This is a genomic window from Blautia intestinalis (genome assembly GCF_014297355.1).
GTDB lineage: Bacteria > Bacillota > Clostridia > Lachnospirales > Lachnospiraceae > Blautia_A > Blautia_A intestinalis.
In genome coordinates, this window is sequence record NZ_JACOQE010000001.1 from 807,401 (window position 1) to 865,071 (window position 57,671).

General features: G+C 42.7%; 38 protein-coding genes (1 of these 38 cut by a window edge). 36 read left to right on the forward strand and 2 right to left on the reverse strand.

From position 1 onward, the window contains the following. The 10 genes from H8Z79_RS16815 to H8Z79_RS03860 form a co-directional block, all read left to right on the forward strand. Positions 1-1,650, forward strand: partial view of a DUF5717 family protein gene (locus H8Z79_RS16815; protein WP_225876904.1) — the 3' end only. The gene continues 1,896 nt to the left of window position 1, outside the view; the window shows 1,650 of its 3,546 coding nt (coding positions 1,897-3,546); its start codon lies beyond the left edge, outside the window; it ends in the stop codon at positions 1,648-1,650. Then, positions 1,647-2,909 carry a DUF5716 family protein gene (locus H8Z79_RS03820; RefSeq protein ID WP_015542359.1) on the forward strand — a complete coding sequence of 421 codons (1,263 nt, stop codon included), beginning with the start codon at positions 1,647-1,649 and terminating at the stop codon, positions 2,907-2,909. Before H8Z79_RS16815 ends, H8Z79_RS03820 begins: the two co-directional genes overlap by 4 nt. After that, the gene (locus H8Z79_RS03825; protein WP_243023226.1) at positions 2,906-3,688 is read left to right on the forward strand and encodes a tetratricopeptide repeat protein; all 783 of its coding nucleotides are present in this window, start codon (positions 2,906-2,908) and stop codon (positions 3,686-3,688) included. The genes H8Z79_RS03820 and H8Z79_RS03825 overlap by 4 nt, the downstream gene beginning before the upstream one ends. Before the next feature lie 124 nt (positions 3,689-3,812). Further along, on the forward strand, positions 3,813-4,676 hold the full coding sequence (gene fba / locus H8Z79_RS03830; RefSeq protein ID WP_015542360.1) for a class II fructose-1,6-bisphosphate aldolase: 864 nt from the start codon (positions 3,813-3,815) through the stop codon (positions 4,674-4,676). Between the two features lie 78 nt (positions 4,677-4,754). Next, positions 4,755-5,588, forward strand: a complete 834-nt coding sequence (locus H8Z79_RS03835) for an arginase family protein (RefSeq protein WP_225876905.1) — start codon at positions 4,755-4,757, stop codon at positions 5,586-5,588. Next, positions 5,585-6,343, forward strand: coding sequence for a prolipoprotein diacylglyceryl transferase (locus H8Z79_RS03840; protein WP_015542362.1), 759 nt, complete (start codon positions 5,585-5,587; stop codon positions 6,341-6,343). The genes H8Z79_RS03835 and H8Z79_RS03840 overlap by 4 nt, the downstream gene beginning before the upstream one ends. A gap of 72 nt (positions 6,344-6,415) precedes the next feature. Then, entirely contained in the window at positions 6,416-8,104 is a 1,689-nt protein-coding gene (locus H8Z79_RS03845) for a S8 family peptidase (protein WP_015542363.1), read from the forward strand. A gap of 169 nt (positions 8,105-8,273) precedes the next feature. Next, positions 8,274-9,362: a class II aldolase/adducin family protein gene (locus H8Z79_RS03850; protein WP_015542364.1), complete on the forward strand. Its 1,089-nt coding sequence runs from the start codon at positions 8,274-8,276 to the stop codon at positions 9,360-9,362. A 226-nt stretch (positions 9,363-9,588) separates the two neighbouring features. After that, positions 9,589-9,894, forward strand: a complete 306-nt coding sequence (locus H8Z79_RS03855; RefSeq protein ID WP_015542365.1) for an ABC transporter permease — start codon at positions 9,589-9,591, stop codon at positions 9,892-9,894. 227 nt (positions 9,895-10,121) lie between these two features. After that, positions 10,122-11,519 (forward strand): uracil-xanthine permease family protein, encoded by a 1,398-nt coding sequence (locus tag H8Z79_RS03860; protein WP_015542366.1) that lies wholly within the window; start codon positions 10,122-10,124, stop codon positions 11,517-11,519. A 102-nt stretch (positions 11,520-11,621) separates the two neighbouring features. On the opposite strand, the gene H8Z79_RS03865 is transcribed toward H8Z79_RS03860, so the two are convergent. Then, a complete protein-coding gene (locus H8Z79_RS03865) occupies positions 11,622-12,854 on the reverse strand; it encodes a 6-phosphofructokinase (protein ID WP_015542367.1) in 1,233 nt (410 codons plus the stop codon). 187 nt (positions 12,855-13,041) lie between these two features. Between H8Z79_RS03865 and H8Z79_RS03870 the strand changes: the two genes are divergently transcribed. From H8Z79_RS03870 to H8Z79_RS03985, 24 genes are all read left to right on the forward strand, one after another. Next, a complete protein-coding gene (locus tag H8Z79_RS03870) occupies positions 13,042-13,998 on the forward strand; it encodes a DMT family transporter (protein WP_015542368.1) in 957 nt (318 codons plus the stop codon). Then, positions 13,961-14,860, forward strand: coding sequence for a class B sortase (gene srtB, locus H8Z79_RS03875; protein ID WP_015542369.1), 900 nt, complete (start codon positions 13,961-13,963; stop codon positions 14,858-14,860). The genes H8Z79_RS03870 and srtB overlap by 38 nt, the downstream gene beginning before the upstream one ends. Before the next feature lie 14 nt (positions 14,861-14,874). Next, the gene (locus H8Z79_RS03880; RefSeq protein WP_187002724.1) at positions 14,875-15,606 is read left to right on the forward strand and encodes an NAD-dependent protein deacylase; all 732 of its coding nucleotides are present in this window, start codon (positions 14,875-14,877) and stop codon (positions 15,604-15,606) included. Between the two features lie 15 nt (positions 15,607-15,621). Further along, a complete protein-coding gene (locus tag H8Z79_RS03885) occupies positions 15,622-15,816 on the forward strand; it encodes a DUF951 domain-containing protein (RefSeq protein WP_015542371.1) in 195 nt (64 codons plus the stop codon). A gap of 28 nt (positions 15,817-15,844) precedes the next feature. After that, positions 15,845-16,585, forward strand: coding sequence for a sugar phosphate isomerase/epimerase family protein (locus H8Z79_RS03890; RefSeq protein WP_118039784.1), 741 nt, complete (start codon positions 15,845-15,847; stop codon positions 16,583-16,585). Between the two features lie 218 nt (positions 16,586-16,803). Further along, on the forward strand, positions 16,804-17,685 hold the full coding sequence (locus tag H8Z79_RS03895) for a leucine-rich repeat domain-containing protein (protein WP_187002725.1): 882 nt from the start codon (positions 16,804-16,806) through the stop codon (positions 17,683-17,685). A 26-nt stretch (positions 17,686-17,711) separates the two neighbouring features. Further along, entirely contained in the window at positions 17,712-20,450 is a 2,739-nt protein-coding gene (locus tag H8Z79_RS03900; RefSeq protein ID WP_118039783.1) for an Ig-like domain-containing protein, read from the forward strand. Continuing rightward, positions 20,434-21,672, forward strand: coding sequence for a DUF4430 domain-containing protein (locus H8Z79_RS03905; protein WP_118039782.1), 1,239 nt, complete (start codon positions 20,434-20,436; stop codon positions 21,670-21,672). The genes H8Z79_RS03900 and H8Z79_RS03905 overlap by 17 nt, the downstream gene beginning before the upstream one ends. After that, on the forward strand, positions 21,662-22,669 hold the full coding sequence (locus H8Z79_RS03910) for an energy-coupling factor transporter transmembrane component T (RefSeq protein ID WP_015542375.1): 1,008 nt from the start codon (positions 21,662-21,664) through the stop codon (positions 22,667-22,669). The genes H8Z79_RS03905 and H8Z79_RS03910 overlap by 11 nt, the downstream gene beginning before the upstream one ends. 3 nt (positions 22,670-22,672) lie before the next feature. Further along, complete coding sequence (locus tag H8Z79_RS03915; protein ID WP_187002726.1) at positions 22,673-24,421, forward strand: ABC transporter ATP-binding protein; 1,749 nt, start codon at positions 22,673-22,675, stop codon at positions 24,419-24,421. Further along, positions 24,400-25,272, forward strand: a complete 873-nt coding sequence (locus H8Z79_RS03920) for an ECF transporter S component (protein ID WP_118039781.1) — start codon at positions 24,400-24,402, stop codon at positions 25,270-25,272. Before H8Z79_RS03915 ends, H8Z79_RS03920 begins: the two co-directional genes overlap by 22 nt. A gap of 19 nt (positions 25,273-25,291) precedes the next feature. After that, the gene (locus tag H8Z79_RS03925; RefSeq protein WP_147348996.1) at positions 25,292-30,211 is read left to right on the forward strand and encodes an Ig-like domain-containing protein; all 4,920 of its coding nucleotides are present in this window, start codon (positions 25,292-25,294) and stop codon (positions 30,209-30,211) included. A gap of 11 nt (positions 30,212-30,222) precedes the next feature. After that, positions 30,223-31,872, forward strand: a complete 1,650-nt coding sequence (locus H8Z79_RS03930; protein WP_182279234.1) for a DUF4430 domain-containing protein — start codon at positions 30,223-30,225, stop codon at positions 31,870-31,872. A 23-nt stretch (positions 31,873-31,895) separates the two neighbouring features. After that, positions 31,896-36,722, forward strand: coding sequence for a cadherin-like beta sandwich domain-containing protein (locus tag H8Z79_RS03935; RefSeq protein ID WP_118039778.1), 4,827 nt, complete (start codon positions 31,896-31,898; stop codon positions 36,720-36,722). A gap of 354 nt (positions 36,723-37,076) precedes the next feature. Further along, a complete protein-coding gene (locus H8Z79_RS17235; RefSeq protein ID WP_118039777.1) occupies positions 37,077-41,624 on the forward strand; it encodes an Ig-like domain-containing protein in 4,548 nt (1,515 codons plus the stop codon). A 145-nt stretch (positions 41,625-41,769) separates the two neighbouring features. Further along, the gene (locus H8Z79_RS03945) at positions 41,770-42,573 is read left to right on the forward strand and encodes a DUF4866 family protein (RefSeq protein WP_015542385.1); all 804 of its coding nucleotides are present in this window, start codon (positions 41,770-41,772) and stop codon (positions 42,571-42,573) included. A gap of 37 nt (positions 42,574-42,610) precedes the next feature. After that, entirely contained in the window at positions 42,611-43,939 is a 1,329-nt protein-coding gene (locus H8Z79_RS03950) for a threonine/serine exporter family protein (RefSeq protein ID WP_015542386.1), read from the forward strand. 123 nt (positions 43,940-44,062) lie between these two features. Next, the gene (locus tag H8Z79_RS03955) at positions 44,063-45,076 is read left to right on the forward strand and encodes an HdeD family acid-resistance protein (protein WP_015542387.1); all 1,014 of its coding nucleotides are present in this window, start codon (positions 44,063-44,065) and stop codon (positions 45,074-45,076) included. Between the two features lie 451 nt (positions 45,077-45,527). Continuing rightward, positions 45,528-46,802, forward strand: coding sequence for an ABC transporter substrate-binding protein (locus H8Z79_RS03960; protein WP_015542388.1), 1,275 nt, complete (start codon positions 45,528-45,530; stop codon positions 46,800-46,802). Positions 46,803-46,917: 115 nt separating this feature from the next. Then, positions 46,918-47,772, forward strand: a complete 855-nt coding sequence (locus H8Z79_RS03965; RefSeq protein ID WP_015542389.1) for a carbohydrate ABC transporter permease — start codon at positions 46,918-46,920, stop codon at positions 47,770-47,772. Beyond that, positions 47,772-48,608 (forward strand): carbohydrate ABC transporter permease, encoded by an 837-nt coding sequence (locus tag H8Z79_RS03970; protein WP_015542390.1) that lies wholly within the window; start codon positions 47,772-47,774, stop codon positions 48,606-48,608. The genes H8Z79_RS03965 and H8Z79_RS03970 overlap by 1 nt, the downstream gene beginning before the upstream one ends. Before the next feature lie 104 nt (positions 48,609-48,712). Continuing rightward, positions 48,713-50,242, forward strand: a complete 1,530-nt coding sequence (locus tag H8Z79_RS03975; RefSeq protein WP_118039776.1) for a response regulator transcription factor — start codon at positions 48,713-48,715, stop codon at positions 50,240-50,242. Further along, positions 50,175-51,947, forward strand: a complete 1,773-nt coding sequence (locus H8Z79_RS03980) for a sensor histidine kinase (RefSeq protein ID WP_243008100.1) — start codon at positions 50,175-50,177, stop codon at positions 51,945-51,947. Before H8Z79_RS03975 ends, H8Z79_RS03980 begins: the two co-directional genes overlap by 68 nt. Then, positions 51,937-53,613: a type 2 periplasmic-binding domain-containing protein gene (locus H8Z79_RS03985; protein WP_118039774.1), complete on the forward strand. Its 1,677-nt coding sequence runs from the start codon at positions 51,937-51,939 to the stop codon at positions 53,611-53,613. Before H8Z79_RS03980 ends, H8Z79_RS03985 begins: the two co-directional genes overlap by 11 nt. A 22-nt stretch (positions 53,614-53,635) precedes the next feature. Here H8Z79_RS03985 and H8Z79_RS03990 read toward each other — a convergent pair whose 3' ends face one another. Next, positions 53,636-55,903 carry a glycogen/starch/alpha-glucan phosphorylase gene (locus tag H8Z79_RS03990; RefSeq protein ID WP_225876906.1) on the reverse strand — a complete coding sequence of 756 codons (2,268 nt, stop codon included), beginning with the start codon at positions 55,901-55,903 and terminating at the stop codon, positions 53,636-53,638. A 164-nt stretch (positions 55,904-56,067) separates the two neighbouring features. On the opposite strand from H8Z79_RS03990, the gene H8Z79_RS03995 reads away from it, so the two are divergent. Together H8Z79_RS03995 and H8Z79_RS04000 are read left to right on the forward strand one after the other, a co-directional pair. Beyond that, complete coding sequence (locus H8Z79_RS03995) at positions 56,068-56,946, forward strand: AraC family transcriptional regulator (protein ID WP_225876907.1); 879 nt, start codon at positions 56,068-56,070, stop codon at positions 56,944-56,946. Between the two features lie 86 nt (positions 56,947-57,032). Next, positions 57,033-57,629, forward strand: coding sequence for a DUF4367 domain-containing protein (locus H8Z79_RS04000; RefSeq protein WP_182279233.1), 597 nt, complete (start codon positions 57,033-57,035; stop codon positions 57,627-57,629). Positions 57,630-57,671 lie beyond the last annotated feature (42 nt).

The window sequence follows — 57,671 nt, forward strand, 5'->3', positions numbered from 1 at the left end:
GGACAGCTGGATGAAAATTATGCAATACTTTATCAGGAATTTCTGTTTGATCCGCTCAGTAGAGAAGAAGGTGAGCGCCTTGCACCGAAACTGTTTACACACAGGCTGTATTGCGATGATGACAAGGTACGGCAGGTAGTTGTTCGTCATGAGCAGCTTCAGGAGGAAGAGATATACCCGTGCAGTCAGGGCGTGGCCTATATCCGGATATATACGAATGATGCGGCAATTCTTTTTCAGGATGACAAACAGCGTCGTTATGCAGCAACGATACCATATAATCTGAAAAAGCTGACGGATGAGGAGAAAGTTGTTTCTGAATTATTGAAACTGGGTGTCGAAGAGCCGGGACTCTTGCTTCATTATTGTGAGACGGCCAAAATGAACCGGGAAAATCTGGCATATTTTCAGCGCCTTGCAGAATTATCCTCCTGTACGGAAACATACCGCAGATCCATACGCAAAAAGATTCTGGAATTTTATGCACAGAATGTACATGGACAGGATCTTGATAAATACCTTGAAAGAATGGATTACCGTCAGTATGCGCTGGTTGACCGTACGACACTTCTGGAGGTTCTGATTTCCCGCAGACTGTTCCGTCAGGCAATGGGACTTGTAGAAGAATTCGGATATGAAGGACTGGAGCTTACAAGCCTTCTGAAGCTTACAAGTCGCATGATATTAAAGAGTGATATGGCAGAAGATGAGGAACTTCTGGCACTTGCATCTGAAGTATATCGAAATGGAAAATACGATGAAGTCATTTTATATTATCTGATGAAATATCGTTTCGGTCCGATGGACGAGCTCCTTTCTATCTGGAAGAGTGCCAGAGGATTCGAAATGGAAACATATGATCTGGAAGAACGTATTTTAAGCCTCCTGATCTTTACTTCGGATTACCGCAAAGAGGGTGAAGCGGTTCTGGAATCTTATGTCAGTCAGTCAGGAAAGGAACGGATCATCGGAGCTTACCTGACACAGGTAGCATACGGAGTATTTGTAAAAGAATACACGATGAGCGCGTTTGTGCGTGGACGTCTGGAATATGCTTATCTTAACAAATGGCCAGTGAACAGAATCTGCAGGCTTGCCCTTCTGAAAGAAATTTCCAGAGAACAGGATCCAAAACCGGAATATATAGGTATTCAGCAGGGAATACTGAAAGAATGTGCGAAGGAACATCTGATGTTCGGCTTTTTCCGAAGACTGTCACCGGAGCTTCTAAGTCCTTACCAGCTGGATGATAAGACATTTGTGGAATGTCATGCGGCGCCGGGGGCGAAAGTAACTCTGTTTTACAGCCTGGATACCGGAATCGGAAATGACAGAGAATACAAATGCGAGCCGCTGAAAGAAATGTATCAGGGTATTTTTGTACGTGCGTTTACATTATTTTATGGAGAAACACTGCGGTATTATTTCAAAATTGATGATGGAAAGAAAGTGCAGAAAACCGTGGAACGTGTTCTTACAATGAAAAAGATCGAAGGGACACCGGGGAGCAGATATCAGGTTCTGAATCAGATTCTTTCGGCAAGAAAACTCGGCAAAAAACATGAGGCAGAAAAAGAGCTGAAACGGTTTATGCGGCAGGAACAATACGTACAGAGTATGTTCACCATCAAAAAGGAAAATGAGAAATGAACGAGACAAAAGATTTGATAATCGGAATTGATTTTGGAAAAGAATATTCTCAGATCTGTTATTATGACCGCAAGGCAGATGAACCGCGTTCACTTCCGGTAAAGGTGGGCAGCAGCCAGTTTGAGATGCCAACCAGTCTCTGCCGGCGACTGGAACAGGGGGATTACTGTGTTGGTCTGGAAGCAGAGTATTTTGCCAGAGAAAAGGGTGGCTTTCTGATCAGTGATCTCTATGCGGTTTCAAAGAGCAGAGAGAGGGTCACTGTTGCAGAAGAACAAAAGGAACCGTGGGAACTGCTGGCATATTATATTCGCGGAATGTTGAACCTTCTCGGTGTTGCCGATGTGGAAAAAAACATCCGCGCACTGGTGATCTCCGTGGAAACACTGGATGCTGTGCAGGTAGATAATCTGCAGAAAGCATGTGGATTTCTGGGAATTTTGAAAGAATGCTGTATTCTTCAGGATTACGAGGAAAGCTTCTATTATTATGTGATGACACAGAAAATAGAAACATGGAACAGGAGTGTTGGCTGGTACAGTTTCCGTGACCGGCATGTGACATTCCGCAGAATGGTTATGAACGCCGGCAACAAACCGGTTCCTGTAATGCTGGAAACACCGGTAGAGACAGATTTGAGTGAAGATATGGAGCAGAGGGATGCGGATTTTTATGCCTTCGTGCAAAATACACTTGGGAAAGAACTCTACTCCAGTATTCAGATCAACGGAGATGGATTTGATCAGGAATGGGCGAAGAAATCAGTTAAACTTCTATGCTATCAGAAACGTAAAGTATTTTATGGAAACAATCTGTTTGCCAGAGGAGCATGTGCAGCCGGGGCAGAACGCTTAATTACGCACAGGCTTCGGGATTATCGGTATATGAGCCGGTCGCTTGTTCTTACGAGTGTGGGAATGGAGATGCGTGTTATGGGAGCACCGACGTATTATCCATTGATCGAGGCCGGAAGAAACTGGTACGAAAGCAGTGCGGATATTGAACTGATCCTGGATGATACAGATGAGCTGGTATTTGTAGTAGAGCATATGAGTGAATCCGAAAGAAGACATGTCGTAATGAAGCTTCCGGGGCTTCCACAGCGTCCAAACAGAACGACACGCCTCAGTGTATTACTTCGTTATGTAGCGGCGGAAGAATGTTGTATCACAGTGAAAGACCTTGGATTTGGAGAGATGTTTCCGGCTTCGGGGAAAGAATGGAAAGAAACGACCAGATGGCAGGAGGGGATTGCGTGAGCGGATATATACTGTGCCAGACCGGAAGGGCAGAGATACCTTACTTTATCGAAAATATCAGCATGAATATTTATTCGCTGGAAGAATTATGCTATTATCTTGACAATAATCTGTATCTGATCGATCAGACAATCCTTAATGAAGGACTGTGCAACTGGATCCAAGAGGAATTGAAACTTCCTGCACTTGCAGCAAAGCTGCGTCCGAAAATGGGAAAATTTGCAAGTGCCGAGGATCTTGTCTATCCGGTATTTAAGGAAATCAATTATCTGACCTATGAAGAACTGAAAGTATTGAATACTCGTTTGCAGAAATTTGATAAAGAAACGCCGGCGATGCGTGAAAAATGCAAAGGTGATGCTCTGATGGAAAATAAAATGTATGTTCATGCGATTCAGGTTTACCAGAAGTTACTTGACAGAAAAGATCTCGAAGAGATACGGGAAGGTCTGACAGAATGTATTTATCATAACCTTGGCTGTGCATACAGTTATCTTTTCCAGATGGATAAAGCAATCGAGTGTTTCCGCCGAGCATATGAGGGAAGCCGGAGTACAGAAGCACTGGAAACGTATCTGATGGCTTTTTCTATGTCACACAGTGAAGACGAATACAAAAATATGGCAAAGACGCTGGGAGTGGAAGAAGAAATACTGACTGCCGTGCAGAACAGAAAAAAAGAATTTGCGCAAGTTCCGGGGAAAAAAGTAAATTCTCAAAATATGGACGATATTCTTAATCACCTTACATCAGAATATCACAGAAGTACGGGTTCGTGAAAATAATCACAATGTATACAGTTTTTTTATACAAATAAGGTAGACGAAACAGACTTAATCTGTTAAACTAAACATATAATTTGGGTCTGGTAATACCACCCAAAAAGATTAGGAGGAATTTATCATGTTAGTAAACGCTTCAGAAATGTTGAAAAAAGCAAAAGCTGGTCATTATGCAGTAGGTCAGTTCAACATTAACAACCTTGAGTGGACAAAAGCAATCCTGCTTACCGCACAGGAACTCAACTCTCCGGTTATCCTTGGTGTATCCGAAGGTGCAGGAAAATACATGACAGGTTACAAAACAGTTGTTGGTATGGTTAAAGGTATGCTGGAAGAGCTGAACATCACTGTTCCGGTTGCACTTCATCTTGACCACGGCAGCTATGAAGGATGCCTGAAATGCGTAGAAGCAGGCTTCACATCTATCATGTTTGATGGTTCCCATTATCCGATCGAAGAGAACGTAGCAAAAACAAAAGAACTGGTTAAGATCGTTGCTGAGCATGGAATGTCTCTGGAAGCAGAAGTTGGTTCCATCGGTGGTGAAGAAGACGGTGTTGTAGGTATGGGCGAATGCGCAGATCCTCAGGAATGCAAGATGGTTGCAGATCTTGGTATCGACTTCCTTGCAGCAGGTATCGGCAACATCCACGGTAAATATCCTGCAAACTGGAAAGGCTTAAGCTTTGAAACTCTGGATGCTATCCAGAAGCTTACCGGAGATATGCCGCTTGTACTTCACGGTGGTACAGGTATCCCGGCAGATATGATCAAGAAAGCAATCGACCTTGGTGTATCCAAGATCAACGTTAATACAGAGTGTCAGCTTTCCTTCGCAGCAGCTACACGTAAATACATCGAAGAAGGCAAAGATCAGCAGGGTAAAGGCTTTGACCCACGTAAACTTCTTGCTCCTGGAACAGAAGCAATCAAAGCTACTGTTAAAGAAAAAATGGAACTTTTCGGTTCTGTTGGAAAAGCCTGAGAATTGCATAATATCCGTTAAGGAAGAAAATAAGGAATCGGTGTTCTGGCATCGGTTCCTTTTTGTTAAGATAGCACCATGATGAAAAATACAGAGAAAAACAAAAATAACAAAATAACGCAGATAATTGACCTTAAAGAAACAGTCATAATGAATTTCTCCGGGATTTATAAAAATCAGAGTTTTTATAAAGATCATGCAGAGAAAGAAATATTCTGGACAGAATTGAGTGATCTTTCCGGATGCAACTGTTACTGTGATGCGGAAGCGGCAGATCGGATTTGTGAAGAAATTCAGAATTATACAGGAAATGGAATTCATTTTATTGATTCGGGAAATTATCATTATATGACACGTCTGTGGCTTGAAAAGCAGCAAGTACCATTTCGACTGCTTGTTTTTGATAATCACACAGATATGCAGCCACCGGCATTCGGGGGACTTTTGTCCTGTGGAGGCTGGATTGCGGCATCACTGGAAGAACTTCCGCTTCTGCATGAAGTGATCCTTGTTGGTCCGGATGAAGAGGCTTATGTACAGGTAGAGCCGGAATTGCAGCAGAAAGTCTGTTTTTTGTCCCGTGAGAAATTAAGTATGATGACGGCAGAAGAGAAAGAGGATTTCTTTAAAAATCTGGATGCAGATCTGCCATTATATATTTCAGTGGATAAGGATGTTCTTTGTAAAGAAGATGCTTCAACTACCTGGAGTCAGGGAGACATGCATCTTTCGGAACTTATGAGTTTCCTTGAAGTTGTGCTGGAGCTGCAGAATGTAGTCGGAATGGATGTCTGCGGTGAGTGTGATCAGGATTCCGGCAGTGAGGATTTTTTGAATGATCACGCGAATGAAGCTATTTTGAGACTATGGGAGAAAATGCGAAAATCATCTGAAAGGATGGGCTCGGAATGAAAAATGAACTTTTTACGATCGGACCGCTGACTGTTTATGGTTATGGCCTTATGATCGCGATAGGTGTGCTGGCAGCATGGGTCGTTACAGAATACAGAGCAAAAAAGCAAAACCTGGACAGTGAGCATGTGTTTTCACTTGTTCTCTGGTGCCTGGTGGGTGGTCTGGTCTGTGCCAAGATCCTGTTCTGGATCACAGAATGGAAAAGTATTGCAGAAGATCCGGGATTTTTCTTTGACACGCTGGCGGATGGTTTTGTTGTATATGGCGGAATTATCGGAGGTATCCTGGCTGGATGGATGTACTGTCGGATCAAAAAAGCAGATTTCTGGAAATATTTTGACCTTGTGATGCCGTCCGTAGCGCTGGCGCAGGGTTTTGGCAGGATCGGATGCTTTCTGGCAGGATGCTGTTACGGAAGAGAAACGGACAGCGTATTATCCGTTACCTTTCAGAATTCCGATTTTGCACCGAACCATGTGGCGCTGATTCCGACACAGATTTATTCAAGTGTTCTTGATTTCCTGCATTTTGCTCTCCTTTTATATATTGCAAGACATAAAAAATCAGACGGACAGGTTGCAGCTTTTTACCTGATTTTTTACAGTATCGGAAGATTTGCGCTGGAATTTTTCCGTGGAGATCTGATCAGGGGAAGTGTGGGAAGTTTATCGACTTCACAGTTTATCAGCCTGTTTATTCTGGCAGCCGGAATGCTGATTCTGATTACGCGTACAAAAAAGAAAAATGCATAAGGTTTTAACGGATTCATAAAGCAAGAATTTTTTCATAGGCTGTAAGGAAAGAGAAGAAGCGGAGCAGAGAAGATGAGCGTACCGGCACAGGACCAGCAATATGAAAATTTTATCATCCGTTATAAGCAAAATATACAGGGAGTACCGGAATATCAGCCGGATGAGACATTTCAGATCATCAATGACCTGTTTGGGGTATTGTATGTACCGATGCGGGAAATCCCGGAACTGCAATTAAACAGTTACTCTTATTCGTCTATTCCAAGATGCTATACATATATGGATACTGGTGCGCTGAGCGCGTCTGGGGTAACAAGACTTCATGGGCATCCATATCTGAAACTTAAGGGCAGCGGAACACTGGTGGCAATAATTGATTCCGGAATTGATTATCTGCATCCGGCATTTCACAGGGGAATGACCAGTAAGATTTTGAGTATCTGGGATCAGGAACTGGATGGCGGAATGACGGAGAAGATTCCGTTTGGGAGAGAATTTACCAGAGTTGAGATTGAGCAGGCTCTTTCGGCAGAAAATCCGTGGGAAGTGGTTCCGTCAATGGACAAAAGTGGGCACGGGACGGGAGTAGCTGCCACGGCGGCAGGTTACAGTATCGAAAAAGAAGGTTTTTCAGGAGCAGCGCCGGAGGCTGAACTTGTGATTGTCAAGCTGAAACAGGCAAAGCGGTATCTGCGTGATTTTTACCTTCTTCCACAGGATGCGGATATTTATCAGGAAGACGATATCATGCTTGCGATTGCTTATGTTTTGCGTGTGGCGGCAGAAAATCAGAAACCGCTGTCAATCTGTATCGGGCTTGGAAGCAGTATGGGGGCACATCAGGGTGAGGGGCCGCTGAATGAATATATCAACAGCATTGCGGCATTCAGCCAGAATGCTGTTTCAGTATCGGCAGGAAATGAAGGTACGGCAAGGCATCATTATATGAAGACATTAACTGCAGTAAATATGAGAGACACGATAGAACTGCGTGTGGGAGAAAAGGAGAGTACCAGAGGATTTATGTTGGAATTCTGGGGAGACTCTCCTAATTTTTATTCTATGACGATTCAGTCACCGGCAGGAGAGCAGCTTTCAGTCAGCACATCGCTGAAAAACAGCACACAGGAACTGTCATTTGTATTTGTCGAGACAAAAGTACTGGTGAATTATGTGCCGATTGAGCGGCGTACGGGAAATACACTGATTTTTATTCGGTTTCTGCATCCTGCGGTTGGTATATGGAAGTTTCTGGTGGGAGAGAGAATACCCGGGGAAAGCCGTTTCCATATGTGGCTTCCGGTGCGTGGGATGATCTCAGATGATACATATTTTCTGGAACCTTCACCGGAATATACAGTTACATCACCCGGAGATGCAGCGGACGCGATGACTGTTACGGCATACCAGTACCGGGATAACAGCCTGTATGTGCAGGCAAGCCGCGGATATAATACAGAAAATGTGGTAAAACCGGATTTCGCTGCCCCCGGAGTGGATATCCTGACGGCTTCGATCGGAGCCGGTGCAGAGTTTGCGCCCGCGACAGGAACCAGCCTTGCGGCGGCCCAGACAGCGGGAATTGCAGCACTCTTATTTGAATGGTCCCTGATCAGGGAAAACGAACCCTATTTTACCGGAAACAGCGTAAAAAATTACCTGAGCAGAGGCGCGGTTCGCGATCTGAATCTGATCTACCCTAATCCGGAATGGGGTTATGGAAGGCTGGATCTGTATCATACGTTCGAGCTGCTGACGTGAGAAAATGAGAGACATGGATTTTGACCAAGCTGCTGTGAACGGAGTGAACAGTAACATTATTTTAGATTACAGATGTCAAACAATGAAATTTACATAGCTAAATCGTTTCATATCGTGTACAATGAGAAGTGGAAAATTATATAACGACAAATGAGGAGGAATTAGACTTATGGATCTTTCAACTTTAGTAAAAATGTCAAACACTTACGGAAGTAATCCGGCTTATGTGCTGGCAGGCGGTGGCAATACTTCGGTAAAGGATGATACGACACTTTATGTAAAAGGTTCCGGCACACAGCTTGCCACAATTAAGGCAGAAGGATTTGTCAAAATGGACAGAGCACGTCTGAACGAAATCATGAAAACGGAATATCCGAAAAATGATGTGGAACGTGAAGCTGCATACCTTGCAGATGTAATGGCTGCTGTGACAGACGATGATAAGACAAAACGTCCGAGTGTAGAAGCACTGCTTCACAATTTATTTGCATATACTTATGTGCTGCATGTGCATCCGACCCTTATCAATGGACTGACCTGTGGAAAAGGTGCGCAGGCGCTTAGCGAAGAACTTCTTGGCAAGGAGGTGCTCTGGATCGATATCTGCAAACCGGGCTATACACTTGCACGTCTTTGCTTCGAAAAAATGAATGCATATAAAGAGAAATACGGAAAAGATGTGCAGGTACTTCTGCTTCAGAATCACGGAATTTTTGTTGCAGCAAATACAGTAGAAGAGATCGGTGTGTTATTTGATAGTGTGATCAGTAAATTAGAAAAACAGGTCAAGAGAACAGCCGATGTAAGTGATACTGTTACACCGGAAAAAGAGCAGGCGGCACAGAAGCTTTCTCAGTTACTTGGACATGCAGTAGAAGTTGTACCGGCTGCAGAAGCTGATAATTTTGTAAAAGATAAAACATCAGCAGCGCCGCTTCTGAAACCATTTACACCGGATCACATTGTATATTGCGGACCATATCCGTTATTTGTAGAAAATATTGATCAGGCAAGAGAAGTGCTGGATGCATTTATGAAAGAGAATGACAAAGAGCCACGCCTGATCCTTGTACAGGGTATAGGTGCATTTATCATGGAAGATGATAAGGAAAAAGCAGCGAAGGCACAGCTTCTGGTCAAAGATGCCATTAAGCTTGCCGTATATGCGGAAAGTTTTGGCGGTCCGCTGCAGATGACAGATGAGATTACATATTTTATTACACACTGGGAAGCAGAAGCATACCGCAGTAAGAAATAATGATCTGAAAAATCTCATAAGAGTGTTTCGGACAGACATTATAATATAAGCAGAAAAAGTAAAGAATCATTCAGAGTACGGATTATTTAAAGAAACCGTACTTATGGATGGTTCTTTTTTTCTGGAAAAATGTTTTACGTTGAAAAAAAGCCTTGCTTTTTGGGAAAACATAGGTTGACATATCACTGTTGCGCCATGGTAAAGCAAAAAAGAAAAGGATGCAGACATGAAGAAAAAGACAGTAAGAGATAACGGAAAGATTTTATCAGGAATATGTTTTGCACTGATCATTGGATTCGCCAGATATCTGCCGGTTGTGGCACTGGTTCCCCTGACACTTCTTTATCTGGGAATTGATGAGACACAGAAATATACGATTATTTTTCTGGGAACCTTTTTTCAGCTGGTACTGATGGTATGCGATACCGTATCCGGTGTAGACCGAAACATGATAAATGCGGCGAAAACGCTGGGTGCCAGCAAATGGCAGATTTCTGGATGGAAAAAGGTGAGTGCGAGACGGATGATCTGACAGATTTCTTTGAACTGGTAAAATAAAGAAAATTACAGAAAAATATACAAAAATGCATTGAAAAATTTGGTAGCAATGACGGCAAAAATTTTAAACCTCACGAATTGTTTTTGAGACTGAAATTTGTTATAATTACAAGAAAAATAGGACTGTTCAACAAATAACAGTCAATCGGATTTTCAATATACAAAAACGGAGATCGTATTGAAAACCAGTCAGGAGAAAACATGAAAAGAGGAAGCATTTTTGAACTGAACGGCATTCCGAAATTTCAGGAGGCACTTCCGCTGGCATTGCAGCATGTAGTCGCAATGATTGTGGGCTGCGTTACACCGGCAATCATTGTAGCCGGAGCAGTAGGTGGTGATGGATTAAGTGCAAAAGACAGAGTGATTCTGATTCAGGCATCGCTGGTGGTATCGGCATTGTCCACATTGCTCCAGCTATTTCCAATTGGAAAGAAGAAGGGATTTAATTTAGGATCTGGTCTTCCTATGATCATGGGAGTAAGTTTTGCCTATGTACCGAGTATGCAGGCAATCGCAGAAGGGTACGGAATCAGTACGATTCTGGGAGCACAGATCATTGGCGGCATTGTGGCAATTATCATGGGACTTCTGGTTAAAAAAATTCGCGTATTTTTCCCGCCGCTGATTACGGGAACCGTTGTATTTACAATCGGACTTTCCCTTTATCCGACAGCAATTAATTATATGGCCGGCGGAACAAGTAATTCGGATTATGGTTCCTGGCAGAACTGGCTTGTGGCATTTCTGACACTGGCGGTTGTGACAGGACTGAATCATTTTGGCAGGGGAATTCTGAAACTGGCCTCTATTTTAATTGGTATCATTGTAGGATACGTGGTTTCAATTCCGTTTGGAATGGTCAGTCTGTCAAGCGTGGGACAGGCAAAAATGTTTCAGCTTCCGCAGTTCATGCATTTTGGAATTCATTTTGAGATTTCTGCCTGTGTGGCAATCGGGCTGCTGTTTGCAATCAACTCTGTTCAGGCAATCGGAGATTATTCTGCGACAACGATCGGTGCTATGGATCGTGAACCGGAAGACAGAGAATTACAGAATGGTATCACCGCATATGGAGTAACAAATATAATCGGAGCTCTGCTTGGCGGACTTCCGACAGCAACGTACAGTCAGAATGTTGGTATCGTGACAACGACAAAGGTTATTAATCGCTGGGTGCTTGGGCTGGCAGCCGTGATCCTTGGTGTCGCAGGAATCGTACCGAAGTTTTCAGCGCTGCTGACTACGATTCCACAGTGTGTTCTTGGTGGTGCGACGGTTTCTGTATTTGCTTCGATCGCCATGACCGGAATGAAGCTGGTAGCGTCCGAAGAGATGGATTACCGAAATTCCTCAATCGTTGGTCTTGCGGCAGCAATCGGTGTGGGTGTTTCACAGGCATCCGCGGCACTTGCAAGTTTTCCGGGGTGGGTAACAACGATTTTTGGTAAATCTCCGGTCGTACTTGCAACATTAATCGCAGTTATATTGAACATCATACTGCCGAAGAGCAGTGATGAAAAGAAACATGAAGCAAGACTCAGAAAGAGAGTCAAAGAACGTATCCGCAAAGACCATGAAGAATTTGAACGGCATTAAGGATTACATACCACAGAAAATAAAAAAGACAGTGACGAATTATTCGCCGCTGTCTTTTTGTATGGTGCTGCATCAATCAGAATTAAATGTCCTGAATCAAAATTATTTACGATATACAAATTCCGGCAGACCATCTTCTCCGAGAGGAACAGAGATATTTCCCTGAATTAGCGGACGGGCATAACGGATAAAATCTTCGGTAACATCATGTCCGTCTGGAGTGATCCATTCAACAGGGACTGTTTTTTCTTCATTGCAGATGGCGTTGACATCTTCAAGTCCGCAAACCATCTGATAAGATCCGTCTGTAACGGTCTGGCGGATAAAGGAAACCATTTTTCCTGTTTCTCCGTCAAGGGCAGCCTGTACACCGAATTTTCCGGCGTCAATAGCCTCCTGCTGATCCGTTGCGGAAATTAAGGCAGCAGAGCAGCGCTGGCTGACATTAAGCTCAACAGAACGTGCCTTGACACCAAGACGGCTGCGTACCAGATTTTCCAGATATTTGCCACATCCGGCAAGCATCTTATGACCGAAAGTATCGGTACCTACGGAACTGTCATATTCACAGATGAAAGTACCGTCAGCATCATGAATACCTTCGGAAACACAGACGATAAGATTACAGTTTTTCTCAAAAGCTTTTTCAAGATCACGCAGGAAAACATCCTGGTCAAAAGCAACTTCCGGAAGGTAAATGAACAGAGGATTGTCTCCTTCGTATTTACGCGCAAGTGCACTGGCAGCAGTGAGCCATCCGGCATGACGTCCCATAATCTCGATGATCGTGACAGATTTTTTTTCATAGACGTTGGCATCTGTCGTAATCTCACGCACTGTAGCAGCAACGTATTTGGCGGCACTTCCGAAGCCTGGGGTATGATCGGTATTTACCAGATCATTATCGATCGTCTTCGGTTCACCGATCACTCGGATTGGACTGCCGATGCTTGCCGCGTAGCGGGAAAGTTTACTGACGGTATCCATGGAATCATTACCGCCAATATAGAAGAACCAGCCGATATTAAGTTCCTCAAATTTGCGGAAAAGTACCGGATAAACCGGATCTTCGAGAGATTCCGGCAGTTTGTAGCGGCAGGAACCGAGATAGGCACCCGGGGTATGGGTTAAGTATTCAAGCTTTTCGCCCGGAAGAACTTCTTCAAAGTCAAGCACACGGTCATTCAGAAATCCTTCAATGCCGTTTACCATACCATATACATGTTCAATCGTGTCAGGATGGGCAAGGCCTTCAGAGACAACTCCATAAAGACTGCTGTTGATAACGGCAGTAGGTCCGCCGGACTGACCGACAATAAGATTTTTTTTTGCCATTGTATCTACCTCCGATTAGGATAATAATAGATTGCTGCGAACAGTAACCATAATAAATTCATTTTAACATATCATGGGAAAATCTCATAGCCATTTTTGTGAAAAAGTGATATCATGGGAGAAACAGAGTTGCTGTGAACGGAGTGAACAGTAACAAACAGATGAGATATGGATGAGGAGAACACAAATGAAAAAATTTGCCTGGTTTTTCCCGGTATCAGCAGGAATCCTGTGGGGATCCGTTGGGATTTTTATACGGTCTTTAAGTGGCTATGGAATGGATACTGCGACGATCGTCGGATCGCGGACAATGATTTCTGTGATTCTGATGCTGATTGGAATTGCTGTAATTGATAGGAACCAGCTGAAAATACGTCTGAGGGATCTGTGGATCTTTGTGCTGGCAAGCTGGCTTGGCATGCTTGGGGTAAATCTTACCTATAATGAAGCGGTAAATTATGTACACTTGTCACTGGCAGCAGTGCTTCTGAGCCTGTCACCAGTGTACGTTCTGATTCTTGCGAGAGTGTTTTTTAAAGAAAAGATCACTATACGTAAGGCCGGCTGTGCAGCACTTGCAATTTTCGGATGCAGTCTTGCAAGCGGATTGCTGGAAAGCCTTGGAGGCATGAAACTCAGCGGTTACGGAATTTTTCTCGGAGTGGCAAGTGGCGTTTTTTATGCCATGTACAGCATGTTCACCAAAATTGCCATGAAAAGAGGCTACTCCGGACTGACGATCACGTTTTACTGTATGGTTGTGATTGCGGTGACATTGATTCCGTTTACCGACTGGAAGATCCTTGGAGCGTATTTTACAGAAGCTCCTGCACATGGTGTTATATTTATGGTACTTCATGCAATCTGTGGTGCAGTCCTTCCGTATACATTTTATACGATTGGTTTTCAGTATATGGATGCGGGAAAAGTCTCCATTCTTGCAGCCGGTGAGCCGGTGGCAGCGATGGTGTTCGGCATTTTCTGTTTTGGAGAGATACCGACTGCAATCGAATTTGCCGGACTGTTCCTGACTGTGATCGCAATTGTCCTTCTTGGAATGCCTGAAAAGGTACGCAGCAATAAAACTAAGCCTAAGGAGTATGATTATGGAAGAAAACAAAAACAACACTCAGAAACAGCCTGAACAAAAGAAAAAAAAGAAGAGTGATGTGCTGTTGACGATCGCACTGATCGTTGCAATCGCGGTTTTCTGCTACGCGGCATTTAATCTCTACCATATTTACACGGAATACAAAAAAGGCACAGATGAATACAATCAGATCGAGGAAATGGCAGTTACCGAGCGTGATGCTGACAGTGGCGAAGCTGCCGGACCAAATGCACAATTAAAACCGCCGATCGAGGTGGATTTTGACAAACTCAAGAGTGTCAATGAGGATGTTGTGGGATGGATTTATGTAGATGCACTTCCGGATATCAGCTATCCGATTGTCAAAGGTAAAGATAACCAGACATACCTGCATCAGACCTATGAGAAAAATTACAACTTTGCCGGAACGATTTTTGTGGATTATGAAAACAGTGGTGATTTCAGTGATTGCAATACACTTGTATATGGCCATAATATGAAGAATGGTTCGATGTTCGGACATCTGAAGAAATTCAGAGAGGATGACAGGCTTTATAAGCAGGATAAATATTTCTGGATCCTGACACCGGAGCGCAATTACCGTTATGAGATCATTTCTGCTTATACAACCGGCGTAAACAGCGATACCTATACACTGTTTAAAGGTCCGGGCGAAGAGTTCGAGAAATATCTGGAGACGATTAAAGGTTACTCCGAAATCCAGACAGATGATACAGATCTGACGATCAAAGATAAGATCGTGACATTGTCTACCTGTACAGGCAATGAATCTACCCGTTTTGTCGTGCAGGGTAAGAGAGTTGATGCGGAGGACGCAGATAGTGCTGCGGCGAATACGGGCAGTACAGCCGATGAGGAAAATACGGATGAGATATCTCTTGATATCGCAGGATAAGGGAGGGTTTTTACATGGATGAAAAGATCGTGAAATTACAGGAACTGATCGATGGGCATGACAACATCGTGTTTTTCGGAGGGGCCGGTGTTTCGACAGAGAGTGGAATACCGGATTTCCGTTCTCAGGACGGGCTTTATCATCAGAAATATGACTTTCCGCCGGAGACTATCTTAAGTCACAGCTTTTTCTTAAGTTATCCGGATGAATTTTATAAATTCTACCGTGATAAGATGCTCTGCGATACCGCAAAACCAAATGCAGCTCATCTGAAGCTTGCAGAACTGGAAAAGGCAGGCAAACTCAAAGCAGTGATCACACAGAATATCGATAATCTTCACCAGATGGCAGGCAGTCAGAAGGTACTGGAACTTCACGGAAGTGTTTACCGCAATCACTGTATGCGCTGTGGAAAATCTTTTGACTTCGCACATATGAAACACAGTACCGGTGTGCCGCGTTGCGAATGCGGAGGTATGATAAAGCCGGATGTGGTGCTTTATGAAGAGGGACTGGATACAAATACGATCGAAGAATCGGTGAGAGCAATTTCGAATGCGCAGATTCTGATCATCGGAGGAACGTCGCTTGCAGTATATCCGGCAGCAGGTCTTATTGATTATTTCCGCGGCGAAGCACTTGTAGTGATCAATAAATCCTCCACACCGAGAGACAGAAATGCCGATCTTCTGATCAAAGAGCCGATCGGACAGGTCTTTTCACAGATAAAAGTAAATCAGAAATAAGGAGAATGACAGAGCATGGGACTTATCTATGATGTTGGAGATATTGTGACACTCAAAAAGGGACATCCATGTGGAAGTAAAGAGTGGGAGATCCTGCGTGTGGGAGCTGATTTCCGTCTGAAATGTATGGGATGCGGACATATGATCATGGTGCCACGCAAAATGGTAGAAAAAAACACCAGAAACTTAAAGAAAAAAACGCAGGAATAATCTGTTGTCAAAGGAGCAAACAAATAACGTGATCTATATCAGTCATCTGCTTCCGGATGAAGAAATGCAGGAACTTTTAAAAAACAGTGAACTTGGAGTGGAAAGCATTGAGTTTTCCATTTCAGAAAATCTGGATAATCTTGACAGAACAATAGAAACATACAGAGAACGACTTGCGAAGATGGGAAACCCGCCACTGACACTGCATGGCCCGTTTCTGGACCTCATCCCGGCAACATTTGACAGTATGATACGCCGTGTGACGATGGAGCGGTTTGAGCAGTGTTATCAGGTTGGTAAGTTACTTGGCGCAAAAAAAATCGTATATCATTCAGGAATGATCCCTGCAGTATATTACCGTCAGGGCTGGGCGAATCAGGTGAGTCGGTTCTTTAACGATTTCCTGCGGGATAAAGATGGACTCGAAATTGATATGGAAAATGTTCTCGATGAGGACTGGCGGCTTTTGCGTGATGTATACGAGCAGGTGGAGCATCCGGACTTCGGACTCTGCTTTGATATCGGGCATGCACATTGTTACTCCGATATTCCGGCTATTGAGTGGGCAGAGGAACTGGCACCTTATGTCCGTCATGTTCACATTCATGACAATGCCGGAGAAAGAGATTCTCATCTTGGACTTGGCAGAGGAAATCTGCCGTGGAGAGAAGTTCTTTCATATTTGCCGCGGACGGAGACACGTACATGGACGATTGAATGTATGAATATAGAAGATGTACAGATATGTATACAATCTTTATTGACATAAATTTATCAAAATGATATACTTTAAAAAAATTAGATAACCAGACGTGGTCTGTCGTAAAAGGCAGTTTAACGTAATCCGGTGAGAATCCGGAACAGTTCAAATAGCTGCTGTGAATATGCTTTTTGCATAATAAGTCAGATTTAACACGTTGTACAGAGGACAGAGGCCCATTGCAAATGGGACTCTGTTTTTGTTGTCTTAGGGGGGAAACGTTCAATATGGAACGACTGAATGATGAAATAGGCTGGAATCAGTTAAGGTATGATATCCGTACATATACAGCACAGAATGAGCGAAACAGAAGAGGCGGAGAGGCCGGAAAGGTCCCTGATGGATATAAATATATAGGTGACAGATGTTTTTTGAACAATGGCAAAGTGCATGAGGTGGTTTTGCCGGAAGAATGCCGTATTATCGGAAAACAGGCATTTGAAGGCTGCCAGTTTCAGAAGGTAGTAGCATTTCCGGAGGGTTTACTCGAGATAAAGAAAAGAGCTTTTGCAGTAAATCACAGACTCAGGAAGGTTGTTTTTCCAAAATCATTAGAAAAGCTTGGAGCACAGGCATATCAGGAATGTAATAAGCTTCATCGTGTAGAGTTTCCAAATAATAGCCGCTGTACTGTTATTTCAGAGGCAGCATTTGATTCGTGCGTAAATCTTATATCCGTAAAACTTCCCTGTCGCACACAGGTCATTGAGCGCAGAGCATTTTACAGATGTAAAGAGCTTAAAGAAATCAACTTACCGGCGACTGTAAGAGAGATAGGTGAAGAAGCCTTTTATTTTTGTGCAATGGAAGAACTGGAACTTCCACCGAATTTAAATGTAATCGGAGAAAGTGCTTTTTTCCGCTGCAAACAGCTCAGAGAGGTTTATATTCCGGAAAGCGTAAAAATAATCGGGCGTTGGGCATTTCACGGATGCAGCAGGCTGGAGCGGGTGGAGATCCTTCATGATCCGGAAGAAATCGGACCGTGGATTATTAATAAAAGCTGTACACTTGTCTGTCGAAAAGGCAGTAAGGTAGATCATTATGCAAGGAAATATGGCTTCAAATGTGAGTATGTGGAAGAAATGATGGAGAGAAAAGAAGGTTAAGTGGAGAGAACAGAAAGCGATCATTTATGAATAAAAAAAAGATAATTGCGTTACTTTGTGCGTCGGTACTGGCAACAAATATATATCCTGATATATCAGTGCATGTAGCAGAAGCAGCGGCAGAGCAGCCGGGAGAAAATCAAAACACAGAAAATAATTCAGAAAGTAATTCAGGAAATACGCAGGAAGCGGTAACACCGTCTGAAGCCCCGGGGGCAGATGCAGCCCAGAAGGAGCAGACTCCAAAGCCGGAGGAGGTACAGGATACACAGGAGAATACGGCGCAGCCCAAAGCTGAGCCGGCAGAAAAAAATGAATCAGAATCGGAACAGGAGTCACAGAATCAGGAATCCCAGAATGAACAGACGCAGGAAAATGGGCAGCAGGAGGGAAATACTCAGGTGACTGCTTCGAATACTGAGGAGGCAGTTCAGTATGTTGTGAATGCAGTTGCGTCAGCAATAGATCAGGAAACTCCAGATATGTCTTCTGAGATTATGACTGCTTTTATCAGTGCATCTAATTTATACGAACAGAATTATGATGTTTACAGCGCCATTCATGAAAATTATCCTGATGTAGAGAAAAATCTGACAACGATCCGAAACCGCATTATGAGTGTGATAAGTACAGACCAGGATGTGACGGCAGATACATGGATCTGGTATATGGCGCTTCATGTTGAAAAACCAGAGCAGCAGATACAGGATCAGACTGTCCAATTGTATGAAAAACTTAATCCGGGAAGTCAGGCAGAATTGAAATATGCCATCGATATTTCCTATACAGATATACGAAGTGGTGAAGCATGTGGTTCTGCAGATAATACATCACTTCTTTTTCCTGTACCCGAAAATTATAAAAATCTGAAAAATATGCAGGTCTTTACCGTAAAGCCGGCAGAAGAAGGTAAAGAAAGCACGATTACCCTGCTGAAGCCGGTTGATAATGGAGATGGAAGATTTTATATAGAAAATGCAAAGGATATTCAAAATATTTACATTGCAGATGTCAGTACAACGATACAGAAGATCACACTGGACAAAAATGCAAGTGTCAATATAGGACAGAGTACCGTGTTAAAAGTGGGTACAGAGCCGGAAAAAATCACAGAACCATATGAACTTGTGTGGAAAAGCAGCAACGAGTCTGTTGCAACTGTGAAACAGGACGGGACGGTAACCGGAAAAAAACAGGGAAAAGTGACGATCAGTGTTTCGGTAAAATACGACGAAAAAATAAATGCGTCCTGTACCCTTCAAGTCGTACAGGGAGCAAATGCTCTTACAAAAACGGCATCACAGGTTATAAATGAGACGAGTACATATATAAAAAATTTAGATAAAAATCCAACAATCGGGAGCGAGTGGTTCGTTCTTGCACAGGCAAGAAACGGTACCAGTCTGAATCTCTCCTATTTTTCTACATATTATAATCATTTCGCAAATTATCTGAAAGAAAAAAAGGGTGTCCTGACCAATACGATTAAATACACAGAGTATTCCAAGGCAATTTTAAGCCTGACTGCGATTGGAAAGGATGCAAGAAATATTGACGGCTACAATTTATTTGAGCCGATCGCAGACTTTGATAAGACCGTTGAGCAGGGACCAAATGGTGCAATATGGGCACTTCTTGCAGTGGACTGTAATCCGGCATATTCCTTCCCGAAGGTAAAAAAGGGTGGAAATCAAAATTCCAGAGAAAAGTTGATCAATCATCTACTGAGTGTACAGATGCCGGGCGGCGGCTGGGCAATGAGTGGCACAAAGGCAGATTCAGATCTTACCGGAATGGCATTACAGGCACTTGCCCCATATTATCACAAATCCGGCTATGAAAACGTAACGGCTGCGATTGATCAGGCTTTGGATGTGCTGTCAAAAATGCAGAACAGTACAGGAGGCTTTTCTACAATAAATGGAAATGATTCAGTAGAAACTGTGGAATCCTGTGCACAGGTACTGACTGCTCTTTGTGCACTTGGAATAGATCCTGAGAAGGATCCACGCTTTATAAAGGGCGGCAAATGGATGGTGGAAAATCTGATTTCCTATCATCTGGACAGCAGTGGCTTTATGCATGTGAAAGCCGGAAGTGGAAACAATGGGGGCGGAGAAGCCGGAAAGGTTAATGGAATGGCGACAGAGCAGGGCTATTATGCATTGGTTGCTTACCAGAGACTGAAGAACGGACAAACTTCTTTATATAATATGTCAGATGTTAAGCTTACTGCCGGCGGGGCCGGAGATGGAAAAGGAACAGGCATTGAAGTACCGACTCCAAAGCCAACAAAGAAACCGACGAAGAAACCAGCTTCCTCAAATAAAAGCAATAAGTCGAATAAATTAAATAATTCAGGCGAAGAAAAGACAAACAAGACTGCACCGGGTGGCTCCGGTAAATCGCTTTCCGGGGGAGGCAGCAGTAAAAAAAGTACAGATAAAAAGGAATCCGATTCAAAAGAAAAAGATAAAAAATCTTCAAAAGGATGGGGATTTAAGGCAGAAAAATACGTAGAAAAAGAAGATTCCAAAACAGCAGGAAAGAAGCTTGACAGCAAAAAAGCAAATAGTCAGAAGGCAGAAGCTGCTGTGGAAGAAGAAAATGAGAGCACAGAAGATCAGACAGCGGCAACAACCAAAAAGGAAATACCGGCTGCGTTATGGGGCCTTGTCGGACTTATTACAGGAGTAGCTCTCGCAGGTGGAATACCGCAGATCATAAAACGGAGGAAAAAGAAAAAAGATGAAGATAAAAAATAAATTTACCGGATTGCTTCTGTGTCTGGCATTGGGAGCAGCATCTCTGACCGGGTGTGGCGGGGAAAAAGCAGCAGAGCCGGTGAAAAACGAAGCTTCTAAAGACGCGGGAAAAGAAGATAAAAAAGCAGATACAAAGGAAGAAAAGCCAGAGAAAAAAAGTGATAAGTCTGCATTAAAAGAAGATAATCAGATTCCGGAAGACGGTGTGATCACGAAAGAACAGATGGAAAGTATTGCAGGAGAAAAGGGAGAATATCGCTTCCACGGAGAAACATCTGATGGAATCAAATATACATGGATTTATGATGGCAGCAAGATAAAAAATCCTATTGAACAGAAGTTAAAAGTGGAATTTTCCGAAGAAAATCTGGATGAAATCAAAAAAGCGGCTGATGATGCCCCATATGCAATGCAGGTAAAGCTTCAGGAAATGGAGCTTGCAGCACCGGCAACTCTTGAAGTGACACTTACGGAGAAATGGGATGCAGACAGAGTACTTTACTGTATTTATGAAGATGAGACACTGTATCAGCTGGACGATGCGAAGATCGAAAATGCAAAAGAAAGTGAAGAGTCTGAAGAAAACGAAGTTTCCAAAATTTCATTTCAGGTAAATAAAGCAGACGGGGATGTCAACGTGCTTCTCGGCGGTTCTACGGAAGGAACCGATGAAGAAGAGCAGACAGCTTCAGACGAAATGCAGAGTGGTGACGAAAGCTACGATGGAGAAAACAGCGAAACGAATGCAGGCTCTGAGGCACAGGAGGGAGGCCGCAACGCAGAGAATAATGCAGGAAGCTCTTCAGAAGAAGAAAGCCATATCTGTACGATTTCTATTGAATGCTCCTCAATTCTTGATAAATGGGATGATCTGAAATCTTCAAAGGCAGAGTTTGTTCCGTCTGACGGATGGATTCTTTATCCGTCTGAAATTTCATTTACACCGGGCGACACAGTGTTTGATGTGCTTAAAGATGCATGTGGTCAGGCTGGAATACAGATGTCTTCCAGATATACACCGTTGTATGGAAGCTATTATATAGAAGGAATCAATCAGCTTTATGAATTTGACTGTGGACAAAATTCCGGCTGGATGTACAGTGTCAATGGCTGGTTTCCTAATTATGGATGCTCGGAATATAAAGTAGAGGACGGCGATAATATCGAGTGGAAATATACCTGTAATCTTGGTTCAGATGTAGGAAATGGATATGCAGGATAAGGCTCAGGTGGATGCATTTTCAGGGTGTCATCCGATTTTAAATTTTTTTTACTTCGGAGTGGTGCTGGTTTTTACAATGTTTAACCAGCACCCTGTGTTTCTCGGGGTGTCTTATGCAGGTGCGCTGGCATATTCTGTCCTTCTGCTTGGATGGAGAAAAACATTAAAACACAGCTTTCTTATGACACTGCCCGGACTTTTAATAGTAGCGTTTCTAAATCCCATGTTTAATCACTACGGTGTTACGATGCTTTATTATATTGAAAGCAGTGGGAACTGGGTAACTCTTGAGGCACTGGTTTACGGTATTGTGCTGGGTGCAGTTATGTTTGTCGTGATCCAGTGGTTTTCCTGCTACAACAAAATTATGACCAGTGACAAGTTTATTTATCTTTTTGGCAGAATCATCCCTGCCTTGTCACTGATTCTTTCCATGGCACTGCGGTTTGTTCCACGCTTTATTAACCAGCTTCATATTATAAGAAATGGACAGAAATCCATGGGAAGAGATACTGCGAATGGAAATATTCTGCAAAGAGCACGTCACGGTTTGAATATATTGTCTATTCTCGTGACATGGGCACTTGAGAATGCGATACAGACCTCCGATTCCATGCAGAGCAGAGGATATGGACTTCGTGGAAGGACTGCATTCTCAATCTACAGATTTACGAAAAGAGATAAAATCCTTGGCGTGATCATGACAGGATTGTTTGCCCTGATCGTGACAGGATGTGCACGCGGAGCAGTTTTTGCCCAGTATGATCCGCGTATTTTGCTGGCCGGTTTTACTATTCAGGGCAAAAATGCACCGGTTGAATGTAGTACGGCATTTGCATTGCTTACATATCTTGCATTTGGGATTTTTTGTTTTATCCCTGTGATCCTGGATATGGCAGAAGCAAAAAGTCTGGAGCGAAGCCGCAAAAACATCGGGCAGGACATTGGAGTGACTTATCGGCAGATCTACGAAGAAACAGAACGGGAAGGGTTATAAAAAATGAATATAATCGAGGTAAAGGATTTTAGCTTTTCCTATCCGGATCAGAGAAAAGAGGCATTGGTACATGCATCTATGGAAATTCAGGAAGGAACGCTGAATGTAATCTGTGGAAGAAGTGGCTGCGGAAAAAGTACGCTTTTAAGGCAGATGAAATCAGTTTTGGCACCACATGGAGTGTCGTCAGGAAGTATTTTGTTTAAAGGAAAAGCACTCAACAAGGTAGACCATCGGATGCAGAGCAGCGAGATCGGTTATGTGATGCAGAATCCGGATAATCAGATCGTTACCGATAAAGTCTGGCATGAGCTTGCATTTGGGCTGGAAAGCCTTGGATATGATACAGAGGACATCCGGCTTCGAGTAGCAGAGATGGCGAGCTATTTTGGTATTCATCAGTGGTTTTATAAAAGTGTCGAGGAGTTGTCCGGGGGCCAGAAGCAGCTTTTGAATCTGGCATCTGTCATGGCAATGCATCCGTCACTTTTGATTTTGGATGAACCCACCTCGCAACTGGATCCGATCGCGGCTTCTGATTTTCTTGCGACTGTACGAAAGATCAATCGTGATATTGGTACGACAGTGATTATAACAGAACATCGTCTTCAGGATATCATTCCCTATGCAGATAAGGTGTTTGTTATGGATAAGGGAAGTGTTTTTCTTGAGGGGACACCGCGTGAGGTGGGACAGAAGCTGAAAGCAGAGGACAGGGGAATTTATCTGTCTATGCCGGAGCCTGTGCAGATTTATGGAGAAATTGACAATGATCTCCCATGCCCGCTTACAGTCAGTGAGGGAAGAATCTGGATAAGTAATTATCTGGAAGCAAAGAAAAAAAGCGGCGCGGTACAGGCAGAAAATCCGGAACACGGAGATTCAATGCCAGAGTCAAAAGAAGATGAGAAACAGAAGACTCTGAAATCCGGAAAAAACAGTCTGTGTGCGATCGAGCTTAAAGATGTCTGGTTCCGTTATGAGAAGGACAGTCCAGATGTAATAAGGAATCTTTCATTAAAGGTTGATAATGGTGAATTTTATGCGCTGGTAGGTGGTAATGGAACGGGAAAAAGTACAACGCTGTCACTTGTAAGCCGGGTGCGTCAGCCATACAGGGGAAGAATTTATCTGGATGGAAGAGATATTCGTTCCTTTAGAGACAAAGAGCTGTATAACGGATACCTCGGTGTGCTTCCACAGGATCCGCAGAGTATTTTTCTTAAAAAAACAGTGCTTGAGGATCTTTATTCTGTGATCGGAGGCAGAAAGAATAAAAAATCACCGGAATATCCGATAGATATGAAAAAGGAAAAGGCAATTGAAGGAATCGTCAGCCTGACAAAGCTTGAGGAATTACTGGAAAGACATCCTTATGATTTAAGTGGCGGGGAACAGCAGAGACTTGCCCTTGCAAAAGTACTGCTTCTTCGGCCGAGGATTCTTCTGCTGGATGAGCCGACCAAGGGAATGGACGCAGAATATAAACAGGAATTAGGGAAAATACTGAATAAGCTTCAGCAGCATGGAATGACTGTTTTTATGATTTCTCATGATGTTGAGTTTGTGGCGGAGTATGCAGACCGGGTTGGACTGTTTTTTGAGGGAAATGTCATTACAAGTAAGGAGACGAGGGCATTTTTTGCAGGCAATAATTTCTACACGACAGCCGCCAACCGGATGGCAAGGCAGTTCTTTCCGGATGCAGTTACAGGAAAGGATGTGGTGTCATGCTTAAAGAAGCTGAGTTAGACCGTTTTCTGGACGAATTTTTTGATGGCACCATGCTGGTACAGTCCGAAGAAAAAAATACAGATGAGAGCACAGAGGATTTGGAGGAATATACACTTCCGACAGATGGGCTGATCATTCGCCAGATGAAAAGAGATGGAAAAGTCAGCAGGCGTACATGGGCGGCACTTGCGCTGATGGTGATTATTGTACCGCTGATCCTCTATCTTTCAGTGAGAATTTTTCACGGAAGAAGATATATGGTGTGCAGCCTGATCGTTGTTGTTGCAGCGATGCTTCCGTTTTTTATGATGTTTGAGGGAAGAAAACCAAAAGCAAGAGAAATTATGGTGATTTCCGTACTGGCAGCCATTGGAGTGGCAGGAAGAGCAGCCTTCTTTATGCTGCCGAGTTTCAAACCGATTGCGGCAATCGTGATCCTTACCGGAGTTTCCTTCGGAGGAGAAGCTGGTTTTCTGGTCGGCTGCATGATCATGATGATCTCGAATATTTTTATGGGACATGGTCCATGGACACCATGGCAGATGTTTGCGTTTGGCGTGATCGGATTCCTGGCGGGAATCCTTTATCAGAAGGGAATCCTGAAAGCAAGAAAACCGGATCTCTGTATTTATGGTTTTCTGAGTGTCTTTCTGATTTATGGAGGTATTATGAATCCTGCAAGTATTCTGATGTCTTATGGATATATAACAAAAGAAAGTCTGATTGCTTATTACATTTCAGGTGCACCGGTTGACCTGGTGCACGCAACCTCTACCGTAATTTTTCTCTGGTTTATGAGTAGACCATTGCTGGAGAAACTGGAAAGAATCAAACGGAAGTACGGGTTGATTGAAAGTGATAATAAATAAGAAAAAAGAAAGGAATTATATGAAAAGAAAAAAACTGATTATGAAAAAACGGGCTTTAAGCTGGATACTGGCACTGACGTTGTCTGCAACCAGCTTTGCCCTGCCGGTTTCGGCTGCTGAACTGGACGATAATGTTCAGGTAGAAAACAGTGGAGAGGACGAGATCAGTGATTTTGACAATGATGCGGATATAGAAATCACGGATAACGGGCAGGGGACAGATGACGGAGCATCTGAAACTGTCGATGTAACAGAGGATGAGAATGTAGAAGATTATTCGGATTTCCCGGGTGGAGAAGAGGCAGATACGGACATAGACGCATTTGCTTCTGAAGAGGATGGACAGATTGCGACACTTTCAGGTGTGGGAACAGAAGCAAATCCGTACATGATTGAAACTGCAGCAGATGTTCCAGAGGAGATTGCAGAAGGAACTGTTTATGCACTGGGCGGTGACATTATACTTACGGAAGGACAGCAGATCAGTACGATTGCCGGAACACTGGACGGAAAAGGCCATGTGATCACACTGGCAGATAAACCACTGGCAGAAACAGTCAGTGGAACAGTACAGAATCTGGGAGTTCAGGGAAGTGTGACATTGACTCTTTCCGATGCACAGGGAGGTATGGTCAATACCGTCACTGCTACAGGTACGATCCGAAACTGCTATTGTACAGTTGATTCAAAGGCAGCAAGCGCTTATATGGATACAATAGGAGGAATGGCAGGAAATCTGCAGGGAACTGTATGCAACAGCTATTTTGCAGGAAATACCGATAATTTTGGAGGCGGTATTGCAGCAACAAATACTGATTCATATAAAATCAGCCATGCACTTTGGACTTCTGGGATGTCGGCGGTTGGAATGGGTAAGTCTGACAACACATCGGAAGACAGTAAAACAAAGGTGACAGCAGATGCGATTAAAACAAAGGTTGCTGTCTTAAATACAGAAATCGCAGCGACGGGCTATTACTGGGTGCTTCCAACAGATGGAAGAAATAATGGCCTTCCGGTTTTACAGGAAGGGACATTTTCTATTGAAGTGAATTGGGACGACCTGAATACGGCTATTCAGCAGGCTTCTGTACTGAAAAAGGAAGAATATACAGAAAATACATGGAATTCAGTGGAAACAGCTTTAACTGAAGCGAATGAACTGAAAGAAAAAGAAACGGCAACGCAGTCTGAGATAAATGCAGCAACAAAAAAACTGACAGATGCGATCGCGGCTCTTAAGAAACCACTTCCATCTGAACCGGTGGCATTGCCGGCAGATACAAGTAAGATTACATATATTACAAGTCAGACAGATTTCTCCAAAATGAGTTATGCTACAAAGGATTCTTATTTTGTTCTTAACGCGGATATTACATTGAACAGCAATTATGAAGATGAGAGTTTCTACATGCCATATGAAACATTTGCCGGTGTTTTAGATGGTCAGGGACATACCATCACATTTGATGGTGCACCCAAAATGTTTGCCGGAATTGCTGCAACGGGTGTGATCCAGAATATTGGTTTTAATGGAACTATGGCAGATAATAATGGTGATCCGGTAGGACCTCTTGGAAGATATGTGAGAGGTTCTGTCATCAACTGCTGGTCCAATATAAGCGGAAAAAATGCGTGTGGTATAGCTGGCGGTGTTTCTGATGAAGCCGTTATTTCCAACTGCTTTGCATACGGCGAAAGTCCAAAAGGTGGAATTGTAAATACATGTGCATCAGGTTTTACCGGTATGATCAAGAATACACATTGGCTCACCTCCTCTGTTGTACCTTCATATTCAGAAGGCACACTTATAAATTCCGGAGCAGTAAGCGAAGAGATCATGAAGACGAAAGACTTTATCTCTGCTCTTAATAAAAATCGTGGTGAGAATGGAATCAGCTGGGGACAGAGCAGCTCCGGATTTGCCTATTTCGGCGAAGATCAGGAATATACTCCGGGAAGCGACTGGCCGGAGCTTCCGGAAGGGGAATACTGCGATATTGCATTTACAAATTACAATGATTCAGAGGCAGTAACTCTTGAGGATGCGAAACTTCAGGTTTCGCCGGATTCTGTAAATGCCTATAAGATAGCAGGTACATTCAGCCTGCCGGGATATACAGTTCCGGATGGTTGTACAGTGTACTGGTCAGTAGAGAATCAGAAGCCGGATAAAGCCGTGGCAATCGCGGAAGAAGGCGGAGAATTCTATGTTTACAAAGATGGAAAGGCAACTGTAAAGGCTACTCTGGTTGATGCGGAGGCAAATCCAGTTCAGACACTTGCTTATGCAGCAGTTATTTCCAAAACATCAAAGATCGAAGCTATTCAGTTATATATTGATGATCAGGATGTAACAAACAAGAATTATATAATTGAAGGATCTGCGACAAAATCCATCAAAGTAAAAGCACAGTATGAAGGGGAGACAGGCTTTAAGGATGCAGCATATTCCAGCTTTACATATCAGGCAGAAGATACTGACCTGATTTATAATGAAAGCGTATACAGCTCTTTCTACTTCAAAAAGCCGGGTACCTCTGCAATCAAAGTTACTTCAAGGAACAATCCGTCTGTAAGTGCACCAGTAAATCTTACTTCCACCTATGTAGCAGTTGAATCTGTGAGACCGGCGCTGGAAGACGGATCAGAAATTGAAATTCACGGAAGAAATGCAAATAGTGACGGACAGGAAACAGACGGCCGTGTAGCATTTAATCCGGTTCATGGAACCGTGATCGTAACACCGGAGAATGCAAGTTATGCAGACAACTGGGAGATTACAAGCGATAACGAGACCATCGGATACTACGATAACGGATCAAAGGTGTATGTTCCAAAACAGGCCGGTACAGTTAAATATACAGCAACATTGACGGATATGAATCCGAATACTGGTGACGAAAATACAGTAACCGGAACATCTTCTGTAACTTACAGATATAAGAACCCGCTGACAGAGATAAAAGTAGCGGGAGACACTTCTGATTTCAGCGTAAAAGCACAGGAGAGTACAGATTTTGCACTTGATGTAAAAGGAACTTTATCTGATCAGAGATATGAAGTTACAGAACCGTCCGTCAACTGGACATTTGACAAAAAAGGCGTTGCAACGATCACAAAGACAAAAAGCGGTGCCTGGAAGAGGGTAGATGGAGCCCCGGATACAAACAATTATTTCCTCTGCTCTGAGTACAAAATCACAGGAATTTCCGAGGGAACAGTAGTTGCTACCGGAACACCGGTGGATCAGACTAATAATCCTGTCCCGATCAAACTGACAATTACCGTAACAAAGGGAGACAAGGCAGATACAGATAATCTCGCTCTTGCCAAAGCAGGTGCAGACAGTGCGGCAACATGGATAAAAGGACAGGCAAAAGATACTCTGGAATGTACGAAGGATGAGTGGACGGTATTTACACTTCTTCGCCATGGGGAAACACTCAGCGATGCACAGAACAGAAGTTATTATGATTCTGTAGTGAAAACAGTGAAGACATGGACAGATCAGAAACCGACCGATATTGCAAAAGTATCCCTTGCACTTACGATAATGGGAAAAGATATCACAGATGTAGATGGTGTGAATCTTGCCGAAATGATGTATAACTCTACACACTTGCTGGATGGTTCCAACGAACTGATCTGGGTACTTCTGGCACTGGACGCTGCGAATATTCAGATTCCGGCAGATGCAAAATGGAGCAGAGAATCCATGATCAGTGCACTTCTGGCCTACCAGAATGAGAAGGGATTTTTCGGCCTGTTTGATAACAGAGGTGGAAGTGTCGATATTACAGCGATGGCATTGCAGCCACTGGCACGTTATCAGGTAACAGATGCAAAAGTGGAAGCAGCAGTAAAAAAAGCAGTTACATGGCTCAAAGGAGCAGTGAAAGACGATTTTGGATACGGAACTCCGGAGTCAACCGCACAGGTACTGATTGCTCTTTCGGCACTGGGTATCGACCCGACCGTATCTGATTCCGGATTCGGAACAGTCAACATGAATATGATCACCAGCATGATGGCATACAAATGTGAAGATGGCGGATTTGCCCATGTTCTTGGAAATGCGACAAATGGAATGGCTACCACACAGGTACTTGAGGCACTGGATGCCTATATATTATTCAAAGAAAATAATGCTGCATACTGGGATGTGGCAGGAAGCGCGCATGTTTCCCATAACTGGGACGAAGGTGTCGTTACAAAAGAGCCGACCTGTACAGAAACAGGTATAAAGACTTATACATGTACAGAATGCAATGGAACAAAGACAGAAGAGATTCTGGCACTCGGACATACATGGAGCAACTGGACGACAACGTCTGAGGCAACCGTATTTGCAAAAGAGGTGCAGAAGAGAACCTGCTCCGTCTGCAAAACGACAGATACACGTGAAGTCGGAAATAAACTCAAAGCAACTATGAAAGTTTCCGCAAATACCGTCCCGTTAAAAGTAAAACAGTCCATCCGTAACTTCAAAGTGACCGGCATGGCAAAGGGTGATTCCGTAAAATCATGGAAATCCAGCAATACAAAAATTGTGAAAGTTTCCGGCAAGGCAAACGGAACCTGTAAGATTTCCGCACAGAAACGAACCGGTACAGCCAGGATCACGATCACACTCAAGAGCGGACTGAAAAAGACGATCAAGATCAAAGTTCAGAAGTCCGCAGTCAAAACAACAAAGATCACAGGATTTAAGGGCGGAAAGAAATCCATTACCCTGAAAAAAGGAAAGAAATTTACACTTGTTCCAATCTGCAAACCGATTTCAAGCAGAGAAAAAGTTACCTTTACAAGCTCCAACAAAAAAGTTGCAAAAGTTGATTCCAAAGGACGCATCAAAGCACTGAAACCGGGCAAAGCAACAATCACAGTCAAGGTTGGAAACAAAAAAGCGAAATTTAAAGTGACAGTTAAAAAATGAGGAAAGACCGCATGAAAAAATGGAAAAGTTATTTTCTGGCGGTAATTGCTGCAATCTGTATGCTCTGGATTTTTCCGGAGCATACACCGGCAGCAACAAATGAAGCCGTCATTTCCGTAGAGAAGGGAACTCTGGGACAGGGATATATCATAGAACCGACAGCAGTGACACTTCAAAGTGGAGATACTGTAAAAACAGTTACAGAACGAGTGCTGGAAGCAAATAGCAGATCCGCGCTTACGACAATGAACAGCACATACGGATACTATCTTCAGGGAATATCAGATCCGAACAGAGGTGCAATTTCAATTCCTGCGTTTGTACAGCAGATGATCACAGCGAAAAATCTGAGTGTCAATGTAGAAGATATAAAAAATGCACAGTATCTGAATGAATTTGACTATACCCCACAATCCGGATGGATGTATTGCGTCAATAATGTTTATCCGGAAGTTGGCGCAGCCTCAACGAAGGTAAGTAGCGGAGATGTGATTCGCTGGCAGTTTACTCTGGTCGGACAGGGACAGGATCTTAAAGAAGGTGATCCGTCGATTTCTGCCAGCGAGAAGCTGAACAGGGATAACCTGTACAAAACAATGGCTTATATACATAAGACCAGTGAACTGATGAACCGGTCAGATATCAGAGCAGCATATGTAAGCTGCATCAATGTATTGGGAAATCTGACATCGAAAAAAAGTGATCTGACAGATTATGGCACTTTGAACCTTGCTGCACAGAATATCGGAATTATTTCGCCGGTAGACTTCGTGGTCGGCGAGAGCAATACTTCGGCGAAAGTAAGCTATGGGACACCGGCTTCAGACATTACGTTTCCGACATCACTCATTGGACAGAAAAATACGATAAGTGACACCGGCATTAATACCATCAACATCTGGAATGTGACCTGGCAGTGCGCAGATTATAATCCGCAGAAACCGGGCTTCTATGATTTCAAACCGATATTTCAGTTGAATGAGGCGAAGTACATATTAAAAACGAATGCAAGCCTTCCGACATATAAAGTAACCGTACTGAAAGAAAACGGAGAGGAACCGGATCCTGTTGTGCCAGATCGAGTAGATCCGAAACCGGTCACACCGCAGGAACCGACGGTATCAAACGTAAATTTATCTGTCGGCCGAAAAACGGTAAATGTTGCTTATGCAAAAAAAACACTCAATCTGAACATCAAGGCAGAGAAGGGTGCTTCTGTCAGCGTAAAATCGGCAAACAAAAAGGTCGTTTCCATCGATAAGAAAAAAAGAGCAGTGATCTGCGGAACGGGAAAAACAGAAATTACGGTTACAGCATCGTTAAAAGGTAAGAAAACAACCGTACTTAAGATCCCGGTATCGATTACGCCGATCAGACAGAGTGCACCGGCACTGAAATCATCGAAGTCAAGACAGATGACCGTCTCATGGAAAAAAGATACCCGTGCGACCGGTTACCAGATCATGTATTCCACAGACAAAAAATTCCGTAAAAACGTTAAGACCGTCAATATCAAAAAATACAAAACCACACGCTGCACAGTAAAGAAACTTGCCAGAAACAAACGTTACTATGTGCGCCTTCGAAGCTACAAAAAAGTTTCCGGGGGAAAGCTGTATGGAAGCTGGAGCAGTATGAAAAATGTAAAAATAAAAAAATGAAGAAGCAAAGGGGAATGTAGTAGATGAAAAAGAAGCTTGTGAAGCGTTTCCTGGGACTTATAATGACCGGAACATTGATTCTTACATCAGCGGTAAGTCCGATGGCAGCAGAAATAACGGTTTTTACAGAAGAAGGTACACAGAGTGAGGAGAATTCATACAGTGATTTCTCTGTGACTGACGATGAGGATGATTCTTCTGTCACGATTGAGGAGGAATCCGAGGAAGATATCGTAATCGGATTGGATGACGGAATCAATGAAGAATGCGAAACGGACGATATTTTTTTAGATAGTGAGTCAGAAGAAATAACAGAGTTTGCGGATGCTGAAACAAGGACACCGGAAGAAGCCCTGACAGCACTCTATGATGCATTCAAAAATTATAAAATAGGTACAGCACTTGCATTTCCATATGGAACAGGTGAAGGTCAGTATACAAATGCAAAGGCATTTATTCAGGCAGAAATAGAAAAAATCGTGCCGAAATCAGAATATGACGTACAGTTTAATTATACAGGAACTTTATCTGGTGCGTCAGGAAAAGAAACAACCATGGATACTGCGTCATTGGATATCGCACCGGTGCATGCAGTAGCAGATACCAAACCGGGATTTACAGGTGTGACATTTTCTATTGGGGACAAGGTTTCATCAAAAATCAATCTGCTTTATCTGGCAGTAAAACCGCTTGAAGTAACTGCACAGGAAGCCGTAGATTTTGAAGCAGAGCAGATCAGTTTTGATACGATCAAAGGCACAAATACCAGTCAGGATCAGATAGTGGCGGCACTTGCAAAGCTTCCGACAGCAGCACAGGTTTATAAATCAGGAGATAATGCGGTCACTCTGTCATGGAAACTGACATATGTGAGCGGAACAGAAAACTGCATTACACTGGATGCAAAAGGAACGACAACTACTGTTGTACGTCCGAATGTAGGAAAGGAAGATGCCGTCTATAAGCTGGAGGCAGTTCTGGCTAATGAGAATGATCCTGCAGTCAGTAAGACACTGAGCTATGATCTTACAGTTCCGGCATTCGAGCCGGTAGTTCTTCCGATACGGATCGCACCGGCGGATGCCACACTTACAGTAACTGATAATTATTATAAAACTCCGGTAGATGCATCCTATATTTCTACTGAAGAAGATGGAGCATTACGTAAATATACGCTTCATGCAGGTGCTTCCACTGCAACACAGACTTATGCATGGACAGCAGAAAAAGAAGGATACATTACCAAATCGGGGAAAATTACAGTTAAAAGCGGGGAAGAACAGGAACAGGTAATTTCACTTACAGCATCTTCTGAAGATGATGCCAAACTCGAAAATCTGTATGTATCATCACCGACTGCTGGTGCTCCGAGCATTAAGAGTCCGATGGCATCTTTTGATAAAGATACATACGAATATGAGATGACTGTCGGTGCGATAGATTCCATTGCAATTAAAGGAAATACGCTCGTTCCGGAAGCGACTGTTAAGGTAACAAGACATTCCAGTCTTACGAATGCAAATAAAGGAACTATTGTGGATACTTCATTGTCTGCAACAGGGAGTGTAACTTGTTATCTTAAATCAAATGCGGATACTGAGATCAAGATTACAGTCACAGCTCCAACAGGAAGTGTGCAGGGGGATGAAACAAAGACAAAAGTTTACAAACTGACTGTACACAAAAATGGTGAGGCAGCACATTCACTGAAAAGTCTTACGTTGTCAGCATCTGCTTCAGCTGGAAGTGGAATGAAAGTAAATACACTTTCAGGAACAGAATATACGACAGAGGAAACACTCAGCCCGGCAGTGGATCAGGGTGGTGTGGCTGAACAATACAGATACGAAGTCAACTATTACCGAGATCAGGTGACTTTCAAACCTGCGCTTACAACTACAACGGATAAAGTACAGATAAAATACCAAAAAGACGGAGAAGAGCAGAGTATTGACGTTGCAAACAACAAAGTGTCTGCAAATGTTCCGCTTACAGTTGGTGATAACACAATTAAGATAGTTGTGACCAAAAAGGACGGTTCTTCTTCCGAAACATATCCGATTCTGGTTCACAGAAAACAGAAACCGGAAGGAAACGTACAGATTGATGGAAGTGAAGAAATTTTTCCTTTTGCGGTAGAAGAGACAACAGCAAAAGACTGGACAGGAAGAATCAACTTCAATCACTCTCTTCGTGAAGTACCTTTAAAAGTAAATGTACCGGATGATGTTACGGTGAAGGTTTCCGGCGATGAGAAAGAGTACAAAAACAGAGATATCATCAGCGTTGCAGTAGACGAGTCTGCAAGCAAAATCATTACTTTGTTCTGGATCAGAAATACAAAGAGTGGAGAGGACAGTACAGTAACTGTTCAGGAAGCACAGAAATATGTGCTCAATCTTATGCGTGCACCGGCAGATTCCGCAGATTTTCTCGGTTCTTATCTTCCGGCACCGGGACAGTTTGTAAATGTTGATATATATAAAGATCCGTCAGTGACACTTGCAGGTCCGAACAGTGGAAGAATGGTCACACTCGGAAGCTTCGGCGGAAGTATTGTATATGAATTTGAAGAACCGATACAGAATAGTGACCAGAATCCATATGGTATTGATTTTATCGTATATGGCAATGTTCAGAAATCAGAGACCGGGGAGAGCTATTCTTCAGGAATGGAACCGGCAGCAGTGATGGTTTCTCAGGATGGAAATACATGGTATGAGCTGGCGGGAAGTGATTACTATGAACGTACCACACAGCATAATATAAGCATGACTTATACCAATACTGATACGACATTTAAGTCAGCGGTGGATGTTCTGTGGACAGATTCCACAGGTGCATCCGGTACAGTAAAAGCGAACACCTACCATTCACAGGCATATTATCCGGATCCGCTGAATTATGGCGAAACGAATAAGGGAACAGGTAAAAATGAATCTTATACAGATGCTTCCATGACAGTCAGCGGTACAAGGGTAAGCAATTCTGCAGCGCTGAATTTTGGTTACGGAGATACACATGCGAATGCGGCAGGCAACGACAATACTGCAGTGAATCCGTATAAAGAAAATCCAAACTACAATACAAATGGCGATGGAATGGATATTTCATGGGCAGTTGATACTGATGGAAATCCGGTTCAGCTTGATTCTGTCAAATATGTAAAAATTTATACTGCACAAAGCAAAGATAATGGCTCTATGGGAGAAGTTTCTTCTGAGGTAAGTGGCGTTTTAAGAGCGAAATCAGGGGGTACATCCGTAGGAAAGACAGAAGATCTCAAAAATATCGTGATTGATGGCAATGAGATCGAATTAAAAACCGGTGTCTATAGATACAATGACGTGCCGGTAAGCGATATATCTGCATTTAAAGTAACACCAACAGCAGGAGAAAACAGTAATATTTATGTATCAAACCAGAGAGTAAAATCTGGAGCAACATCAAAGACGGTCAGTGTACAGAAAACATTGCGTGTAATCGTACAGGATGACCAGAAAGAACCGGTGATTTATTACTTTAATCTGTCAGGAACAGCAGATCCGGAAGACAATACCACACTGAAAACGGTAGCTGCAATGCCGGGCGGTATTGAGGCAGAAGAAAATGGTGACGGATATGTGCTTCACATGACAAAAGAATGTAAAAAGATCCGTTTGTCAGCAGAAGCATTAGATGAAGATGCAACAGTAAAAGTAAATGGAAAGTCTGTAACAGCCCAGGAAGATTATTTAAGTGACGTAATTCCATTAAATGATGGTGATACAGAAGTTGTTGTTGAAGTAACTTCCAGAAATGGAAAAGTGACAAAACCTTATTCTGTGATCGTCAAAAGAGAAGACTCCAAAGATCAGAAAATGGTACAGGTAAACTTTTCTATCGTAGGTGATGAAAAACATGGAAAAGATGCACATACATGGAGAAGCTTCTGGCTGAATCAGGTCAAGTGCAGCATTCCGGAAGGTAGTACCGCAAAATATGTGACAGAAATGATGTTCCTGAACAATGATATTCCGTTTACTATAAGAAACGGAAATTATGTGACGGAGATCAATGGACTGAAAGAATTTGACAATGGTCCGGGATCTGGCTGGATGTATGCAGTAAACGGAACATCTGATGATGTAAATGCAATTGATCAGCAGATTTTGAACAGTGATTGTACTGTGACATGGTATTACGTAGATGATTACACAAAAGATGGCGTGCCGGATCTGAATAATATCAATGCCGACCATGTATGCCGCATCAGTGACTGGAAAACAATCTCCAAAGCAACTGTGTTCGCACCGGAGAAACAGCAGGGAACATGTTTTATCTGTGGTAAGACAACTACAAGAGAGGTTGGAAGCAAGCTTACAGCAACCATCAAGCTGAATGCGAAATCCATCAAACTTCAGAAGAAACAGACAACAAAGAAAATCAAAGTTACGATGGCAAACGGAGATTCCGTGAAATCATGGAAATCCAGCAATAAGAAGATCGTGACAGTCAACAAAAACGGTGTGATCAAAGCCGGCAAGAAGAACGGAACTGCAAAGATTACTGTTACACTTGCAAGCGGAAAGAAAGCAACGTTAAAGGTTAAGGTTCAGACACCTAAGGTAAAAACAACCAAGATCAAAGGACTGAAATCAAAAGAAACCCTGAAAAAGGGAGAGAAACTGACACTGAAACCAGTGATCAGCCCGCTTACCTCTCAGGAAAAAGTTACTTATAAATCTTCCAACAAAAAAGTGGCAACTGTAAGTAAAAAAGGTGTCATCACAGCGAAGAAGAAAGGAACTGCGAAGATTACCGTAAAATCCGGAAAGAAATCCTACACAGTCAAAGTAACAGTAAAATAATATTATAAAAAATCTTTAATTTAAGCAGGTCGGGGCGAACAGCTCCGGCCTGTTTTGCGATAAAGTCATTTTTTGCAAGAAACAACAGAGTGTATTCATGATTCAGATACATTGACGCAATTGAATAAGAATGTTATAATAGTCGGACAACAGGACAACCAGACGTGGTCAGATCAGAAATGGTCAGTTTAAGGGAATCCGGTGAGAATCCGGAACTGCTTTTGCTGTGTAAGGTGTAAAATGCGGAGTATATTTTAAGTCGGCAAACCAACGCGTTATAAAGGACAGAGACTCATCTATACCATGAGACTCTGTTTTTTGTTGCCAAAAATAGCTTACTAAAGGAGGAGCAAAGTGAAGAAAAAAGAATTAATGAAACGTATGTCAGCAGTTGCTATGGCGGCAATGATGACAGTGACCATGATTCCATCAAATGCATTTGCAGCAGATATCGAATTTTCTGATGGCAGACAGGATGCGATAGAAGTGCAGGCAGATACAGATGGGGAAGCTGATGCGGAGCTTTCTGTCCAGAACGAAGAGTCAGCTGATGCGGAAAATCTGACAATTTTGGGGGCATCTCAGGATGATACAGAGGAATTCTCTGTAGAAGGGGATGAGAATGTAACTGACAGTGACGACATTGCAGCATTCAGTGATGCAGGGTCAGATGCAGACAGTGATGCTGAAGCAAAAGCAGCAGCGGAAGCATATCTAAAGACAAACTACATTGAAAAAAATAAGATTATTACAACAGGCGGAAATAGTGTTGTAAAAAGCAGTGACGGTTTATCTTATTTTGTAGGATTAAAAACTCCAAGTGGAGGTGGTCTTTCGAGCCTTAGATTGAAGTATGAGGGCAGCAGCAGCTCATACAAAACAGGATGGTATTTTGATGAAGAAGCCAGCAATTGGCTGAAGATTGGAAGTAAAAAGCCAGCAACAAATGCAAGTATAGGTATTAGTAAACGCCCTGCAACAGAAAAGAGTTTTACGGCAACGTTAAGACTTTTTTCAGCAGACACGAGCACAGATATCATAAATAATGTGAACGAAGCTTCCACTGCTGCACTGGCGACACAGGAATTTAAGATAACACTTGAATCTGCAGAGCCGAACTACACCATGACTGTCAAGGTAGTGGATGCAGACGATAATTCCGATCTTACAACAGATGGAAAAACGACCATCAAATTGGAGAAAAACTGGACAGCAGTTTCTCCGGAAACAGATGGCTCATATAAGATGGAAAAGGGCGCAGGGTATACGCTGACTGTTACAAGAGACGGATATATTGACTATAAAGACAGTTATTTTACTTTCAACCCAACAGAAGAAAATACAGTAAGAACTGTACAGCTTCAGAAAAAAATTATAAGAAATATCAGCTTTAATGTTACTGACAAGTCAACCGGAAATACAATTACAGGTTCTACAGTAACGGTAAAAAAAGCTGGCGACTATTTAAATACTATAAAAGCTGAAGACGACGGCAGTTATAAGCTTGTCAATGGAGTAACCTATAATTACACCATTGAAGCTACGAACTACAAGACGGTGAACGGCTCCATTACACCGGATGCGAACAAAACCATCGACATTCAGATGGAAAAAGACATCAGCAAGTATAATGTTACATTCAAACCGGTTGATTTTAAGGGCGCAGACATTGCAAACGCAAAAATTTCCGTGACATATGAGGAAGAAGACGATTACGGCTACGGTGGTACGGAAACTATAACTCCGAATGACGGCGTCTATACCTTAGATAAAAATACAACCTATGATTATACCGTTGAGGCAGACGGATACAAAAAAGCAACAGGATCCTACAAACCATCAGGTGATGAAGAAAACATTACTGTTCCGGTTCTTATGGAAGCTGCAAATGTTTCAGAAGCTGATCAGGCAACAGTAGAAGCTGTAAAAAAACAGTTTGACAAAGAGTATACACTTCGTCCGAAATTTGCATCCTGCAAAAATATTTGTGATTTTGTAAAGACTAAAATTGCGAAATATGATATTGCAGGCGCTTCAGATGTAAATGTATACGTTGCTTCAACAGATACCCCAGATGTAATTGCAACAGGTGGAACAATCAATTACAACAAGGCAGATACTCCAAATTCATCATTGAGTGGAATTAACAGTACAAATGTTTCTCTTGTGTATATATTTGAGCTGAACGGAGCTTTTGTAAAGAGCGGAGAGAGCAGGGCAACAATTGGATGGGATTGTGATCATTACAATGCAAAAATGTCTGCTGAAAAAGATGCTCTTACATGGGATACGATCAAGGGAGAGAATACAGACATTGGTGATGTAAAATCAGCACTGACACTTCCGCAGTGCATAACTGGTAATGCCAGAACTGCATGGTCTGAAATTGCATGGTCTTCCTCTGAACCAGATGTGATCAGTCTGAAAGATCCGGCTATAAATGCAATCATCTATCCGGTAACAGGCGAGATTCATGCACCGGCAGTAGATACAGAAGTAACATTGACGGCAACTTTTACGGCAAATGATACTCTGTTAAATTCTAATGTAGAATCTGTAAAAGATTTTGCTACATATACAAAAACTTTTACAGTTACAGTAAAGGGAACCGGTGAGACTGGAGCTACAGAAGAAGAACTTCAGAAAATCCTGAACAAGTATTACACAGCAGACCGCATAACTGACTTTAATACAAAAGAAGTGGTAGATCTTTCAAACTGTAAATCTGATCTTCAGCTTCCGAGATATACCAGAATTAAAGATGAAAATGGAAAGCCTGTATTTGAAAACAAGGAAATTACGGTAACCTCCGATACAGATGCTATTCAGATTAATGGATACGCAGCATATCTGGACCGCTTTACCGGTGACAACGATGTGACAGGACATCTGACCGTTACATTTACCCGTGGTGGAGTAAGCGCATCAAAACAGATTGCTGTTACAATTAAAGCAATCACTGATGCGGAGAAACAGGCTGAATTAAAGATGATGCAGGCAGCAAAGGAGAATTACTTTGCAGGAATCAATGACGGACAGAATGCAGATAAAGATTCTGTCAAAGAGAACCTTCATCCATTTCAGGAAATGATTCTTGATGAAAACGGACAGCCAAAATGGATTTATAATGGTGAGAATAAAACTGGTGAAGGTATCATTCCGGATAGTCAGTTTACTGATCCATGGATCATGGAAGGTGCCGGATATAACAAATTCAAATCATCTAACAATGCGGTAATTACGCATGAAAATCTGCTCGTAACCAGAAGAGAAGATGATACTCAGATTACGATTTCTTCTGTGCTCAGCAGTGAGAGATATGGTAAATTTGCCGAAAAGCATCCGGAAAACGAATTTTTAAAGCAGGTATACAAACAGTCGGTTTCTGTAACAGTTACAGTAAAGGGAACAAAAGAGGCGCTTGCAGCATTACCTGACAGAATTAAAGAAGCAAAAGAACTGGCAGAAAATATTGTTGAAGGCACAGAACCGGGACAGTATAAAGAAGGAACAAAGGCAGCGCTTGAGGCAGCAATTAAAGAGGCAGAAGATGCAAATGCACAGACGGAGGAAACAGCCAGTGCAGTACTTCTCAAACTGAATGAAGCTGTAAAAGCAGCAAAAGATGCACAGAATGTAAATACTGCAACGATTACAGTACGTACACATCTGGCATCCGATCCGAATGGTGAACTCAGAACGGTTGAAGTGACATCAAAGGATGCTGAAAAATATGGCTATGAGAAACCAGAGACAGTAAGAAATCAGGTAACGATCACAGATGCGTTATACAAACTTCATGCAGAGATGTATGGAGAGCAGTTTGCTGAGAATCCGGAAGCTTATTTGGAAATTGGCGGCAATGGATGGATCAACAGAATCTTCAAAATTCAGGGTGCCGCAGTTGGTATGCTGGTAAACAATAGATTTGGCGGTACTACAAATGAGGAAGTACTGAAAAATGGTGATGAATTAGGTGTATTCTTATTGGCAGATACTGCAAAATACAGTGATAAATATCTTTATTTCCAGAATGTACCGGAAAAAGTAGTAACTGAGCAGGCATTTACAATTAATTTCAGGGATACAGATATGTGGGGAACAGATGAAGCAGCGGCAGGATGTACTGTTGAAATGAAGAATCTGGACACAAACAAAACAACAGAAGCAATAACCGATAAAGATGGTAATGTAACGCTGAGTGCGGATCAGGCAGGAAGTTATCAGATTACAGTTACCAAAACACCGTACACATATTTTGTAGCGCCGACAGCAGTTGTTCAGGTAGAGGCTCATTCTCATAACTTTGTATGGAATACAACTGCAAAAGCAACCGTATTCGCACCGGAGAAACAGCAGGGAACATGCGCCGTATGCGGCAAGACAACTACAAGAGACTATGGAACCAAACTTGCAGCAACGATCAAACTGAATGCGAAATCCATCAAACTTCAGAAAAAACAGACTACAAAGAAAATCAAAGTTACAATGGCAAACGGTGATTCTATCAAATCATGGAAATCCAGCAATAAGAAGATCGTGACAGTTAACAAAAATGGTGTGATCAAAGCCGGTAAGAAGAATGGAACAGCCAAGATCACTGTAACACTTGCAAGTGGTAAGAAAGCAACATTGAAAGTAAAAGTTCAGTCCCCAAAGGTAAAAACAACAAAGATCAGCGGACTGAAATCAAAGGTAAGTATGAAGAAGGGTGAAAAGTTCACGCTGAAACCGGTGATCAGCCCACTTACCTCACAGGAAAAGGTTGCTTATACATCTTCCAACAAAAAAGTGGCAACTGTAAATAAAAAAGGTGTCATTACAGCGAAGAAAAAAGGAACTGTAAAGATCACTGTGAAATCAGGAAAGAAATCCTGCACGATCAAAGTAAAAGTTAAATAATATTTATATTTCACACAGACCGGGATATTCAAAGTCCCGGTCTGTTTTACCGTTATATTTTAATTGATTATATTAAATATAGAAGAGATGAATTTTACATTCCCCACCTATCCTCCTATAATAAGCCTCAAAAGGAGGCTTTATTATGGGCACAATATTTCCGAGAGAAGAAAAGGCGGAGCAGATCTTTGATGAGATCCTCAAAAATCCCCGCGCATGCGACCGCCTGAAAAATACTTTTTTTGCTGCAATTCCTTCAGCAGAAGAAAGCGAAGGTGCCGGAACCGACATTCCGGGAACTGTTTTTGCAGCAGCCTTATTTAATGCATACGAAAACAAAGATTTATCAGCATTTATGATGGCAGTATGCAACAACAGCGTCTTTGATCTGCTTCGGAATTCTTTTTTGATCCCGATTCGTTTCAACGATAAAGGTGTGGAAAATCCGATCTTACTGACGGATGAAAACGGGAAATTTCTTGATGAATCCGAACTTCATTTCTGGGAGAAAAAATACAAAATGTTCCGCGAATTATTTGAACAGCAAAACGAAATTCCGGATTATCAGATGTATATGGCGGACGGTTTCAGGGAGAATCATTTCTATAGCGATGAGAGTGAGGTCGAGACAAGAAAGATTTCCGAACACAGAGGAATCCTTTTGATGTTTAATTTCCCGGAATCGATAGAATTCGAGATCAACGAAGAAAAAATATATGCCATTGTCTGGGAAGCATTGATGCGGCTTCAGGAAGCACTTCCGCGTGCGCTGATGTATTATGGCAAACGAGATGAGAATGGAGTTGAAAAGCATACAAGCACCCTCGGAATTTTTCTCCCGTTCTGTCATTTTGAGCGGGAAATGGAAAAAACGATTGAGCTTGCAAATGGCATCGGACTGGGATGCCGTGAAGCAATTCTGGCAGAAATGAAGGCGCAGGCAAAATGATTTTAAAAGCTAAAAAATCAGCAGGGATGTGGAAATCATGCAGCAGATGATCAGAAAAAATCACATGGATATTGCGTGGCATGAATATACGGACGAAAACGGTGAGGATATACCTGTCACGCAGGCAAGCCTGACGGAGAAGGCATCTATCATTGGGCGTGTCGGAATCATGCTTCTGTCCTGCGGCACGGGAGCGTGGCGTGTCAGAAGTTCTATGAATACACTTGCAGAGGTTATGGGAATTACCTGCACGGCCGATATAGGCCTGATGTCTATCGAATATACATGTTTTGATGGTCAGGATGGTTTTACACAGTCATTGTGTCTGACAAATACCGGAGTTAACACCTCCAAACTGAATCGTTTGGAAAATTTTATCCGTGAATTTGAAATAGACGGAAAAGAAATGTCAGGAGAAGAACTGCATTCTCTTCTCGATGATATCGAAAGAATCCACGGGCTGTACTCCCCGATAGCCCTTGGATTTGCTGCCGCTCTTGCATGCTGCGGATTTACATTTCTCCTTGGAGGCGGCTTGGTGGAAATGTTCTGTGCCTTTGTCGGCGCAGGTTTTGGTAATTTCCTCCGCTGCAAACTGACAAAGCATCATTTTACACTTTTTCTTTCTATTGTATCATCCGTATCGCTTGCATGTCTGGTATATGCCGGTTTCCTGAAAATCGGAGAAATGCTGTGGGGCATTTCCATTCAGCATGAGGCGGGGTATATCTGTGCGATGCTTTTTATCATTCCGGGTTTTCCGTTCATTACCAGTGGAATAGACCTTGCAAAGCTTGACATGCGTTCTGGAATGGAACGTCTGATGTATGCGCTGATCATCATTCAGGTTGCAACGATGGCAGCGTGGATCATGGCTTTGCTTCTCCATTTGAAACCGGTTGACTTTATTAAAATGTCCATGCCGGTGGAAATGTGGATCTTGTTGCGGCTTATAGCAAGTTTCTGTGGTGTGTTTGGATTCTCTGTCATGTTTAACAGTCCGATCCGTCTTGCGGCAACTGCAGCACTGATTGGTGCAGTCGCAAATACGCTTCGACTTGAACTCGTAGATCTGGCCGGAATGCCGCCGGCGGTAACTGCTTTTATCGGCGCATTGACTGCCGGACTTCTTGCATCGCTGATAAAAAACAAAGCAGGATATCCGAGAATCTCCCTGACGGTTCCGTCTATCGTGATTATGGTTCCGGGACTTTATCTGTACCGTGGAATTTATAACCTGGGTATGATGTCTCTTTCTGTTGCGGCATCGTGGTTTGCAGCGGCGATCCTGATCATTGCCGCACTGCCGCTCGGGCTGATTTTTGCAAGGATACTGACAGACAGAACGTTTCGTTATTGTACCTGATAAGAGCCGGTGTTATATGGGCAGAATTAGTGACATTCGGCGCAGAATGTCCTATGGACGAATCGTAAAAAAGACGGTATACTGTTCCTAAGATATCCACTGGGATGAAAGGAGCGGAAACCAATGTGGGAAAAAATCAATAATTTTTTAAAAGGGCAGATTGTAACTTCTCTGGTTTACATTGCCCTTGGCGTATGTCTCGTGTTTATGCCGGTCAATACAATTAACGTCATCTGCAAATTTGTGTTCGGAATCCTTTTGATTCTGGTAGGAATGTATCACATCCTGATTTACGTTGCCGAGAAACTGAATTCAACGATCTTCGATCTGTTTTCAGGTGGTATCCTGATGGTACTCGGAATTTTCCTGTTTATGAATCCACAGATCGTGGTCAAACTTCTCCCGATTTTACTCGGTACATTTATTCTGGTTGACAGCATCTGGACGCTCAAGGGAAGCTTCAAACTTAAGAAACGTGGAGTCGACACATGGAGGTTACTTCTGTTTGGAAGCCTGATTTTTATTGCACTTGGTATTTCACTTGTGGTCAATCCGTTTACGATGGTGAAATACACAGTGATTTTTGCAGGATGGATTTTCCTGTGCAACGGAATCATTGATCTGATCTATCTGGTTCTTCTGAAAAAAGGCCTCAAAGAGCTGAAGCAGGATGTAGAAGCAGTAGACGCAGATGGAAAAATCCTGTCTGATGGAACAGACGGTGATGCGGATGGCATGAATGCAGAGAATTTTGTACAGGAAGAGAAAGACATGCAGCCGGAACCGGAGTATGCACCGTGGAGCTCCCGAAAGAAGAAAGACGCACCGGAGGAAATGCATGACTTCGCAGATGCTGCAGAGAACGCAGCATCAGAAGAAAGACATTTTGAAGAAGAAGAAGTTTCCCGGATGGAGGAATCACTCGAGGCGGTGCAGACAAATGAGGAAGATGTGAGACCGGATGAAACAGAGAATTCTTTCGCTGAGGCAGAGGAAGACATCCCACCAGCCGGTAGAGGGGCTTATACCGTATCTCAGCCGACGATCACCGACGAAGACCTCTCAGATATGAAGGATGAAAGCCTTCTGGATGTAATCTCCCGCAAACGTAAAGGCAGTAAGAAAGAAAATGAATAGTAGAAAATAAATAGAATCAAGTCATTTCGATGGAGCATGGTGACTTAGTGTTACGGTACTCGTACTAAGGTCATCAGAAAATTGCCTGAAGAGTGACTTGATTTTTTATATGTTGTAAATAGAACAACCAAAATTTTGCAATCGGATGACTCAGTAGGAACTATCTGGAATAAGAGCAAACCAATTTTGTCGAAAATGGATGACCTGGAGAAAAGTAAATCCTAATTCCATCAACCGACACCCCGAAAATGGATGACTTGGAGAAAAGTAAATCCTAATTCCATCAACCGACACCCGAGAATGGTGACTTGATTGAAAAATTTTATATATCAAAATTGAAAAATGAACATAAATCTTGATTTTTTATCATGGTATAAAAAATGAACAAAAACTATAATAAAACCAGCTTAAGAAAGAACAAACCTTACAAGAAAAGGAGAGGACAATCACTATGAAAATGAAAAAAGTTACAGCAATGGGTATGGCAGCTTTAATGGCAGCAACAATGATTCCGTCAGTACCGGTTATGGCAGACGGTGGCGGAAAGGTTTATTATCTGAACTTCAAACCGGAAGCAGATGAAGCATGGCAGAACCTGGCAAAAGCTTACACAGAAGAAACAGGAACAGAAGTAACTGTTGTAACTGCAGCATCAGGACAGTATGAGACAACACTTCAGTCTGAAATGGCTAAAAGCGATGCACCGACACTGTTCCAGGTAAACGGACCGGTTGGACTTAAGAGCTGGAAAGATTACTGCTATGATCTGAAAGATGCAGAAATCACAAAAGGTCTTACATCTGATACATACGAACTGAAAGACGGAGATGCAGTAGATGGTATCGCATACGTAATCGAATCCTATGGTCTTATTACAAACAAGACTTTACTTGAAAAAGCAGGCTATTCACTGGACGACATCAAGAGCTATGATGATCTGAAGAAAGTAGCTGATGACATTCAGGCAAGAAAAGACGAACTCGGAGTAAAAGGTGCTTTCACATCAGCAGGTATGGACGGCTCCTCTGACTGGAGATTCAAAACACATCTTGCAAACCTTCCGATCTACTATGAATACAAAGAAGACGGAATCGATGATACAGAGGCAATCAAAGGAACATATCTTGACAACTACAAGAACCTGTTTGACCTGTACATCACAGATTCTACCTGTGACGGAGCTGAACTTTCTGCAAAGACAGCAGATGACTCCAGAAACGAATTTGTAAACGGCGAAGCAGTATTCTATCAGAATGGTACATGGGAATATGCAGAACTGTCCAAAACATACGGTGATGATGAAATGGCAATGATCCCGATTTACTTTGGTGTAGATGATGAGAACGAGGGACTTGCAACAGGTACAGAGAACTACTGGTGCGTAAACAAGAATGCATCTGAAGAAGACATTCAGGCAACTCTGGATTTCATGAACTGGTGTGTAACCTCTGAAACAGGAACAAAATCCATGGCAGATGATATGGGATTCACACTTCCTTTCAAAACAGCACAGGAGTCTACAAATGTATTTGTAAAAGAGGATGCTGAGTACACAGAAGCAGGTCTTACACCTGTATCATGGAACTTCACAACAATGCCGTCTGAAGAGTGGAAAAACGGTCTTGGAACAGCTCTTACCGCATATGCAGCAGGCACTGGTTCCTGGGATGATGTTGTAAGTGCATTCGTTGATGGATGGGCTACAGAAAAAGCTCTTTCTGAATAATTTGATTTTGAAAATAGCATGTAATCAGCAGGAGGAGGCAGAATTTCTTGCCTCCTTCTGTCAGTCATAAAACCGTAATAATTATTTTTGCGGAACAGGGAAGAGGAGATTCATCATGGTAGGAAGAACAATCAAAAAGTGGTGGCCGATTTTTGTACTGCCAACCTTTGCGGCATTCGTAATTGGTTTTCTTTGGCCTTTCATCTGGGGCATTTATCTTTCATTCTGTAAGTTTACCACTGTACAGGATGTGACATTTGTAGGATTTTCGAACTATTCCAAGATTTTACTGGATAATACTTTCAGCCATTCCTTCTGGCTGACGGTTGTATTTGCATTCGTATCCAGTATTCTGATCAACGTACTGGCATTCTTTATTGCGCTGGCACTGACAAAAGGATACAAAGGAACAAATGCTTTCCGTACAGTATTCTTTATGCCGAACCTGATTGGTGGTATCGTACTTGGATACATCTGGCAGACTCTGTTAAATGGTCTTCTGTCCAAATGGGGACAGCCGCTGCTTTCACTTTCTGCGAGAAACGGATTTATCGGTATGCTGATTCTTCTGATGTGGCAACAGATCGGATATATGATGATCATTTACATTGCCGGTCTGAACAACGTATCTCCGGATTTGGTCGAAGCTGCTCAGATCGACGGCGCGACAAGCAGACAGATCTTATTTAAGATCAAACTTCCGATGATCATGCCGTCTGTTACAATCTGTACATTCCTGACACTGACAAATGGATTCAAGATGTTCGACCAGAACCTCTCACTGACCGGCGGTGATCCGGGAAAACAGTCCCAGTTACTGGCACTCAATATTTACGATACATTCTATGCAAGAAGCGGACCACAGTGGAAGGGTATCGGCCAGGCAAAAGCCGTTGTATTCTTTATTCTCGTTGTAGTGATCGCGCTGATCCAGCTTCGGGCTACATCATCTAAGGAGGTTCAGCAGTAATGGAAAATAAGAAGAAAAGTCCTGTTGCGACAATTATACTGACAATTATCTGCATCCTCTGGATGTACCCGATCGTACTGATTCTGATCAACTCACTGAAAAAAGAGACGGCAATTACAACCGCAGGTGTATTCGGCCTTCCAACAAGTGAAACCTGGAACGGCATTGCAAACTTTGTGGCAAGTGTTACGCAGATGGATTTTCTCAAATCTTTCTGGTACAGTCTTGTGATCTCAGTCATGTCCGTTGTTCTGATCATGCTGTGCTGCTCTATGGCGGCCTGGTATATTGTTCGTGTAAACGGAGCATTATCCAAGGTTTTCTATTACCTCTGTGTATTCAGTATGGTAGTACCGTTCCAGATGGTTATGTTTACACTGGCAAAAACAGCAGATACCTTACGACTTAACAATCCTTACAATATCTGCATCATTTACCTTGGATTTGGTGCAGGTCTGGCAGTATTTATGTTTACCGGATTTGTAAAAGGTATTCCGCTTGAAATAGAAGAGGCAGCTCTGATCGATGGATGTAGTCCGTTGCAGGTTTATTTCAAAGTGTTGATTCCGATTTTGAAGCCAACCATTATTTCTACAGCAATTCTTGAACTGATGTGGGTATGGAACGATTACCTTCTGCCGACACTGGTTCTGGATATTAAGAAATACCGTACCATTCCAATGGCAGTTCAGTACTTCAGAGGAAGTTACGGACATGTACAGATGGGACCGATGATGGCAAGTATCATGATTGATATCATTCCGATCATCATCGTGTACCTTGTATGCCAGAAATATATCATTGAAGGTGTTGTAGCCGGTGCCGTAAAAGGCTGATACAGACTATAAAAAAGACCTTTATAAAAAGTCTCCGGGAAGATATTCTTTCCGGAGGCTTCGTGCTATAATTATAAAAAACTTCAAAAAACAGGAGTATGGAAATGACAAATGTTCTGATTGTAGACGATGAAAAAATTGAAAGAGAAGGTCTCAAATACCTTTTGTCCAGAGAAGAAGGGGAACGAAAAGTATTTGAAGCTTCGAATGGCAAACAGGCACTGCAGATTATCCGCACAGAGGATATTCAGCTTATTCTGACTGATATCAAGATGCCGCATATGGATGGACTGGAGTTATCGAGACGTGCCAAAGAAGAAAATCCGGCATTACAGATCGTGATCTTCAGCGGCTACAGTGATTTCAGTTTTGCGCAGGAAGCAATCCGCTACGGAGTGACAGAATATATTCTGAAGCCGGTTAATCCAGATGATTTCCACAAAGTGATCCAGAAGGCCGAGAAAGAGATTGACCGCCGGAAGAAAAAAGAAAGCCAGGAGATTAAGGGAAAAAATTTCCTGCAGCAGTATTTTCTCCAGAACTATCTTTATTCCGGAAAGACAGAAACACTGGAAAAAGCAAAGGATATGATCGACCTTGACAAATGGAACGGCTGGCATTGCGGAATCCTGATCGAGTCTGATGTGGCTTTTTTTGATACGGCAGAAGAAAACCTCGAGAATGAAATTCAAAAAGAACTGCGGAGGGTCTGCTTTTATCTGAATCTGAATGCGAGACAGTCACTGCTTCTGTTTCAGGATGTTTACTGTGATTATCAGCTTGTTGCAAATCATCTTTATAACTATATGAAGCGAAAGTACAGGGACAGTTTTTATCTGGCAGTCAGCAGGAAGTTTGAGGGCTGTGAATGTCTGCCGGAGATTTTGGAACAGCTGGAACAGCAGATGGAAGAAAAATTCTATCATCCGGAAAAACATGTTTTTTCAAATGAGGATGATGTATTGAAATTATCTGTGGGCGAGGTGCAGGATTCGCAGATCATGCAGATGATCTCAGAGGATATCACACGTAAAGATACAGAGCAGTTGCGCAGACATTTCGAATGCCTCAAAGAAAAATATCACGATAATACACAGTATTCTGCAATGTATATCAAATTTGTATTTTCCAATGTCATTCAGGAACTTTTTCAGGAAAACCAGTTTTCAGGGGAGCACCGCCTGGAACAGGAAGTAGAAAGACTGTACAAGTGCAAAAATATTATGGAAATCCTTGCAGTGACCGAAGATAACATCAAAGAGTACGAGGCTTTTCTGGAACGTTCTATGAGCACATCAAGGAATGAAGTGGCAACAGTCAAGAACTATATCTATCAGCATTATGAAGAAGATCTGAATCTGGAAATGCTGGCTGAGAAAGTTTATCTGTCGTCCGGATACCTGAGCTTTATTTTTAAGAAAGAGACAGGCATGAATCTGAACCGATACATTCGTGTGTTCCGCATGGAAAAAGCAAAAGAGCTTCTTTGCAGTACCAATATGAAGGTGGCTCAGATCAGCGAACGTGTAGGATTTGCAAATGTTTCTTATTTCTGCAGGAGCTTTCGTGAATATTACGGAAGCAGTCCGGAGTCATACAGGAAAGGAACCGGAGAGGATGAACAGACTTCGTAAGATATTCAAAAATATGAAATACCGCCACAAACTGACGATTCTTCTTGTCGTGACGAGTCTGGCGCCGATGACGGTGCTTGCACTGTATAGTCACAGCCGTCAGAGTACGATGGTACGAAGTAGTGAACTGGAAGATATGCAGTCAATTATGGAGCAGACCAAAGAGGGTATCGACAGCCAGACTGCAGTATATGCGAGTCTTCTGAACTATCTGACGTACTCGCCGGATATTGAAGAGATCATTAAAGAAAAAAATATCGATAATTATACTGCTTACGAGAAGTATACGGAGATTGCAGATCCGCTTTTGTCCGTACCGAAATCTTATCACGATGCGATCAACCGGATTCAGCTTTTTGCCGACAGTATTCAGGTCGAACATGAATATACACTTGTTCCACTTGACAAAATGCAGGAAGAGTGGTGGAGTGAAGGGCTGAAAGATGATGTACGGATTCAGTGGAAAGTAGATCGGACGAGGGGAGAAGTTGTAGCTGTACGTATGATCTATGCCCAGCAGAAGTTGAATGCGGTCCTCTGTATTTCGCTGGATTATGATAAGATATTTCAGCCGCTGACGAATATTCTGACCGATGAAAATGGTGGAATTGTAGCGGATCAAGATGGCAATGTGCTGTATAACAAAACCGGCTTGAAAGAACTTAAGTTGTTCGACGATAACAAAAAGGATACTTCGCAGACTGCGGACAAACTGCTCAGTAAAATCAGTCAGACATGTACCTGGACGCAAACCGAAAGTGAGGAAAATGACTGGGTATTTTACTTTTACAAAAGTCAGGATGCGATCTCGGGGTCTGTACGGAGAATTCTTCTTGAGGAGATTCCGCTGATTATTGCCTGTGGTTTTATTATTTTGTTTCTGGGACTTTCTTTTTCAAGAATTTTTACACGAAAGATTGAAGAACTTACAAAAAATATGGATCAGGTCAATCATGGAAGCCGTGAAGTTACGGTAAGCAGCGATTCTGAAGATGAAGTTGGTATCCTGATTAATAGTTTCCACAATATGATGGATGAGATCAACCGTTTGATTGATGAAGTGTATGTAAATAAGATTGCACTCAAAGAATATGAGCTGAAAGCACTGCAGGCGCAGATTAATCCACATTTCCTATATAATACACTTTCGATGATGAACTGGATGGCAATCCGCAGCAATCAGATGGAAATAAGCAAGGTGACACTTGCCTTGTCGACATTTTACCGTACGGCACTCAGCAAAGGTGAGGACGTAGTTACGGTTGAGAATTGTATTCAGAATATGCAGGCATATCTTGAAATCCAGCTTACTATGCACGATAACAATTTTTCAGTGGACTGGGATATTGATCCGACAATCAAAAATGAAAAAATGCCGAAACTGCTCCTGCAGCCGGTTGTTGAAAATGCGATTGAGCATGGTATTGATGAAAAAGAAGACGGAGACAAAAAAATCTTCCTGTCTTTCCGGGGGAATGGTGATGATGTAGTAATCACAGTCCGGGATAATGGAATGGGAATGCCGCAGGAAAAAGCAGAGACGCTTGTAACTTATCAGGCAAAAGGCTATGGACTTAAAAACGTCAATGACCGCATCCGGATTTTATATGGAGAAAATTATGGAATAAGGATTTTCAGTGCACCGGATGAGGGGACGACAGTTGTGATGAGATTTCCGAAGGAGGGCAGGAAAGATGAAGCATAAAAAAATAGCAGCACTGATACTTTCCTGCGCTTTTGCATTGAGTGGATGTGGTGGTGCAGGCCGGCAGGACAAAGAGCAGACACAGGAAACGCAGAGTGCAGATGCTGCCGGGGACACAGAAGCATGGCAAAAAGCAGAAGAGAGTCCATATGCAGCATATCCTGAACTGGTGACCTATACACTTGGTCAGATGAGCGGGGTAAACAATTCAAACCTCCCGGATGGAGACACCTACGAAGATAATGTCTATACGAGATATCTTCGGAAAATGTTGAATATCCAGAACGACAACGCATATATGGAACGGGAAGACCGTTATGATGAGTTTATCAATATTCTGGTAAAAGATCAGACACTGCCGGATGTACTTGTTGTTTCTGACAGAGAGACACTTAAAGAACTGGTAGAAAATGATCTTGTAGAAGACCTGTCGGATGTCTATGAAAGCTGTACAACGACAAGAATCAAGGAGATGTTCGAGAGTTATGGCAGTGACCTTCTGGATGCGGGGAAGTTCAACGGAAAGCTGATGGCAATCCCGGAAACTGTGATCGATCATGGTCCGAGACTTCTATGGCTTCGAAAAGACTGGATGGATGAACTTGGGCTTGACGAACCGAAGACACTGGACGATGCCTTTGAAATTATCGAAGCATTTGTGGAAAACGGGATGGGAACAGAAGAGGGTGAAGATCCGGTGGGGCTGGTATGCGACACAGATCTTGTCGGAAGTACCAGCTCCAGTTATTCGGTAGAGCCGGTGTTTGACAGGTATCATGCGAGTCCGCAACGCTGGGTAAATCAAAATGGTGAGATTGTATATGGTTCCGTGACACAGCAGACCAAAAATGCATTGAGCTATCTTCATGAGTTATATGAAAGAGGTGTCATTGATCAAAATTTTGCACTGCGTGCCCAGAACAATCTGCGTGATCTTGTGGTAAGTGGAAAATGTGGAGCCTTTTTCGGACTATGGTGGACACCAAATAACCCGTTAATGGATGTATATGAAAAAGATAAAAATGCAGACTGGGAACCATACTATCTGCAGCAGCCGGAACATGATAATGCGTATGCTTCTTTTCGTGATAATAAATATGTGGTTGTGCGTAAGGGATATAAGCATCCGGAAATTGTGATGAAAATCATCAGTGTATTGTTTGATTATACAAGATATGAAGCAGAAGATGCAGATGACGTCAATGAATATTCTGCGTTGAATGTAGAGCCGACAGCAAGACCACTGGTCATCAATGTCGATTATAATGAAGCAACATTTCAGATTACAAAGGATATACGTGCGGTTCAGAATGGTACAGACAAAAAAGAAAGTTTATGGGGCTTAGAAAAATCTTACTATGTCGCATGTGAGAATTATCTTCACGGCAAATCATCGACTCCGGAAGACTGGGCTGCCTACAAATCAAGAATTTCCGCAGTGGGACTCCTTATAGATGGCGGCTATCAGTCACAGGCGCAGAAGTATCTGGACGATGCAGATGGTGAGTTGCCGAAATCTCTGCAGCAGCTTGAAAAAGATTCGTTCATCCAGATCATTATGGGTGTGAAGCCGGTTTCTTATTTTGATACGTTTGTAAAAGAATGGTATGAGCAGGGTGGTGAGGAGCTGACGGAACAGATCCGTCGCTCCAACCCTGGTGAATGATTTTCTGAATGTGTCGGGTCACTTATTTTCCCAGATGCCAGATGTCCTGATCGTATTCGGCAATCGTTCTGTCTGATGAGAAGAATCCTGCTTCTGCAATATTGATCAGTGTTCTGCGGCTCCAGTCTTCCGGGTTGACTGCATAGTCTTTCATCGCCTGTTCTTTGCGAACCACATAAGCGTTGAAATCCGGAAGAGTCTGGAACCAGTCTTTATTGATCAGTTCATGCTGAAGTCGTTTCAGATGTTCTTCGTCTCCATATTTCAACATTTCCTCACTTGTGAGGAAGTCGATAGCACGGCGCAGATTCGGATCAGCTTCATACCAGTCACGGGCACAGTAATCAGCTGCAGCATAGTGGTGGATGACCTGTTTGCTGCTCTGACCGAAGATGTAGATATTGTCATTTCCGACTGCTTCTGCGATTTCGACATTGGCGCCATCCATAGTTCCGAGTGTCAGTGCGCCATTCAGCATAAATTTCATATTTCCGGTTCCGGATGCCTCCTTGGAAGCAAGACTGATCTGCTCGGAAAGGTCGCATGCCGGAATCATTTTTTCTGCGGCAGATACATTATAGTTTTCCACAAATGCAAGCTGAAGCCATCTGGAAACTTGCGGATCTTCGCTGATTACCTGAGACAGAGTCAGAAGACCGTGGATGATATCTTTTGCAATGATATAAGCAGGTGCAGCTTTGGCACCGAAAATGCTGACAAGTGGAGTGGCAGGTACATGACCGGCTTTGATCTCCAGATATTCGTGAATCAGGAATAAAAGATTCAGCTGCTGGCGTTTGTATTCGTGAAGTCGTTTGGACTGGATAGAAAACAATGCATCTGTGTTCAGCCGGATTCCCTGTTTGTCAGCGAGCCATGCTGCAAGCTGTTTTTTATTATCTTTTTTGATTGTGCGGATTTTGGACAGTACCTCGGTATCATCGGTATAAGCAAGGAGTTTTTTGAGTTCGGAGGCATCTTTTTTGAATCCGTCTCCGATCAGGTTTTCAATTTCGCTGGTTAATGCAGGGTTACATTTCAAAAGCCAGCGTCGGAAAGTAATACCGTTTGTTTTGTTGTTGAATTTATCAGGATACATCTGATAAAATCCGGCGAGTTCACTTTCTTTCAGAATCTGAGTGTGCAGTGTGGCAACACCATTTGTGGAATGGGAAAAATGAATATCCATATGTGCCATGTGTACAACCTGATTCTGGTCGATGATAGCAAGTGCGGCATTATCAGTACGTGTTTTTGCAATTGCATCCAGCTTTTCGATAATCGGCATAAGCTGCGGTACAACGGTGTCAAGATAATGACGCGGCCATTTTTCAAGTGCTTCTGCCAGAATTGTGTGGTTTGTATACGCACAGGTGTCAGTAACAATCTGAATAGCTTCTTCAAATTCGATTCCATGCAGTCCGAGAAGACGGATGAGTTCCGGAATTACCATGCTCGGATGAGTATCGTTGATCTGGATTGCCGCATAATCTGCGAGATCGTGCAGGTTACAGCCTCGGGCCATGCATTCATCAAGAATCAGCTGTGCACCGGCAGAAACCATAAAGTACTGCTGATAGATGCGGAGCAGACGGCCATCTTCATCGGAATCATCCGGATAAAGAAACAGTGTCAGGTTTTTGGCAATATCTTTTTTGTCAAAAGAGATACCGTCACCGATCACGGACTCATCGACAGTGTCGAGATCAAAGAGATTTAAGGTATTGGTGCGTCCTTCGTATCCTGTCACCGGAAGCTTATAAAGTCTTGCGGAATAAGTTTTTCCGGCAAGAGAAACAGGGAAGACTGTATCGGTCGCTTTGGCAGCGCACTGATCAGTCAGCCAGAAATCAGGTGTTTCATTCTGAACATTGTTTTTGAAATTCTGATGGAACAGTCCACAGTGATAGCGAAGACCAACACCGTCGCCGGGAAGGCTTAAAGTTGCAAGGCTGTCCAGAAAGCAGGCAGCAAGACGACCAAGTCCGCCGTTTCCGAGACTTGGTTCCGGTTCCTGCTCTTCAATATCAGCAAGAGCTTTACCTGCTTCGGCAAGCGTATCACGTACATCGTCATAAAGACCGAGATTGATCAGATTGTTGGACAGTAGTTTACCAATCAGAAATTCAGCCGAAATATAATACAGTTTTCTTCCGGTGACAGGTTTGACATGCTGCTGGCTCTTTTCATGCACAAGCTTCAAAAGGGCAGTATAAAGTTCGGCATCTGTAGCCGTAGAGATTTCTTTCTGACAGAGATCAGTAAGAGTTGCTTTCATGGATTTACTCATAAGAGTCGCTCCTTTCCTTATATAAAAAGTTGAAATTGTTCTAACTTCAGAAGTTATTATAATTATAGCATATGTCATTCGTCATTTCTTGTAAAAAGCTTGCAGGAAATGATACTATTCTATCATTTGGGGATGAAAAATCGGTTACAGGAGGTACCGGACACATGAGAGAAAAACAAAACAGCGCAGAATATCAGGAAACGAAACAGCATGGAAGCCGCCTGTTTCCATTTAATATATATCCATGTACGATCCCGCTTGATTTCCCGGTCGTTTCCCTTCACTGGCATAAAGAGATGGAACTGATCTACGTAAAAAAAGGAAAAGGGCAAATCCAGCTCGAAACAGAGAATTATGAGGGGAACCCAGGCGATATTTTTGTGGTGACTCCGGGTACGTTGCATTCCATTCACAGAATAAAAGGATATGCCATGGAGTACGAAAATATTATCTTTGAGATGGATTTTCTCGGAGAAGGTGCAGCAGATCTCTGTGCGGGAGAGTTTTTGGTGCCGCTTGCATCGGGACACCTGCTTCCTCCTGTATGTATTCGGAAGGGGGAGGAACACTATGAAGCACTCAAAAGGTGTCTTGTACAGATGGAAGAGTTATGTGAAAAAAAGGAGAAAGGATATGAACTGGGAGTAAAAGCCGCCGTGCTGCAGATGATCTTTCTGCTGATCAGAAAATATCCTTCTATAGAAGAAATTTCCTCTCCTGATCGGGAACGGCTGAAAGAAGTGCTTCAGGAGATTGGTGAAAAGATCGATCAGAGTCTGACTGTTTCGGATATGGCAAAATTTTGTGGATTAAGTGAGAGTCATTTCATGCGCTGGTTCAAAAAAATGACGGGGGACAGTTTTGCTTCTTATATAAATGACCGTCGGCTTGCAAATGCGGCAGAAGCATTGCGCCGAACCGATGATAAAATATTGTCTGTTTCACAGGATGCTGGTTTTTCAAATTTGTCAAATTTTAACCGACAGTTTAAGAAACGATATGGAATTACACCAAAAGAATACCGAAAAGCTTTGAAAAAATGAGAAAAACTTGTTACTTTTAAACAAAAAAGCCGCTATAATGAAACTATAAATTTTTTACGGCATCATATATGCGAAAGGAGAAAAGTATGAAAAACTGGAAAAAAATTATGGCAATGGTGTGTGCAGCAGCAATGATCGGAGGAGTATCAGCTCCTGTATGGGCTACGGATGATACAGAGACTGCGACAGAAGCAGCAGAAGTTACCGAGTATACTTATGATATGCTGGAGAAAGAAGCATATGAGGGAACCTGGCTTTCTTTTGAACCGGGATTTGATCTTTATGTTCCGTCAGACTGGGAGGTTCTTGAAGTTTCCGAGGAAGATCAGAAAGAACATGGACTAATGTTCCAGGCAAAAGCACCGGATGACAGTGGTGATAATATGGTAGTAACAGCTACCGATATTGGCAAAGATTATGATACAGACAAGATGAAAACAGAACTTGAAACAGAAGAAACATATACAGATATTGAAAAAGTAATTATCAACGGAATCGAGGCAGTTGTGTTTAATACAGATGTTACATACGGCCTTGCTTTCCTGGATGACGATGGAATTATGTATAATGTACAGATGGGTGAGCTTTCTGATGAAAATGCGGAAATTGCTCAGAATCTGTTTATTTCACTCAGAGTGACAGAAACAACAGATGATGGAGCAGCAGAAGAAACGGCAGAATAAGATTTTGCAGTTCTTAATTAATAAATGATTAATAGAGGTACC

Bases quoted from the DNA above. Each gene is read 5' to 3' on its own strand.
- H8Z79_RS03820 (WP_015542359.1), top strand. From the start codon at position 1,647: ATGAACGAGACAAAAGATTTGATAATCGGAATTGATTTTGGAAAAGAA.
- fba (WP_015542360.1), top strand. From the start codon at position 3,813: ATGTTAGTAAACGCTTCAGAAATGTTGAAAAAAGCAAAAGCTGGTCAT.
- H8Z79_RS03835 (WP_225876905.1), top strand. From the start codon at position 4,755: ATGATGAAAAATACAGAGAAAAACAAAAATAACAAAATAACGCAGATA.
- H8Z79_RS03840 (WP_015542362.1), top strand. From the start codon at position 5,585: ATGAAAAATGAACTTTTTACGATCGGACCGCTGACTGTTTATGGTTAT.
- H8Z79_RS03845 (WP_015542363.1), top strand. From the start codon at position 6,416: ATGAGCGTACCGGCACAGGACCAGCAATATGAAAATTTTATCATCCGT.
- H8Z79_RS03850 (WP_015542364.1), top strand. From the start codon at position 8,274: ATGGATCTTTCAACTTTAGTAAAAATGTCAAACACTTACGGAAGTAAT.
- H8Z79_RS03855 (WP_015542365.1), top strand. From the start codon at position 9,589: ATGAAGAAAAAGACAGTAAGAGATAACGGAAAGATTTTATCAGGAATA.
- H8Z79_RS03860 (WP_015542366.1), top strand. From the start codon at position 10,122: ATGAAAAGAGGAAGCATTTTTGAACTGAACGGCATTCCGAAATTTCAG.
- H8Z79_RS03865 (WP_015542367.1), bottom strand. From the start codon at position 12,854: ATGGCAAAAAAAAATCTTATTGTCGGTCAGTCCGGCGGACCTACTGCC.
- H8Z79_RS03870 (WP_015542368.1), top strand. From the start codon at position 13,042: ATGAAAAAATTTGCCTGGTTTTTCCCGGTATCAGCAGGAATCCTGTGG.
- srtB (WP_015542369.1), top strand. From the start codon at position 13,961: ATGGAAGAAAACAAAAACAACACTCAGAAACAGCCTGAACAAAAGAAA.
- H8Z79_RS03880 (WP_187002724.1), top strand. From the start codon at position 14,875: ATGGATGAAAAGATCGTGAAATTACAGGAACTGATCGATGGGCATGAC.
- H8Z79_RS03885 (WP_015542371.1), top strand. From the start codon at position 15,622: ATGGGACTTATCTATGATGTTGGAGATATTGTGACACTCAAAAAGGGA.
- H8Z79_RS03895 (WP_187002725.1), top strand. From the start codon at position 16,804: ATGGAACGACTGAATGATGAAATAGGCTGGAATCAGTTAAGGTATGAT.
- H8Z79_RS03900 (WP_118039783.1), top strand. From the start codon at position 17,712: ATGAATAAAAAAAAGATAATTGCGTTACTTTGTGCGTCGGTACTGGCA.
- H8Z79_RS03905 (WP_118039782.1), top strand. From the start codon at position 20,434: ATGAAGATAAAAAATAAATTTACCGGATTGCTTCTGTGTCTGGCATTG.
- H8Z79_RS03910 (WP_015542375.1), top strand. From the start codon at position 21,662: ATGCAGGATAAGGCTCAGGTGGATGCATTTTCAGGGTGTCATCCGATT.
- H8Z79_RS03915 (WP_187002726.1), top strand. From the start codon at position 22,673: ATGAATATAATCGAGGTAAAGGATTTTAGCTTTTCCTATCCGGATCAG.
- H8Z79_RS03920 (WP_118039781.1), top strand. From the start codon at position 24,400: ATGCTTAAAGAAGCTGAGTTAGACCGTTTTCTGGACGAATTTTTTGAT.
- H8Z79_RS03925 (WP_147348996.1), top strand. From the start codon at position 25,292: ATGAAAAGAAAAAAACTGATTATGAAAAAACGGGCTTTAAGCTGGATA.
- H8Z79_RS03930 (WP_182279234.1), top strand. From the start codon at position 30,223: ATGAAAAAATGGAAAAGTTATTTTCTGGCGGTAATTGCTGCAATCTGT.
- H8Z79_RS03935 (WP_118039778.1), top strand. From the start codon at position 31,896: ATGAAAAAGAAGCTTGTGAAGCGTTTCCTGGGACTTATAATGACCGGA.
- H8Z79_RS03945 (WP_015542385.1), top strand. From the start codon at position 41,770: ATGGGCACAATATTTCCGAGAGAAGAAAAGGCGGAGCAGATCTTTGAT.
- H8Z79_RS03950 (WP_015542386.1), top strand. From the start codon at position 42,611: ATGCAGCAGATGATCAGAAAAAATCACATGGATATTGCGTGGCATGAA.
- H8Z79_RS03955 (WP_015542387.1), top strand. From the start codon at position 44,063: ATGTGGGAAAAAATCAATAATTTTTTAAAAGGGCAGATTGTAACTTCT.
- H8Z79_RS03960 (WP_015542388.1), top strand. From the start codon at position 45,528: ATGAAAATGAAAAAAGTTACAGCAATGGGTATGGCAGCTTTAATGGCA.
- H8Z79_RS03965 (WP_015542389.1), top strand. From the start codon at position 46,918: ATGGTAGGAAGAACAATCAAAAAGTGGTGGCCGATTTTTGTACTGCCA.
- H8Z79_RS03970 (WP_015542390.1), top strand. From the start codon at position 47,772: ATGGAAAATAAGAAGAAAAGTCCTGTTGCGACAATTATACTGACAATT.
- H8Z79_RS03975 (WP_118039776.1), top strand. From the start codon at position 48,713: ATGACAAATGTTCTGATTGTAGACGATGAAAAAATTGAAAGAGAAGGT.
- H8Z79_RS03985 (WP_118039774.1), top strand. From the start codon at position 51,937: ATGAAGCATAAAAAAATAGCAGCACTGATACTTTCCTGCGCTTTTGCA.
- H8Z79_RS03990 (WP_225876906.1), bottom strand. From the start codon at position 55,903: ATGAGTAAATCCATGAAAGCAACTCTTACTGATCTCTGTCAGAAAGAA.
- H8Z79_RS03995 (WP_225876907.1), top strand. From the start codon at position 56,068: ATGAGAGAAAAACAAAACAGCGCAGAATATCAGGAAACGAAACAGCAT.
- H8Z79_RS04000 (WP_182279233.1), top strand. From the start codon at position 57,033: ATGAAAAACTGGAAAAAAATTATGGCAATGGTGTGTGCAGCAGCAATG.